63 protein-coding genes (2 of these 63 only partly in view) are annotated in these 57,671 nt (G+C 38.9%); 54 read left to right on the top strand and 9 right to left on the bottom strand.

Features of this window, described 5'->3' with window-relative positions:
* The 18 genes from E4661_RS02575 to E4661_RS02485 all read left to right on the top strand — a co-directional run.
* Positions 1-786, top strand: partial view of a hypothetical protein gene (locus tag E4661_RS02575; RefSeq protein ID WP_136465253.1) — the 3' portion only. Its footprint begins 318 nt before the window's first position; the window shows 786 of its 1,104 coding nt (coding positions 319-1,104); the start codon falls outside the window, past its left edge; it ends in the stop codon at positions 784-786.
* Between the two features lie 331 nt (positions 787-1,117).
* Entirely contained in the window at positions 1,118-1,474 is a 357-nt protein-coding gene (locus E4661_RS02570; RefSeq protein WP_136465252.1) for a hypothetical protein, read from the top strand.
* 404 nt (positions 1,475-1,878) lie between these two features.
* Positions 1,879-4,224, top strand: coding sequence for a TolC family protein (locus tag E4661_RS02560; RefSeq protein WP_168796316.1), 2,346 nt, complete (start codon positions 1,879-1,881; stop codon positions 4,222-4,224).
* 20 nt (positions 4,225-4,244) lie between these two features.
* On the top strand, positions 4,245-5,330 hold the full coding sequence (locus E4661_RS02555; protein ID WP_240751398.1) for an efflux RND transporter periplasmic adaptor subunit: 1,086 nt from the start codon (positions 4,245-4,247) through the stop codon (positions 5,328-5,330).
* Positions 5,331-5,356: 26 nt separating this feature from the next.
* Positions 5,357-8,470, top strand: coding sequence for an efflux RND transporter permease subunit (locus E4661_RS02550; RefSeq protein WP_136465250.1), 3,114 nt, complete (start codon positions 5,357-5,359; stop codon positions 8,468-8,470).
* Between the two features lie 10 nt (positions 8,471-8,480).
* Positions 8,481-9,569: an adenylate/guanylate cyclase domain-containing protein gene (locus E4661_RS02545; protein WP_136465249.1), complete on the top strand. Its 1,089-nt coding sequence runs from the start codon at positions 8,481-8,483 to the stop codon at positions 9,567-9,569.
* The gene (locus tag E4661_RS02540; RefSeq protein WP_136465248.1) at positions 9,562-10,230 is read left to right on the top strand and encodes an ion channel; all 669 of its coding nucleotides are present in this window, start codon (positions 9,562-9,564) and stop codon (positions 10,228-10,230) included. Before E4661_RS02545 ends, E4661_RS02540 begins: the two co-directional genes overlap by 8 nt.
* A 141-nt stretch (positions 10,231-10,371) precedes the next feature.
* Positions 10,372-11,637, top strand: a complete 1,266-nt coding sequence (locus tag E4661_RS02535; RefSeq protein ID WP_168796315.1) for an alginate export family protein — start codon at positions 10,372-10,374, stop codon at positions 11,635-11,637.
* Between the two features lie 2 nt (positions 11,638-11,639).
* Positions 11,640-11,879, top strand: coding sequence for a chaperone NapD (locus tag E4661_RS02530; protein ID WP_136465246.1), 240 nt, complete (start codon positions 11,640-11,642; stop codon positions 11,877-11,879).
* 2 nt (positions 11,880-11,881) lie between these two features.
* Positions 11,882-14,212 carry a molybdopterin-dependent oxidoreductase gene (locus E4661_RS02525; RefSeq protein WP_136465245.1) on the top strand — a complete coding sequence of 777 codons (2,331 nt, stop codon included), beginning with the start codon at positions 11,882-11,884 and terminating at the stop codon, positions 14,210-14,212.
* 1 nt (position 14,213) lies between these two features.
* Entirely contained in the window at positions 14,214-14,909 is a 696-nt protein-coding gene (locus tag E4661_RS02520) for a nitrate reductase cytochrome c-type subunit (protein ID WP_136465244.1), read from the top strand.
* Positions 14,906-15,523: a cytochrome c3 family protein gene (locus tag E4661_RS02515; protein ID WP_136465243.1), complete on the top strand. Its 618-nt coding sequence runs from the start codon at positions 14,906-14,908 to the stop codon at positions 15,521-15,523. The genes E4661_RS02520 and E4661_RS02515 overlap by 4 nt, the downstream gene beginning before the upstream one ends.
* An 18-nt stretch (positions 15,524-15,541) precedes the next feature.
* Positions 15,542-16,696: a 4Fe-4S dicluster domain-containing protein gene (locus E4661_RS02510; protein ID WP_136465242.1), complete on the top strand. Its 1,155-nt coding sequence runs from the start codon at positions 15,542-15,544 to the stop codon at positions 16,694-16,696.
* A 237-nt stretch (positions 16,697-16,933) separates the two neighbouring features.
* Positions 16,934-18,178 (top strand): sulfate reduction electron transfer complex DsrMKJOP subunit DsrP, encoded by a 1,245-nt coding sequence (dsrP, locus tag E4661_RS02505; RefSeq protein ID WP_136465241.1) that lies wholly within the window; start codon positions 16,934-16,936, stop codon positions 18,176-18,178.
* Positions 18,179-18,386: 208 nt separating this feature from the next.
* Entirely contained in the window at positions 18,387-18,752 is a 366-nt protein-coding gene (locus E4661_RS02500) for a DUF7009 family protein (RefSeq protein WP_136465240.1), read from the top strand.
* Between the two features lie 2 nt (positions 18,753-18,754).
* Entirely contained in the window at positions 18,755-19,684 is a 930-nt protein-coding gene (locus E4661_RS02495) for a ketopantoate reductase family protein (RefSeq protein ID WP_136465239.1), read from the top strand.
* A gap of 128 nt (positions 19,685-19,812) precedes the next feature.
* Positions 19,813-20,931, top strand: a complete 1,119-nt coding sequence (locus E4661_RS02490) for an ImmA/IrrE family metallo-endopeptidase (protein WP_240751397.1) — start codon at positions 19,813-19,815, stop codon at positions 20,929-20,931.
* Positions 20,928-21,494 (top strand): DUF4411 family protein, encoded by a 567-nt coding sequence (locus E4661_RS02485; protein ID WP_136465237.1) that lies wholly within the window; start codon positions 20,928-20,930, stop codon positions 21,492-21,494. Before E4661_RS02490 ends, E4661_RS02485 begins: the two co-directional genes overlap by 4 nt.
* A gap of 33 nt (positions 21,495-21,527) precedes the next feature.
* Here the strand turns inward: E4661_RS02485 and E4661_RS02480 are convergent, their stop codons facing one another.
* The gene (locus tag E4661_RS02480; protein WP_136465236.1) at positions 21,528-22,148 is read right to left on the bottom strand and encodes a JAB domain-containing protein; all 621 of its coding nucleotides are present in this window, start codon (positions 22,146-22,148) and stop codon (positions 21,528-21,530) included.
* Positions 22,149-22,311: 163 nt separating this feature from the next.
* Here E4661_RS02480 and E4661_RS02475 point away from each other — a divergent pair, with 163 nt between their 5' ends.
* Positions 22,312-23,439 (top strand): family 10 glycosylhydrolase, encoded by a 1,128-nt coding sequence (locus tag E4661_RS02475; RefSeq protein ID WP_136465235.1) that lies wholly within the window; start codon positions 22,312-22,314, stop codon positions 23,437-23,439.
* Positions 23,440-23,472: 33 nt separating this feature from the next.
* Here E4661_RS02475 and E4661_RS02470 read toward each other — a convergent pair whose 3' ends face one another.
* On the bottom strand, positions 23,473-24,432 hold the full coding sequence (locus tag E4661_RS02470) for a c-type cytochrome (RefSeq protein ID WP_136465234.1): 960 nt from the start codon (positions 24,430-24,432) through the stop codon (positions 23,473-23,475).
* Between the two features lie 286 nt (positions 24,433-24,718).
* On the opposite strand from E4661_RS02470, the gene E4661_RS19365 reads away from it, so the two are divergent.
* The 7 genes from E4661_RS19365 to E4661_RS02440 all read left to right on the top strand — a co-directional run bounded on the left by E4661_RS19365 (position 24,719) and on the right by E4661_RS02440 (position 31,184).
* On the top strand, positions 24,719-24,976 hold the full coding sequence (locus E4661_RS19365; protein WP_240751395.1) for a helix-turn-helix domain-containing protein: 258 nt from the start codon (positions 24,719-24,721) through the stop codon (positions 24,974-24,976).
* A gap of 30 nt (positions 24,977-25,006) precedes the next feature.
* On the top strand, positions 25,007-25,078 hold the full coding sequence (locus E4661_RS19600) for a hypothetical protein (RefSeq protein ID WP_313779109.1): 72 nt from the start codon (positions 25,007-25,009) through the stop codon (positions 25,076-25,078).
* Positions 25,079-25,344: 266 nt separating this feature from the next.
* Entirely contained in the window at positions 25,345-26,421 is a 1,077-nt protein-coding gene (locus E4661_RS02460; RefSeq protein WP_136465233.1) for a DNA/RNA non-specific endonuclease, read from the top strand.
* Positions 26,385-26,666: a hypothetical protein gene (locus E4661_RS02455; RefSeq protein ID WP_136465232.1), complete on the top strand. Its 282-nt coding sequence runs from the start codon at positions 26,385-26,387 to the stop codon at positions 26,664-26,666. The genes E4661_RS02460 and E4661_RS02455 overlap by 37 nt, the downstream gene beginning before the upstream one ends.
* 114 nt (positions 26,667-26,780) lie before the next feature.
* The gene (locus tag E4661_RS02450) at positions 26,781-28,040 is read left to right on the top strand and encodes an MFS transporter (RefSeq protein ID WP_136465231.1); all 1,260 of its coding nucleotides are present in this window, start codon (positions 26,781-26,783) and stop codon (positions 28,038-28,040) included.
* Positions 28,041-28,311: 271 nt separating this feature from the next.
* Positions 28,312-30,492, top strand: coding sequence for a carbohydrate binding family 9 domain-containing protein (locus E4661_RS02445; RefSeq protein WP_240751394.1), 2,181 nt, complete (start codon positions 28,312-28,314; stop codon positions 30,490-30,492).
* 104 nt (positions 30,493-30,596) lie between these two features.
* The gene (locus E4661_RS02440) at positions 30,597-31,184 is read left to right on the top strand and encodes a helix-turn-helix domain-containing protein (RefSeq protein ID WP_136465229.1); all 588 of its coding nucleotides are present in this window, start codon (positions 30,597-30,599) and stop codon (positions 31,182-31,184) included.
* A gap of 53 nt (positions 31,185-31,237) precedes the next feature.
* On the opposite strand, the gene E4661_RS02435 is transcribed toward E4661_RS02440, so the two are convergent.
* From E4661_RS02435 to E4661_RS02415, 6 genes are all read right to left on the bottom strand, one after another.
* The gene (locus tag E4661_RS02435; RefSeq protein ID WP_205728916.1) at positions 31,238-32,578 is read right to left on the bottom strand and encodes a flavin monoamine oxidase family protein; all 1,341 of its coding nucleotides are present in this window, start codon (positions 32,576-32,578) and stop codon (positions 31,238-31,240) included.
* Between the two features lie 56 nt (positions 32,579-32,634).
* Positions 32,635-32,799, bottom strand: a complete 165-nt coding sequence (locus E4661_RS19005) for a hypothetical protein (RefSeq protein ID WP_168796314.1) — start codon at positions 32,797-32,799, stop codon at positions 32,635-32,637.
* A gap of 132 nt (positions 32,800-32,931) precedes the next feature.
* The gene (locus E4661_RS02430) at positions 32,932-34,155 is read right to left on the bottom strand and encodes a helix-turn-helix domain-containing protein (RefSeq protein ID WP_168796313.1); all 1,224 of its coding nucleotides are present in this window, start codon (positions 34,153-34,155) and stop codon (positions 32,932-32,934) included.
* Positions 34,156-34,300: 145 nt separating this feature from the next.
* Positions 34,301-35,707, bottom strand: a complete 1,407-nt coding sequence (locus E4661_RS02425) for an alpha/beta hydrolase family protein (RefSeq protein ID WP_136465226.1) — start codon at positions 35,705-35,707, stop codon at positions 34,301-34,303.
* A 52-nt stretch (positions 35,708-35,759) separates the two neighbouring features.
* The gene (locus E4661_RS02420; RefSeq protein WP_136465225.1) at positions 35,760-36,350 is read right to left on the bottom strand and encodes a hypothetical protein; all 591 of its coding nucleotides are present in this window, start codon (positions 36,348-36,350) and stop codon (positions 35,760-35,762) included.
* Positions 36,347-36,853, bottom strand: coding sequence for an RNA polymerase sigma factor (locus E4661_RS02415; RefSeq protein ID WP_136465224.1), 507 nt, complete (start codon positions 36,851-36,853; stop codon positions 36,347-36,349). The genes E4661_RS02420 and E4661_RS02415 overlap by 4 nt, the downstream gene beginning before the upstream one ends.
* Before the next feature lie 271 nt (positions 36,854-37,124).
* Between E4661_RS02415 and E4661_RS02410 the strand changes: the two genes are divergently transcribed.
* From E4661_RS02410 to E4661_RS02375, 8 genes are all read left to right on the top strand, one after another.
* The gene (locus tag E4661_RS02410) at positions 37,125-37,316 is read left to right on the top strand and encodes a cold-shock protein (protein ID WP_136465223.1); all 192 of its coding nucleotides are present in this window, start codon (positions 37,125-37,127) and stop codon (positions 37,314-37,316) included.
* A gap of 109 nt (positions 37,317-37,425) precedes the next feature.
* Complete coding sequence (locus E4661_RS02405; protein ID WP_136465222.1) at positions 37,426-37,881, top strand: cold-shock protein; 456 nt, start codon at positions 37,426-37,428, stop codon at positions 37,879-37,881.
* A gap of 362 nt (positions 37,882-38,243) precedes the next feature.
* Entirely contained in the window at positions 38,244-39,752 is a 1,509-nt protein-coding gene (locus E4661_RS02400; protein ID WP_136465221.1) for a PQQ-dependent sugar dehydrogenase, read from the top strand.
* A gap of 459 nt (positions 39,753-40,211) precedes the next feature.
* Positions 40,212-40,622: an avidin/streptavidin family protein gene (locus E4661_RS02395; protein WP_136465220.1), complete on the top strand. Its 411-nt coding sequence runs from the start codon at positions 40,212-40,214 to the stop codon at positions 40,620-40,622.
* Between the two features lie 64 nt (positions 40,623-40,686).
* Entirely contained in the window at positions 40,687-41,445 is a 759-nt protein-coding gene (locus E4661_RS02390; protein WP_136465219.1) for a biotin--[acetyl-CoA-carboxylase] ligase, read from the top strand.
* Positions 41,442-42,227: a class I SAM-dependent methyltransferase gene (locus E4661_RS02385; protein WP_136465218.1), complete on the top strand. Its 786-nt coding sequence runs from the start codon at positions 41,442-41,444 to the stop codon at positions 42,225-42,227. Before E4661_RS02390 ends, E4661_RS02385 begins: the two co-directional genes overlap by 4 nt.
* A gap of 179 nt (positions 42,228-42,406) precedes the next feature.
* A complete protein-coding gene (locus E4661_RS02380; protein ID WP_136465217.1) occupies positions 42,407-43,030 on the top strand; it encodes a hypothetical protein in 624 nt (207 codons plus the stop codon).
* A gap of 58 nt (positions 43,031-43,088) precedes the next feature.
* Entirely contained in the window at positions 43,089-43,352 is a 264-nt protein-coding gene (locus E4661_RS02375) for a hypothetical protein (RefSeq protein ID WP_136465216.1), read from the top strand.
* 26 nt (positions 43,353-43,378) lie between these two features.
* Here the strand turns inward: E4661_RS02375 and E4661_RS02370 are convergent, their stop codons facing one another.
* Positions 43,379-43,603, bottom strand: coding sequence for a hypothetical protein (locus E4661_RS02370; RefSeq protein ID WP_136465215.1), 225 nt, complete (start codon positions 43,601-43,603; stop codon positions 43,379-43,381).
* Positions 43,604-43,803: 200 nt separating this feature from the next.
* Here E4661_RS02370 and E4661_RS02365 point away from each other — a divergent pair, with 200 nt between their 5' ends.
* From E4661_RS02365 to E4661_RS02280, 20 genes are all read left to right on the top strand, one after another.
* Positions 43,804-44,010 carry a helix-turn-helix transcriptional regulator gene (locus tag E4661_RS02365; protein WP_136465214.1) on the top strand — a complete coding sequence of 69 codons (207 nt, stop codon included), beginning with the start codon at positions 43,804-43,806 and terminating at the stop codon, positions 44,008-44,010.
* A 21-nt stretch (positions 44,011-44,031) separates the two neighbouring features.
* Positions 44,032-44,586 carry an HNH endonuclease gene (locus tag E4661_RS02360; RefSeq protein WP_136465213.1) on the top strand — a complete coding sequence of 185 codons (555 nt, stop codon included), beginning with the start codon at positions 44,032-44,034 and terminating at the stop codon, positions 44,584-44,586.
* A gap of 945 nt (positions 44,587-45,531) precedes the next feature.
* Positions 45,532-45,837, top strand: coding sequence for a hypothetical protein (locus E4661_RS02355; protein ID WP_136465212.1), 306 nt, complete (start codon positions 45,532-45,534; stop codon positions 45,835-45,837).
* 381 nt (positions 45,838-46,218) lie between these two features.
* Positions 46,219-48,072: a DUF2779 domain-containing protein gene (locus E4661_RS02350; RefSeq protein ID WP_240751393.1), complete on the top strand. Its 1,854-nt coding sequence runs from the start codon at positions 46,219-46,221 to the stop codon at positions 48,070-48,072.
* A 4-nt stretch (positions 48,073-48,076) separates the two neighbouring features.
* Entirely contained in the window at positions 48,077-49,084 is a 1,008-nt protein-coding gene (locus tag E4661_RS02345; protein ID WP_136465211.1) for a helix-turn-helix transcriptional regulator, read from the top strand.
* Between the two features lie 95 nt (positions 49,085-49,179).
* On the top strand, positions 49,180-49,593 hold the full coding sequence (locus tag E4661_RS02340; protein ID WP_136465210.1) for a hypothetical protein: 414 nt from the start codon (positions 49,180-49,182) through the stop codon (positions 49,591-49,593).
* A gap of 1 nt (position 49,594) precedes the next feature.
* Positions 49,595-49,729, top strand: a complete 135-nt coding sequence (locus E4661_RS19550) for a hypothetical protein (RefSeq protein ID WP_262709902.1) — start codon at positions 49,595-49,597, stop codon at positions 49,727-49,729.
* A gap of 17 nt (positions 49,730-49,746) precedes the next feature.
* Positions 49,747-50,421, top strand: coding sequence for a hypothetical protein (locus E4661_RS02335; RefSeq protein WP_136465209.1), 675 nt, complete (start codon positions 49,747-49,749; stop codon positions 50,419-50,421).
* 850 nt (positions 50,422-51,271) lie between these two features.
* Positions 51,272-51,844: a hypothetical protein gene (locus tag E4661_RS02330; protein ID WP_136465208.1), complete on the top strand. Its 573-nt coding sequence runs from the start codon at positions 51,272-51,274 to the stop codon at positions 51,842-51,844.
* Entirely contained in the window at positions 51,804-52,199 is a 396-nt protein-coding gene (locus tag E4661_RS02325) for a hypothetical protein (protein WP_136465207.1), read from the top strand. The genes E4661_RS02330 and E4661_RS02325 overlap by 41 nt, the downstream gene beginning before the upstream one ends.
* Complete coding sequence (locus E4661_RS02320) at positions 52,192-52,407, top strand: hypothetical protein (RefSeq protein WP_136465206.1); 216 nt, start codon at positions 52,192-52,194, stop codon at positions 52,405-52,407. Before E4661_RS02325 ends, E4661_RS02320 begins: the two co-directional genes overlap by 8 nt.
* Positions 52,400-54,436: a phage/plasmid replication domain-containing protein gene (locus E4661_RS02315; RefSeq protein ID WP_136465205.1), complete on the top strand. Its 2,037-nt coding sequence runs from the start codon at positions 52,400-52,402 to the stop codon at positions 54,434-54,436. The genes E4661_RS02320 and E4661_RS02315 overlap by 8 nt, the downstream gene beginning before the upstream one ends.
* A gap of 238 nt (positions 54,437-54,674) precedes the next feature.
* A complete protein-coding gene (locus E4661_RS19000) occupies positions 54,675-54,827 on the top strand; it encodes a hypothetical protein (RefSeq protein WP_168796312.1) in 153 nt (50 codons plus the stop codon).
* Positions 54,828-54,844: 17 nt separating this feature from the next.
* Positions 54,845-55,639 carry a hypothetical protein gene (locus E4661_RS02310; RefSeq protein ID WP_136465204.1) on the top strand — a complete coding sequence of 265 codons (795 nt, stop codon included), beginning with the start codon at positions 54,845-54,847 and terminating at the stop codon, positions 55,637-55,639.
* A gap of 39 nt (positions 55,640-55,678) precedes the next feature.
* Positions 55,679-55,939 (top strand): hypothetical protein, encoded by a 261-nt coding sequence (locus E4661_RS02305; RefSeq protein WP_136465203.1) that lies wholly within the window; start codon positions 55,679-55,681, stop codon positions 55,937-55,939.
* A gap of 16 nt (positions 55,940-55,955) precedes the next feature.
* Entirely contained in the window at positions 55,956-56,663 is a 708-nt protein-coding gene (locus E4661_RS02300) for a hypothetical protein (RefSeq protein WP_136465202.1), read from the top strand.
* A gap of 5 nt (positions 56,664-56,668) precedes the next feature.
* Positions 56,669-56,866, top strand: coding sequence for a hypothetical protein (locus E4661_RS02295; protein ID WP_136465201.1), 198 nt, complete (start codon positions 56,669-56,671; stop codon positions 56,864-56,866).
* Positions 56,867-56,941: 75 nt separating this feature from the next.
* On the top strand, positions 56,942-57,232 hold the full coding sequence (locus E4661_RS02290) for a hypothetical protein (RefSeq protein ID WP_136465200.1): 291 nt from the start codon (positions 56,942-56,944) through the stop codon (positions 57,230-57,232).
* Positions 57,216-57,653, top strand: coding sequence for a hypothetical protein (locus E4661_RS02285; protein ID WP_136465199.1), 438 nt, complete (start codon positions 57,216-57,218; stop codon positions 57,651-57,653). The genes E4661_RS02290 and E4661_RS02285 overlap by 17 nt, the downstream gene beginning before the upstream one ends.
* A 13-nt stretch (positions 57,654-57,666) precedes the next feature.
* Positions 57,667-57,671, top strand: the 5' end (the start) of a protein-coding gene (locus E4661_RS02280) for a hypothetical protein (RefSeq protein ID WP_136465198.1). Its footprint extends 205 nt past the window's final position; 5 of the gene's 210 nt are visible here — the first part of the coding sequence; its start codon is at positions 57,667-57,669; its stop codon lies off the right edge, out of view.

Genomic DNA, 57,671 nt, shown 5'->3' with positions numbered 1-57,671 from the left:
GCCAACCAAGCTACTCCGGTAACCAACGGACTTGCCAATTGGCAGTTTTACTTTGGCCCAAAATATTCTTTTCCCCATGAATATAACTTTGATGCCTGGACCCATGTGAAAATTGTTGTCAATAACCGTCAGGCCCAAGTGTTTTTGGATTATTCGGAAACACCCCATCTTTCTTGGCAATTGTTCCATGAGCCCAAAGCGGGAGGTATTAGTTTTTCAGGTGGATTGGTTCGCGGTTTTCACATTGCCAATATCAAAGTGGACCAACGGACTCCGGTTATCCAAAATTTTGAACCAGGAACAAGGGAATCCATTGAGAACGTCATAGGGGAGTGGACGGTATCCAACAAGTTTGAGGAAAAAGAATTGGAGAATCCTCAAATGATAAGTTCTTTGGTGTCCCGTCTTAAATGGAATAATAAAATCTACGTAGAAGAGGGAGTGGCCGCCAACATTGCAAGAGTAATAAAAATTGATGGTGATGTTCCTGGAAATACGGTTTTTGCAAGGCTGACCATAACTTCGGATAAAGATCAGGTGAAACTTTTCGATTTTGGGTATAGTGATAGAGCGCAGGTCTTTTTAAACAATAAACCTATCTATAAAGGAACCAATCGCTTCCGAAGTAGAGACTATAGATATTTGGGAACCATTGGCCTTTTCGACGCAGTTTACCTCGATTTAAAGAAAGGAAAGAACACCTTGCTTATTGCTGTGTCCGAGGATTTTGGCGGCTGGCTAGTAACCGGAAGGTTTGAAGACAACCAAGGGATTAAAGTAAAATGAACGGCTCATTTTTTAGGCCTTTCAAATAATATCAACACTACACTAATGTATTGATTTTCTAAACCAAAATGGGAATTATCCCATGCGTTTTCGCTTTCTTTTTCAGTTGTGGAGCGGAAATCACGAATAGCTTGAAAATCAAAGAAAAACCTTAATTTTTTTAAGGTTTTTCTGCAATGGGCTATATCGATAATTTTATAATTTTAAGTCACCAGAAGTTCTCTCTGGATTAAACTTCCCCCCTTTTAAACAATCGAAGATAATTATAGGATGTATTTATGCGTCCTGCACTATCTGTTTTTGAAGACTTGAAACATAAAAGTGAATCGATATGAATGTGAAACGGCATATTATTATTGTTATTTTAATCATGCTGTTGTTGATACTGCTGTTCAACTCACGCTATTCCATCAGATTAAGCAGTGCAAAGGGCGATTATTACCCTGTGGCACCGGTTGTTGGCGATGATTATTATAGGGGTATGCAGGTAATCGAACTCGATACCGTTTTAAATATTGGAACTAGAGATAAAGATTATACCTATTTAATAGATGTTTCAAAGAAATGTCCATCTGGAAAGATCCACACCGTGGAATATCGTAATACTTTGGGTGGAATTCTCTTAAGTGCCTTTACTTTTGGTCGAAAACGTATGGTTCGAATAAAGTATGTCTGTATGGATGATTAAAGAGCTAAAATCAACAAGTTTAGTGCTTATCTAAATTATGATTGATTAAGAGGCAAGACTGTAAATAGATCAATCTCCATCGGCTATTAAGCTAAGACTCTACCAAACTTTGTCCAACATAGCGGCTGAAAAGAATTCAACCATTCTCTTTCCATTTCCAGAGGAAGTGTTGCCCAAGAATTCAGGTAAAGAATAAATCGAAAGTTATTAGCTAGGATAAGCAGAGACATTCAGTTTTTTCTTTGTTGGCAACGATATCCATTTGTTTTTTGATACATTTCGGGACAAATAGCTTCGTGTACCATAACATGGAGAGCATTATATTTTTTGTTAAATTTAAAAAGACACAAAAACCTCCCATGAACACTATTAACCGGAATTTCCGTTTCGTAAGTCCTTTTTATATGAAACGAAAACTGTCTTTACTGCTGCTCTTATTTTTTTCACTGACCTTAGTTTCCCAGGCGGATAGAACATATCAAATCGGTATTCTTATAGATAAAATGAATCCAGAGCTGTCGCCCTTACTGGAGAAGTTAAAATCCGAAATTGTGGCAGTAGTAGGAGAGGACGCGGTCATACAATTTCCGGAAGAAAACATTTTGACCAATGACTTCGATCTAACCAAAGCAAAGCAGAACTATGAGCAACTTTTGTCTAACAACACAGATATTATTCTGGCCTTTGGAGTTGTAAACAATCAGGTTATTAGCCTCCTTGAAATCCATAAAAAACCCACCATTCTGTTCGGAGCAGTAAATCGTGACCTCCATGAACTTGATTTGACCAATGCAACTTCAGGAATAGAAAATTTCACCTATTTGGTTGAATCTGAATCCTATGAAGAGGATTTTAAAAAGTTTCATGAACTGACAAACTTCGAAAACTTGGGCATAGCCGTGGATGCACCTTTTCTTGAAATTTTACCCCTCAAGGAAACTTTTGATAGGGAGTTTAAAAATCTTGATGCTCAATACAAGCTGATTTCATTTAACAACATTCAAGATATAATTACAAATTTGGAAGGCATTGATGCCATATATATGGCTGGAGGGTTTTTCTTTAGTAAAGAGGAGAACCAACAACTGGCCGAGGCTTTTATCCAGACAAAGCTTCCTTCCTTTACTGTGAATGGGACTGATGTTGTGGAAGAGGGCATTATGGCAACCTATCAATCAGAAGATAATCTGAATCAATTCTTTAGGCGCATTGCGCTTACCATTGAAGCCTATGTGACAGGTACGCCTCTGTCAGAACTTCCCATTTATATTGATTATACCCCAAGATTGACCATCAATTACAACACCGCGGAAGCTATAGGTGTACCCATTAAATATAGTTTGGTGGGGCAAACCGATTTTGTTGGAGAATTCAAAAACGTTATTTCGGAAAAGGATTATGACCTCCTAACCGCAATCAATGATGCATTGGAGAATAATCTATCTCTCCAATCCAATGAAAAAGATGTGGAATTAGCTCGGCAAGACATAAAGTCAGCTAACAGTAATTACCTCCCAAATTTGACTGCTGCCGGTACTGCTACTTATATTGACCCTGATGCTGCAGAAGTAAGTGCCGGTCAAAATCCGGAATTCTCAACGGGAGGTAATATCACCCTTAGTCAAACTTTGTTTTCTGAAGCGGCCAATGCCAATATTTCCATCCAAAAGAATTTGCAGAAGGCACAAGAAGCCAATTTTAATACCGCAGAACTGGATTTGATCTTTAACGTCTCAAACGCTTATTTCAATGCATTGATATTGAAAGTCAATGCACAGATTCAAAACAGAAATGTTGATTTGACCAAGCGAAATCTAGAAATCGCACAACAAAATTTTGAAGTGGGGCAATCTGGAAAATCCGATATGCTTAGGTTTCGAAGCGAAATGGCACAAAACACCCAATCCATGATCGAAGCGGTCAATCAATTGGAACAAGGTTTTTTGGTACTTAACCAACTGTTGAACAATCCTGCAGGTCTTGAAATAGATGTGGAAGAGGTAGAGCTCAACGAAGGTATTTTTGAACGCTATAATTATGAAGAATTCTTTGAGCTTTTGGACAATCCTACATTAAGAGAACCATTTATCGATTTCTTGATAGCGGAAGCCTATAAAAATGCTCCCGAATTAAAATCGTTGGACTACAATCTTTTGGCAACGGAGCGGAACATAAAACTCAATAGCTATGGTAGACTCTTGCCAACTTTGGCATTGCAAGGTCAATACAGTTCCACATTTAGCAGGTCAGGCGCGGGCAGTACGCCACCCCCAGGTGTTTCGTTGTTGGACAATACCTATAATGCAGGTCTCAACCTGTCCATTCCTATTATAAATCAAAATTTATCCAATATTAACCGCCAAACCGCAATCATTCAAAAAGAACAATTGGAAATCAATAAAACTAATACAGAATTGAGTATTGCGGTAAATATTCGAAATGCGGTATTGAATCTGATCAACCAAGTTTCCAATATCCAACTTTCAAAAATATCCGAAGAAACTGCGGAAGAAGCTTTGGAACTAACCCAAGCCTCTTACTCCAACGGAGCGGTCAACATTGTCCAATTGTTGGATGCACAGAACAATTATTTAAATGCCCAGTTGGCCCGAGCCAATGCCACCTATAATTACTTGATCAACTCGTTGCAGGTAGAGCGGTTTTTGGGTTATTATTTTTTGTTGAACTCTGAGGAAAAAAACAATGAGTTCAGACAACGATTCTTTGAATATTTAGACACTAGAAATTAACTGACAAAAAATACAGACTGATGAAATTAATCTCAAAACTAGGTTTGTTCTGCATAGTAACAGGAATGTTTTTATCCTGTGGCGGGGAACAGAAGAAGGAAGAAAAGTTCTTACGCCCGGTCAAATACCAAGAAGTGGGATTTCTTGGTGGTGAACGGGTGAGGACCTTCAGTGGAACAGCGCGTACGGACAAAATCATCAATTTGAGCTTTAGAAGTTCGGGAATCATCACCCAGTTTGATATGAAATTGGGTCAAAAGGTGAAAAAGGGACAATTGTTGGCCAAACTGGATAATGTGCAATCACGATTAGCTTATGAGCAGTCCATAACCCAACTGAACAGTGCAGCTTCCCAAATGAACACCAGCAAATTGAATTTAAATAGAATTCGTTCTTTGTATGAGAAAGGAAGTACGTCGCTAAGTGATTTTGAAGCCGCAAAAAACTCCTTTAAAAATGCGGAGGAGAGCTATAAATCGGCCAACCGAGGTGTCGAAATTCAACAGGAACAAATAAACTACGGATACATCTATGCTCCAGAAGATGGCATCATAGCTTCGATTTCCGCCGAGATTGATGAAAATACCCAGGCTGGTCAGTCTGTTGCCATTCTAAATTCAGGAACTGATATGGAAATCTCCTTGGGCTTGCCAGAGAGTGTTATCAATGGCGTGCAAGAAGACATGGAGGTCGCTGTAGATTTTTCGGCAATACCCAACGAAACCTTTAAAGCCAAAGTAACCGAAGTAGCTCCGGCCGTAGATGCAAACACGGCCACTTATCCAGTTAGGGTAACGGTTGTAAATCCAAGTGAGGCGATTAAAAGTGGAATGGCCGCCAATGTTGCCTTTGATTTTGGAGATCATGAAATTGATGAAAACCGACTGGTTGTCCCTGCCCATGCCGTGGGTGAAGACAGTAACGGACGGTTTGTGTTTTTGATTGAAGAAGAAGGGGAGACAGCTAAAGTCAAAAAACAACCCATTGCAATCGGTGACCTCGCCTCTGATGGGTTTGAAATAACATCTGGATTGTCCAAAGGGCAAAAAATTGCCACAGCAGGTTTACAGACGCTGTTGGATGGACAAGAGGTAAAACTGCAATAAAAGAGCACTTTCACTAAAACCAACCTATGAATTTAGCTAAGTTTTCCATTGAAAAGAACCGAATAACCTTTATGGTCTTGGCGACCATTATTTTGCTGGGTATCTCGATGTATTTTGGACTTTCAAGGGATAGTATGCCGCCCTATACGGTGCGTGTCGCGACCGTAGTTTCCTCATTTCCTGGTGCTAGTCCAGAACGTGTAGAGCAATTGGTGACGGATAAAATTGAGAAAGTGGCACAAGAACTCCCAGAGCTTGATGAAGTCAATAGTACCTCAAGAACAGGGCTTTCCGTGGTCAGTGTTACACTAAAGGATGAAGTGTCTAAAGAAAAAATGCAATCCGTTTGGGACCGATTGCGACGGAAATTGAATGCCATTCAAGGTCTGCCAAGTGGTGTAAACCCTAATTTAAATGACGATGGTGTAGGGGATGTTTACGGAATAGTAGTAGGCTTGACTTCCGATGGGTATTCCTATGCAGAAATGAAGGAGTATGCCGATGACATCAAAGATGACCTTATCAAATTGCCCGATGCGGCCAAAGTAGAATTGGGAGGCGTGCAAGAAGAACGGGTTTTTGTAGAATTTGATAATACGAGATTAAAGGAATATGGCCTTTCGGCTTCTAAATTACAGCAAAGCATTTCCACCACGAATATCCTCAATTCTGGAGGTCAGGTAAATGTGGGCGATGAACGTATCATTTTGGAACCTACCGGAAACTTTGATTCCGTAGAGGCCATCCGGGATATGTTGATTGCTGTGGGCAATGGCACCCAATTGGTAAAATTGGGAGATATCACCACGGTAACCAAAGGTTATATCGACCCACCAAATCAAATCGTAAGCATCAACGGTAGAGAAGCGATTTCACTCCATGTCAACCTAAAAGAAAACCGAAACATCGTTGCCTTGGGTGAAGCTGTCAACCAAGTTGTAAATCAATGGCAAAAGAAACTTCCTGTAGGATTGGAACTGACCCGGGTTTCTTCCTTGGATACTTATATAGATGTTAAGGTAAGTGACTTCATCAACAACCTCCTGCAATCTATTGGGATTGTTTTATTGGTGATGTTGGTTTTCCTTGGCTTTAGAACGGGATTTGTAATCGCGAGTTTGATCCCCATAGTGACCATTATGACCTTAATGATTATGGGGCTTATCAACGTTGGGCTGAACCAAGTTACCCTAGCTGCTTTGATCATGGCCTTAGGAATGCTGGTGGATAATGCAATTGTAGTCGCAGAGACCATTATGGTAAAGTTGGAACAGGGTGTTGAAAAGAAGCGAGCGGCCGAAGAGGCATTCTCTGAACTATGGATGCCATTGCTCATATCAACCTTGACCACGTCTGCCGCTTTTTTGGCATTTTACCTATCCCCAACCACGATGGGAGACATTGTGGGACCAATTTTTGTGGTAATAACCATTGCATTGACTTCTTCATGGATTATTGCCCTTACCGTAATTACCATGTTCTGTTATATGTTCCTGAAGGTCGCTCCTAAAGGAGAGAAAAAACCGAGTTTGGTTGACAGGATTATCAACACCTGTAAGCGCTATTATAAAAATTTGATTCTGATGGCCTTGGCGAACAAATACAAAGTTATTATAGCCATATTCCTTGCGTTTTTCGTTTCGCTATATGGTTTTACCAAGATTCCGTTCATCTTTTTCCCGGATAGCGATCGGAATATGATTACCATCGATATCAATTTGCCAGAAGGCAATAAGATTGAACGCACCATGGAAGTGGTTCAAAAGATTGAGCGGTTTATGACCGATTCGCTCAAGACGAATACCAATCGAACCTTAGGGATTGTTGATTGGTCATCCTATATCGGTGAGGGGCCAGAATCTTATGATTTGGGATATTCTCCGGATGAGGCCAATTCCAACTACGCCCATATTTTGGTGAATACTTCTTCCTTCAATGAAAACAATGCCATGATTGCCCGATTGGACAGGTTTACTTTTGATAATTTTCCGAATGCTGATATCAAAGTAGGAGCATTGGGAGCTGGAGGTGGAGGCACCCCAATAGAGATTAAGGTATCGGGTAGTGACCCGGATGAACTGTCCAAAATCTCGGAACGAATTAAGTTAGAATTAGCGGGCATCGCTGGAACCAAAAATGTAAAGGACAATTGGGGGCCAAAAAGTAAAAAGTTCTTGATTGAAATAGATCAGAACAGGGCACAAACGGCAGGAGTGACGAGTCAGGATATCGCTACATCGCTTCAGACCGTCTTGGATGGTTTCCAGACCGGGGAATATCGAGAAGACGATAAATCAATCCCCATTGTAATGCGAAGCGATGCCTCCCAACAACAGTCCTTGGCATCTTTGGAAACTCTCAATGTATTTTCACAGAATTCCGGAAAGACGGTGCCTTTATTGCAAGTGGCCTCGATTGTTCCCGCTTGGCAATATTCCAAGATAAAACGTTTAGACTTACGCAGAACCATCAATATCAGTAGTGAATTGCGTGAAGGAGCGAACGCTTCGGCCATCACAGCAGAAATAACGCCATGGTTAGAGCAAGAATCCGTTAATTGGCCTGATAGCTACAGTTATAAATTTGGTGGAGATGCCGAAAGTACAGCAGACAGTATGGGCTCTGTAATCGGGTATTTGCCCATTTCCGGCTTTATCATTGTATTGCTTTTGATCATTCAATTCAATTCGTTTAGAAAAATGACCATGGTAGTACTTACAATTCCGTTGGCCGTTATTGGTGTTGTCATTGGTTTGTTGGTCTTTCAAGAAGCCTTTGGCTTTATGCCATTCTTAGGGGTAATTTCTTTGGCGGGAATCGTCATCAACAATGCCATTGTGCTTATCGACCGCATGGAGATTGAACAACGGGATTTGGGTCGAACCGAACAAGATGCGGTTATTGGGGCCTGTCTGCAACGTTTCAGGCCTATTCTGTTGGCCACTTTTACCACGGTATTGGGTTTGATTCCGCTTTACCTGAGTGGAGGTGAAATGTGGGAAGGTATGGCCGTCAGCATTATGGTCGGGCTGTTGTTCGGAACCATTATTACCCTTTTGTTCATCCCAGCATTGTACAGTGCGCTCTTTAGGGTGAGCTATAAGGGATATGAGTTTAATGAGGCTTTATTGGATGCGTAGTCCATTTACTATGGGACATAACCTAAAACGTTACCTGAATCTACTATGGCAATCCATTGTTTTTTGGAGTGTCGCTTTAGCCTGTTTTGCCATATTTAGATATTTCGGGTTGGAAGAGGAAGATGGAGTTACCGTAATTGATGAAATTGCGGGAACAACGGGTTTTTTAAAACCTTTGGCATCGTTAAGTGCGATGGGAGCGGTGTTAGGAGTGCTTTACGCCACAATAGATTTTTTATTTGACAAGCTGATTTCAAAACGATTGAGTCTGGGTCTTATGTTGACTTTAAAGACTTTTATAGAATTCGTTTTTACCATTGGTGTCTTTAGCCTTACCGCAACGGTAGTTTCAAAGGTGTTTACTTTTGTTGACCTTAAGGTTGAGCCCGGCTGGTGGCTACGGGAAAAAATGGTCTGGGGCATGCTTTTTTACTTACTGATTGCATCTCTTGTTTTTTCCACTTTAAAAATTGCGGTCGAGCGGTTTGGGAGCGGTATTTTTCTAAAAATGTTACGAGGTGTCTATGCCAATCCCAAGGAGGAGGAACGTATTTTTATGTTTCTTGACCTGAAGGATTCCACCACTATAGCCGAACGGTTGGGTCACCATAAGTATAGTCAGTTTATACAAGATTGTTTTTTCGACCTTAATGAGGTAGTATTGAAATATGAAGCTGAGATTTACCAATATGTCGGAGACGAAGCAGTTTTAAGTTGGTCTTACAAAAGAGGGCTGTCCAACAGTAATTGTATAGAGATCTTCTTTGCTTTTGAAGTAAAACGGGCATCAAGAAACGATCATTACTTGGAAAAGTATGGTGTCTTTCCTGAATTTAAGGCTGGAATGCACGGAGGTACCCTAATGGCTGCCGAAGTAGGCTTTATAAAGAAAGAATTGGCGTATCATGGAGACGTTATCAATACATCGGCGCGTATTCAAGCGGAATGTAACAAGCACAACGTAAACTTCTTATTGTCCGAAAAACTATTGAACGATTTAGGAGTAACAGAAACTTTTTCATCTAAGCCCATTGGTGAAGTATTGTTAAAAGGAAAAAAGAAAGAAATTAAGATTTATTCCATTGCGCATTATGATTAAAGAGCTGTACCGTTATCGCTTCGAGATTTTCTTTTTCAGCCAGATTGCCATCTTGTTTGGGTCGCTGATCTTTCCTCCTGTATTTTTCGAAGCCATTTTGGCTCCATTACTCTTTGTGGTAAACCTTATTGCTGGAATTATTCTGATTTCCAAGCGAAAAAAGTTGATGTTGTTTTTCGCGGTTCTTCTCGCGGTCACACTGCTCACCTTTGGATTGACATTGCTCGAAAACCACGAGTCTAGAATCTATGACTATTTACAGATGATCTCCTTTTTCCTGTTCTACATTGTGGTGACCGTAGAGATCATCAATCAGGTATGGTCTATAAAAAAAGTCAATAAAAATGTGATCTTGGGTTTGGTCAGTGGGTATATTTCATTGGGACTTTTGGGGTTCTTTATTTGCCTGAGCATTGAAATGACCTATCCCGAATCGTTCCAAGGACTGTTTTTTACCGAATCGGACCCGGAACAACTTACGCAACGACTCATCTACTATAGTTTTATAACCTTGCTCACTATTGGCTACGGAGATATATTACCGGTCACGGCACTTGCTCAAAAGGCAGCTGTGCTAATTGGATTGATGGGACAGTTTTATTTGGTGATCATAACCGCGGCAGTCGTTGGAAAATACATAAATCAGTTCAAGAAAACATGACGTTTATCATGTTTTAGCTCCCTTTTAAATCGGAAATTTCCAATCGAATTATAAACCCTTAATATTTCGATTTTGATGGAATTTTTCTACAAAAATTTTGTAAATTCAAACAGCTCATCACAACTTTCAACCTCCAGCCAAATGAAACGAACTACTACATGTTTGTTCCTATTGCTATTTACCGTATTGGCAACACATGCGCAGGTCAAGGTTGATGCTGAGCTAAGGCCCCGCTTTGAGTTCAGGCATGGTTTTCAGTCCCTTTTTCCGGATAATGCGGATCCGTCTGCCTTTGTTTCACAACGGACACGATTGAATGCGGGATATAAAAATGAGTATTTAAATTTCTACCTGAGTGTTCAGGATATCAGGGTTTGGGGAGATGTTCCCCAATTGAATCGGGCCGACCGTAACGGCTTTGGGGTGCATCAAGCTTGGGGCGAATTGTTGTTTTCTCCTGAATTTTCTTTGAAACTGGGAAGACAGGTACTCAACTATGATGACCAACGGATTTTTGGTGGTGTGGCATGGGCACAACAGGCACGAAGCCATGATGTAGCTTTATTAAAGTACAGTAAAAATAAATCGAGTTTGCATGTTGGAGTCGCTTTCAATCAAGAAGGGGAAGCCAACTTAAACAATCTGCTAACCACAGCAAATACCTATAAGAGTCTTCAATATGCTTGGTTTCATCAGGATTGGGAAGGGGTATCAGCAAGTGTTCTTTTCTTGAACAATGGATTGCAATTTATTGATGGTTTAAACGCAGATAATAATGAAACAAGGTTTAGTCAAACTATAGGCACACACCTTAAGGGTACCGAAGAAAAGCTGGGATGGTTTGCTAACCTATATTATCAATTTGGAAATGATGTCAACAACAATGATATAAATGCCTATCTGTTGGCTCTCGAAGGAAGCTATAAAATAGAACCCAAGTGGTCTTTGATTCTTGGGGGTGAACTGATAAGCGGTAATGACAATGGAGCACCTTCCAATGGTGAAAACAAGGCATTTACACCATTTTATGGAACCAACCACAAGTTCAACGGCCTAATGGATTACTTTTTTGTGGGTAACCATGCCAATAATGTGGGACTTCTGGATGTATACGTAGGGTCCGCCATCGGATTGGGAGAAAAGACCTCCCTTGGTGGGCGTATCCATAATTTCTCTGCTGCTGCAGATTTAGCGGGAACCAATTCAAAGCAATTGGGCGTGGAAGCGGATTTTGTACTGAACTATAATTTCAAAAAAGATGTCAATATCAAAGCAGGGTATTCCCATTTGTTTGCATCTGAGGGAATGGAATTCCTAAAAAACAATTTTGATGGAAATGCCAATTATTGGGGTTGGGTCATGGTGACCATTAAACCCACATTATTTCAAACAAATCTAGACCAGTAGTCATGCCAATAAAAAGTTATTTGGTACATCCAGCGGAAGGAAAAAAAGAAACATTGACCAATGAACTCTCCAATATGCAACATTGTGAGGTAGTACCCGCGGAAAACGAAGAAGTACTGATTTTGATTACGGAAACAGATTCGAAACAGGAGGAAGAAGAGTTAAAGCAAAACCTAGAAAAAATAAGTGATATAAAGTTGATGGCGCTGGTGTCCGGCTTTAACACTCCAAAAAACTCATAATTATGTATCAATCCGTACACACCAACAGGCGCGAATTTATCAAGAAGATGGCCATGTTGTCGGCTATGACAGCTGCGGCCAGTATGTTCCCGGGAATTGTCTTCGCCGAAGAACAAGAAAGGGGAATCCCAGCTGGCGCCAACCTCGATTGGAAAAAAGCGCCATGCCGCTTCTGTGGTGTAGGTTGTGGAGTGCTCATCGGAACGGAAAACGGAAAGGCCATTGCTGTAAAAGGTGACCCAAAATCACCAGTGAATAAAGGATTATGTTGTGTAAAAGGCTACCATTCCATCATGGCGATGTATGGTCAAGACCGATTGACAAAACCTTTGGTCAAAAAGAATGGAAGGTATGTGGAAACCTCGATGAAAGAAGCTCTGGATTTGGTCGCTTCTAAAATGCAGGAAACCATTAAGGATTATGGCAAAGACGCTGTGTCCATCTATGGATCCGGTCAATGGACCATACCTGACGGCTATGTCGCATCAAAGCTTTTTAAAGGTTGCATTGGTACCAATAATGTAGAGGCCAACGCCCGATTGTGTATGGCGAGCGCCGTGACAGGTTTTTTGACCTCTTTTGGAATCGATGAGCCTATGGGCTGCTATGAGGACATGGATCATGCAGATACCTTTGTGCTATGGGGCAATAATATGGCCGAGATGCACCCAGTCTTGTTCTCCCGATTGCTTGACCAAAGATTAAAAAGAGGAGTAAAAATCATAGATTTTGCCACTCGCACTACCAGAACCAGTATGGCTGCGGACAAATCCATCATCTTTAATCCGCAGACCGATTTGGCCGTTGCGAATGCCATCTGTTACGAGATCATCAACAATGGTTGGATGAACAAGGCCTTTGTTGAAGAGCATTGCAATCTAAGAAAAGGCCTGACCAATATGGGCTATGGTCTGGAAGACAACTATAAGTTCACGGACAAGCCGGAACCCATAACGCTTGAAGATTTCAAGAAGTTTTTAGAAGATTATACCCCTGAAAAAGTTTCCAAACTATCGGGAGTTTCGGTGAAGGACATCAAATATCTCGCCGCACACTTTGGTGACCCCAACAAAAAGGTAATGTCATTTTGGTGTATGGGGATGAACCAGCATTCCAGAGGTACCTGGATTAATAATCTGGTTTATAACATCCATTTGCTCACGGGAAAAATTTCAAGCCCGGGCAACAGTCCTTTCTCTTTAACGGGCCAGCCTAGTGCCTGTGGAACGGTACGGGAAGTGGGTACCTTGACCCACAAACTGCCTCATGGTGTGGTCATGAACAAAGAACATCGGGAGTTTGCGGCAAAAATTTGGGACGTGCCCGCTGAAAATATTGCTCCAAAACCTACCTACCATACCGTAGAAATGTTTAGGGCTTTGGATAGAGGAGATATTCGTTTTATGTGGATTCAGGTCACCAATCCCATGGTCACCATGCCGAAGCTGAAAAGATACCGGGATGGTGCCAAAAAGGAAGGTCGCTTCATTGTGGTTTCGGATATCTATCCAACTCCGACCACTGATATTGCTGATGTAATCTTACCTTCGGCCATGTGGGTGGAACGTGAGGGGATGTATGGCAATTCCGAACGTCGCACCCAATATTTTGAGCAAATGGTGGAGCCGCCCGGAGAGGCCATGAGCGATACCATGCAATTGATCGAGGTGGCAAAACGTATGGGCTTTGAAAAGCAGTTCTATTATAAGAACGAAACCCATATTGAGGAAATCTATAACGAATACCGAAAACATCACGACAACAAAAAACACAATATGGCCCCGCTCGAGGTACTGAAATCACAGCCCGGTGCCATGTGGCCGTATGTGGATGGGAAGGAGACCAAGTGGCGTTTCAATGCCAAGTATGACCCCGCTTGTTCCAATGGAAAGGACTTCCATTTTTATGGAAAGAAAGATGGAAAAGCCATCATCTGGCAACGCCCTTACGAGCCCGCAGCGGAAGAACCGGATGCTGAATTCCCATACTGGCTGGGAACGGGAAGGGTAGTGGAGCATTGGCATACCGGATCCATGACAAGACGTATTCCGGTACTGCATCAAGCCATGCCACACGCCTATGTGGAATTACATCCCGATGATGCCAAGCGCATGCAGATTAGAACTGGGGACAAAGTAAAGCTCACTACGCGAAGGGGTGAAATTACCCTGCCCGCTTCGGTCAACGAAAGGGGAGTACCGGCACCCATGCAGGTCTTCGTGCCCTTTTTTGATGAAAATATGCTCATCAATGACATCACCTTGGATTCATTCTGTCCCATTTCCAAGGAACCGGATTATAAAAAATGTGCCGTAAAAGTTGAAAAAGCCTAAGATGAAAAAAAGAGTCGGAATCTTATTGGTTTTTGCCCTTTTGTTCATCGGGTTTTTGGCAAACTGGACCTATAGCTACTATCAAGGTCTGGAAGAAGCCTATATTCCTATTCACGAGGCAAGTGATATTCCTGTCATTCCTTCCGAAAAAAAGGTTTTTGAACGGTCTGAATATGCTTTGGACTATCTCAACATGCCGGTGGATGAAAACCATCAGCGCACCTTGGATACCTATTATAATAATAGGGCCTATACCGGGGCGCCACCCAGTATTCCCCATCCCGTTAAGGAGAAATTGGGTATGGGAGGGAATGTCTGTTTGCAGTGTCACCAAAATGGAGGCTTTGTGGAAAAGTTCAATGCCTACACACCGGTAACACCACACCCTGAAATGGTCAATTGCAAGCAGTGTCATGTGGAGCAACAAACGAAATCGACCTTTGTCGCTACCAATTTCTATAAGAAACCGGCCCCAGAAGTAGGAGTCAATAATGCTTTGCCGGGCAGTCCTCCCGCCATTCCACATCAATTGCAGATGCGGGAGAACTGCCTTTCATGCCATGCCGGGCCCGCAGCGGTAAAAGAACTCTGGTTCGACCACCCCGAACGGGTCAATTGTAGGCAATGCCATGTGCCCAAAGTACAAGAAGTAAAAAAAGTTGAACTGTTCGTAAGGGCCAATACCAATGTAGAATGAAAAAGCTTGGAATAGTTTGTTGTATCATCATGCTGTGCGGTATGTTTTCATGCAAGCACAAAGAGGGTGAATATCATAGTCTAAAGGAAAAGATAGAGGAAGAGGGCAAACACTACCAAGACCCTGGAATTTCATCCGAAGCCTATATTGGTGACATCAACACCATCGAAATAAGGGAGGGAACGCATACGTTTTTGATTCCCGAGCGTAAGGGGCAGATAAAATCCTATGCCTGTACCGAGTGCCATTCCAAGCCCTTGGCACAAATGCAAAACGAACCTGGTGAGCAAAAAGCGCATTGGGATATCAAAATAAATCATGCCAATGCCAATGCGATGAACTGTGCCACTTGCCACAACGGAAACGACATGGACAATCTGCATAGCTTAACTGGAAATACGATAGACTTTAATCGGAGCTATCAACTGTGTGCGCAGTGCCATAATAACCAGGTTGAAGATTGGAAAGGCGGTGCCCACGGGAAGAATATTGGCGGTTGGGCAAAGCCCAGGGCCGCAATGACTTGTGTAAACTGTCATAACCCGCATGAACCGCAGATTGCCTCCAAATGGCCTGCACGGTTCAATACGGAAAAAGTAAAAGAAAGAAAATAGCCATTCAATACGCATATCATGGGAGATAAAAAGAAATGGTTTCAATTAAATCTAGGCCTCAACAAAAAACAAGCCGCTGGCGGAACATGTGGCTGCGGCAAAACAAGTGGAGGCTGTGGTTCGCACGCAGCGGAACCTCCAAAAGATGACTACACCATTTCTGCGGAGGAATTCGATGCTGCCGTGGAACAAGAACTGATGGAAGAAACCATGGTAGGGCAAACCCGTAAGGATGGTTTTCAACAGGTGTTCGATGTAAAAATGGACCGTAGGACCGCCTTTCGCAAACTCACGGCAAGCCTGTTGGTAGGTGCAGGAGCCGTACATACTTCCTGTAGCGTAACGGCTGGGGAAGAAGCCAAGGAAAAGGCACAGATAGACTGGGAAGAACAGTTTAAGGGCAACTACAAACTAATGACCCAGGAAGAAAAACAGGCCACCGTAGATCGTTTGGTGCGATCTTATCAACTGCGCAAAAAGGAAAACATTAAAATGTCGGCTGCCGATGCGTCAAAAGATGTGCTTTTCGGCTATGCCTTCAATATTTCCAAATGCCAGGGCTATATGGATTGTGTCAGTGCCTGTGTCAAAGAAAACAACCAGGACCGTAATTCGCAGATGCAATATATCCGCATCCACGAGATGAAGGATGGCGAGGGCTTCAAATTCAACGAAGCCGATGACAATTATTACCACGAAGTACCCGCAGAAGGGCATTTTTATATGGGCACGCAGTGTTTCCATTGCGATAATCCCCCTTGTGTGAATGTCTGCCCGGTTCAGGCCACCTGGCGTGAAGAAGATGGTCTCGTAGTGGTCGATTACGATTGGTGCATCGGTTGTCGCTATTGCATGGCGGCCTGTCCGTATGACGGTAGACGCTTTAATTGGAGCAAGCCCGAAATACCGGAAGATGAAATCAATAAAAATCAACATTATCTGGGGAATCGATTGCGCAAAAAAGGGGTAATGGAAAAATGTACCTTCTGTGTGCAGCGCTCTAGGGCTGGAAAGGATCCTGCCTGTGTTGAGGCCTGTCCCACTGGTGCCAGGATCTTTGGCAATTTGTTGGATCCCGATAGTACGATCCGATGGGTATTGGAGAACAAACAGGTATTTCGATTAAAGGAAGACTTGGGAACCGAACCCAAGTTCTGGTATTTTATGGATTAATAATATTGATTAAAGGTAAACATCAAATAATGTGGATTTTAAATCCATATGTTTAAACAAAAGAATGAAGCTTTTTTGACATCGATTTGTCATTCCTGCGAAAGCAGGAATCCATAAGAAATCGTGGATTCCGTATCGAGTACGGAATGACAAACTGTAAAAGTTTATAGAAATAAGGTAACCTTGGTAAAATTTAGGCTGTTTTCGGCCAATTACAAAGGTTTAAAAACAAAATGAATGGAAACATTTAGGGCATTTCGACATATGGTGAAGGACAGTTTGGATTACATCACCCATGGGTCCAAAACCTACCATATTTGGATGATATTTTTAACCGTGATCATGCTCATCGGTATGTATTGCTATTCCATTCAGTTGGATGAAGGCCTGAGCGTAACCGGAATGACCGATCGTGTAAGCTGGGGGCTCTACATCTCCAACTTTACCTTTCTGGTCGGGGTGGCCGCCGCAGCCGTAATGCTGGTGATGCCCACCTATGTCCTAAAGGACATTGACTTTAAACAGGCGGTCTTGATTGGGGAGGGACTCGCCGTAGCCGCCCTTGTCATGTGCCTCGCCTTTGTGGTGGCCGATATGGGAGGCCCTTCCGTATTGTGGCATATGATTCCGGGGATAGGGGTCTTTAATTTTCCGAATTCCATGCTGGCTTGGGACGTTATCGTGCTCAATGGCTACCTCTTTATCAATATTACCATTCCGTTGTACATTCTCTTTCGGCATTATCAGGGCAAAGAGGCGAAGTCCAAAGTATATATTCCCGGTTCCATTTTGTCCGTGCTTTGGGCCGTGGCCATCCACTTGGTAACCGCTTTCCTGTACGAAGGACTTCAGGCACGTCCGTTTTGGAACAATGCCCTTTTGGGCCCTCGGTTTTTGGCATCGGCCTTTGCCGCAGGTCCCGCCCTGATCATTTTGGTGTTGGCCGCTATCCGAAAGTTTTCAGAATTCAAGATAGAGGATAAGACCATCAGCAAAATAGCCATGATCGTCACTGTGGCCGCACAGATCAATCTGATCATGTTGGTTTCCGAACTCTTTAAAGAGTTTTATGCGCCCACGCACCATAGCGAAAGTGCCTATTACCTGTTTTTTGGATTGGAAGGAAAAACCGCATTGCTGCCATGGATATGGACGGCCATCCCGCTGAATATTTTGGCGACCGTTTTATTGACATTCCATAAACTTCGCAATAACTTTAAGGTCTTGTATTTCTGCTGCTTTATTCTGTTTGTGGCCATTTGGATAGAAAAGGGATTCGGCCTGATCGTTCCCGGCTTTATCCCCGGACCCTACGGAAAAATAGCGGAATACACCCCCACCTGGATTGAAATCTGGGTAACTTTGGGTATCTGGGCCATGGGCGCCTTTGTGTTTACCATGTTGGCAAAAACCTCCATCGGTATAGAACTGGGCAAGTTGCGCTACAAAAAAAAGAAAGTACTGGAATCAGAAACAGCTTAATTACTATTGAAATAAGGGTCTATTTGATTTCCAATACATTACAAAACCGTCAGTTCGAGTTTTTTCCAAAGGAAAAAGTATCGAGAACCAGGTTTTTGGTTCTGAAATTCTGATTCTCGATACATCCCGAAGCAAGTTCGGGACACTCGAATTGACGAATTTCGGTTAAAATGATAAAAGGCATTACTAATCACTAAAATTTAAACGTGTGAAAATAAGAATCAAAGGGAATTCCGTCCGATATCGACTTACACGGAGCGAGGTGGAAACTTTTTGCAATACAGGCCATTTTGCCGAAACCACCGAGTTCAACGGCCGAACCTTTACCTATGCCGTCAAGGTATCGGACACCAAAGCTCATATGGATGCCAAATTTGCGGACGACACCATTACTTTGATCGTGCCCGCAGCCACCTGCAAAGGTTGGTACGAGAACGAAGTGGTAGGTTTTGAGCACACCCTGACCTTGAACAATGGCAATGAGCTTTTCTTGTTGATGGAAAAAGATTTTATCTGCATGGACAAGACAACAGAAGATCAATCGGATAATTACCCGAACCCAAGGATGATGTAACCGTGGCAGCTACAAAAATCCTTGTTGCCGGAATAGGAGGGGTGGGAGGCTTCTTTGGAGGCCTGCTCGCCAAACAATTTGAGCACAGCAAAGCTGTGGAGGTCCATTTTTTGGCCCGTGGCGCACATTTGCAGCAAATTCAAAAATCAGGATTACAGGTTATTGAGGGTGACGAGCAGTTTGTGGCCATTCCCAAGTTGGCGACGGACGATGCTGCCCAGATTGGGGCCGTGGACTATCTCATAGTCTGTACCAAAAGTTATGACCTGGAGCAGACCATACGACAACTCAAGCCCTGTATTGGCCCGCAAACGGTGATCTTGCCCCTGCTCAATGGGGTGGACTGTAGGGAACGTATCCAAAAACTGTTGCCCAACAACTTGGTGTGCGATGGTTGTGTGTACATTATTGCCCGATTGTCACGCCCGGGGGTGGTGGAGAACCTGGGCAATATTAAAAAACTGTTTTTTGGTGTGGAAGGCCTTTCCGATGCCCGGTTGGATACGTTGGAAAAGTTGTTCCAAGAGGCTGGGGTAGAAGTGACCTTGACCCCACAGATCAAAAAGGTAATCTGGGAAAAGTTTGTCTTTATCTCGGTAATGGCCACGGCCACCGCCTATTTTGATGAACCCGTAGGCCCCATAGTTGCCGACACCGACAAACGAAACACCGTGATCGCCCTGGTCAACGAAGCGGTCCAAATTGCCAACCAAAAAGGCATTGCTATCTCCAACAATATGGCCAAACTAGAAAGCTTGCCCCATGCAGCAACCTCTTCGCTGCATTCTGACGTTACCGCCAAAAAAGCCAATACCGAAGTACAGGCTTTGGTAGGTTATGTGGTAAGAGTGGCACAACACTTTAGTGTTGGTGCTCCGACCTACCAACGATTGTTTGCAGAGATTCAGGATAGAATTACGGGGACTAAATAATTACGTTATAATTGATATTTGAGATATACTTAGGTTATCAACGTGTCAGAAAAATACTCTTATATTTGAAATGAAATATAAAGGAATAATTGAAGGTTAACCACAACATATTAAGACTAAAACATCTATTGAATTTATATAAATTTTCGTTGGATGATTTTTTGATATTAATAAGTAAGGGATTAAAGAATCAGATAATCCCTGAGGATATTCTTAGAGATGAAATAAAATTGAGTCATTTAAAAAGAATCGACAAGGTATTCAACAAAGGTCTACATTATTATTTAGATCCTAAAGCACCTGAAACTTCTAAAGAGGCTAGTATATTTTTTAGAAAGCAAAATTTCAATTCTGATTTAAATATTGGGGCAAAAAAAATAGTTAATCACTTTGAAGAATTTAAAATTTCATTATCAGCAATTGCAAAATTATCTGATATGGAATATGAACGAGTGTTTCCCATTTTCTCCATAAATGACAATCCGAAAAGTGTTGCTAAAGAAATACGGGAGATTCTTTATCCGGTTTTTACCAATAACCTGAAAGACTTTTTAAAAGCGTTAATTTCAAAGTTTGCCGAACATAATATTTTAGTTTTTGAATTTGTTGAATATTGGAATCAAAAAGAAAAAGCAAATATTGATGGGTTTTTCCTTAATCCAAATGTAATTGTACTAAAGAGACAACAATTATCTTTCCGTAGGGAAATTTTCACATTGATACATGAGTTGGGTCATTTTCTTCTGAATGAAGAAGAAATAGAAAAGTTAGAAATAGAGCATTTAGCAAACCACAATCTTTCATCTATTGAGCGCTGGTGCAACGATTTTTCTTTTTACTTTTTAGCTGGTGATTTTGCCGATACTTTAGAAAAAATACATTCTGTAGGACCTGAAAATGACTACCAATTTGAACTAATTGAGAAAATATCGAAGAAAACACATTTGAGCCAAATAGCACTTTTCACAAGGTTATTGCTTGAGCGCAAAATATCTCCTTCAAATTACAATAACGTGAAAATGGAATTTGAAAAAGCGTTTAAAGAAAGACAGGCAGAACTCCAAAGAATAAAAGAAATAGAAAAGGCTCAAGGAAAAAAACAACGGGGGTCCGCTCCTCAACCAATAAAATCCCCTTTATTGGTATCTACAATTCAAACAGCATTTTATGAAGGTATATTGAATGAATATGAAGTGTGTAAAAGGCTAAATATCAAACCAGATAAATTAGATAGATATATACAGTGATAGTAGCAATCGATACTAGTTCCTTGTTGTCGTTGGTTCGCTATTATTTACCATTCGATACTAATAATGTGCTCTTTAATCTAATTAAATTAAAAATTGAGAACAAAGAAATAATCATACTTGATAAAGTTTTCGATGAATGCTCCTATACAGCAAAAGGAATAGTAATTGATAAACTAGAATACTTAAAACTTAAGAAAAATCAAGTAAACACAACGGACTTATTACCTTCTTCAAAGTTCTTTAGATTAGTTGAGAATAACTTTATAAATGGTTCAGCAAAAAACGTGCTTTCACCTGTAGAATTCGAAAACAGGAAAAACAGTTTCTTAGAGTCAGCGGATGTAAAGTTATTACTATATTCACTGGAAAATCAATCCGATGGCGTAATCATCGTTTCCGAGGAAACTGAAACAAATAATGATAACAAGGCTTTTAAAAAGCTCCCATGGATATGTAAATATTTGAAGTTAGAAATAATTACACTTCCTGAATTATTCGAAAAATATCCAGAGATTTCCTTAGAGTTCAACAACATAAATCTTCAATTGAAATTCGATTGAATAAAAAACATTGGGCGTTCATCAACCAAAACCTTACAACCTCCTCACCGCAGCATCCGTCAACCCCGTAGCCTTCTTAATAATTTCAACATCAATACCTTGAGCTTTTAGCTCTTTAGCAATATCCTTAGCCTTTTGTTTTTCGGCCCTTTTTCGTTCGGTATCGATCTTCCATTGTTCCAGCTCCCTTTTTTCGGGTCCCATGATCTCAAACAGGCCAGAGTTGCGTAGTTTGTCCATAATGCCTGCGTCAGCAAAGCTGGTATAATCGTTTTCGGTAATGATCAGGTGGTCCACCACTTCAATATTGATCAGTTTGCCCACCTTTAGCATACGGTCGGTAAACGCTTGGTCTCCTCTAGAGGCATCCACCGAACCACTGGGGTGGTTGTGTACCAAGATCACCTTTACGGCCAGTTTGTAAATGGCCATCCGAAACACATCGGGCGGGTCGGCATTTACGCGGTTTACCGCACCAAGGCCAATCAACTCTATAAAAAGGATTTTGTTTTTGGTATTGAGCCCCACCACCCAAAAATGTTCTTGGTTGCGGCGGATCTTGTTTTCGCGCAACAATATCTGCTGCATTATATCGTAGACATCAACAGAATTTAAGACCTTAATTTTCTGTTCCTTGGTAAGACGGACGTTCATAGTTCAAATATACAATTTGTGGGGAATGCTGCGGCTTGCATAAAAGTACACAAACCAACCTATACATGCTGTTGGGATCGGTAAAAAGTGCATTCGTATAAAAAGTTGGCGAGCAGAAACCAAAACAGCGTATTTTTCTTATCAATTTTAAACAGATTTCAGAATGAAAATGGCAACACGGTTATTGGGTTTGTTCCTTTTGGTGGGAACTATGGGCATATATGCCCAAAAAGTAGATAATGGTTTTTCCGATCAGGAATTTTATTTTACCGCTTGGGGCGATGTGAATAAAGGAAAGGGAAAGACCAAAGCGAGTGTCGCCGAACAAAAAGCCCGCTTAAAGCGCTTGGCCGATGCCGGAATCACCGACCTGTTGCCCAATGCCAGCACCGAGCGCCTAAAGGAACTGATTCCCTTGGCCAAAGAATACGGCATCAGGGTACATGCCTGGCTCTGGATGATGAACATTGGCGGTCTTGAAGAGGCCCGAAAGCATCCGGAATGGTATTCTGTGAACGCCTTGGGGCAAAGCTGTAACGAATATGACCCTTATGTGAGCTACTATAACTTTTTGAGTCCATTTTCGGAAGGAGCGAGGGAGTTCATCAAAAACCGAGTGAAGGAAAAGGCGGCAATACCCGGGGTGGCCTCCGTACATTTTGATTATATCCGTTTTGTGGATGTGATTTTGGGTGCCGACCTTCAAAAGAAATACAAGCACAATGGAGGGCCTTTGGTGCAGGACCATATTATTGATGAATATGATTTTGGATATCATCCCAACGCCCGTAAACAGTTCAAAGAGATGTTTGGAACCGACCCCATGGATTTGGAAGATAGGGCCGAAAACCCTGCTTGGCAACAATTTCGCATGAATGCCATTACCTCCTTGGTCGATGAGTGTGTGGATATCTGCCATGAGGCGGGAGTTGCCACTTCAGCAGCTGTTTTTCCGTTTCCACAATTGGCCCGTGAATATGTGCGCCAAGATTGGGGACATTGGAAATTGGATACCTTTTTCCCGATGGCCTATAAAAAAGACCATCAAGGCAACGTAAACTGGGTAGGCTTCGCGACCCAAGAGGGCGTTCGTGATATGGACCCCGGTCAAGATCTGATCACCGGAATCCTTACTGGCCACTATGGCAAAAACTATGAAGATTTTGACAAAGCCATTGAACTCGCCCATAAAAATGGCGCAAAGGGAATCTCATTCTTTACCGCCGGTTCCTTGGACGACAAGCACTTGGCCATCATCAAAAAGTACAACAAAAAGTATAATGGGAAGTAGAAAGCCTACCCAACCCTTATTGATAATTCAAAATTACCCAGTTGGCGTTGGCCACAAATTGCTTTTCGTCAGCTGGGTTCTTAAAGATTCTTGGTCAGCTGTAGGTCGAACCGGAATTTCATAGCTCATAAAACCTTCTTTGGTTTCGTGGAAATAACCCAACTGCGTAGTCCCAATTACTGTACCTGTTGGAGAACCTTCGCGAATCTCCATGATACCTTTATAATTGTAGTTGGCAATATAGAAAGCTGAAAAGCTAATGCTTTTTAATCCATTTAGGTTGATGTTATTAAAGCCAATATAGCTGTTGTGCTTGATGGATCCCACAAGTCCAGCACTGCCAGCACTCCAATTTCCAACGTCTTCACTCTTGATATCTGCTTCTTCTGCTTCAATTTTTGAAGCCTTAAAAATCACTTGCGAACTTGTGGCCAAAGCGGAATTGGGAACTTCAGCATTGCCTTGATCTAAATAAGAGGCCATCAATACATATTTTCCACCGCTATCGCCTTTGATGTGTTCTTTGAACCGTACTGTTCCGGAAAGGGGCAGTAATTTTTCCTCCACTTTTTCATCAGGGCTAAGGGATAAGATATAATCCACCATTTTGCCGATTTCCTCTATATCTAATTGTGGGTGTGCGGACATTAAAGGTTCGCCCCATACTCCTGAACCTCCTTTTTTGATTCTGTCTATAAGATAGTTGCGATTTTCTTTGGTGTATTTTTCGGCGATTTCCATATAGCTTGGGCCATTTACTTGCACATCTATAGCATGACAAGCTTTGCAGTCCGTGGCGTCCATGATTGTTTTTCCTTCAGGAACTACATTTTGTTGATGTCCCACGATGGCCTTGATCATATCCTCACCTTCAGGAATATAGCTAAAGGTTACCTTGATCTGGTCTGCTGAAATAGTTCCTTCTTCGGAACTTCCATCTTCAGCATCGTTGACCACAACCTTATAGTTTACCTTTTTGTTATTGAAGTACATGGAATCCTTCGGTTCAATCTGAATTTGGAGCTCCGGAGGGGTATTGCCGGCCGCATCAGGACTGGCGGTGGCCTGATTGGATCACTTTAACATCAAAGGACCTGCTTAAACTGACCACGATATTAAGGCAAAATGAAAAATCAATTTTAAAGACCGATAAAGAAGTTCGTAATTGCTTTATCAGCATAGGCAAAGCCATTGACGCTGACAGATTGGGGAGTAGTGCTTCAAAAATCCGATTGTACATCAATAATTTGCTGATTCTTTTGCTCGATATGACATAATATTGAACGAATCACTTACTGAAAGTTCTAGGAGCGTAAATTTCTTTTTAAAGGAATTGGAAAACAGTCTAGCTGAAAACTGGACCATAGAGTCCATGTCTTTATCCGCTGGAGTAGGATTGACCAGATTTACATATCACTGCAAGCAAATAACCAATTTGACCCCGATGCGCTATTTAATGATGAGGCGCCTTGAATTGTCCAAAAAAATGCTTTTGGAGGATACCGATCTTACCATAACCGAAGTCGCCTATCGATGAGGATTTACCACAAGTCAATACTTTTCATCAGTGTTTAAAAAGTATGAAAAATGTACTCCCAATCAATATAGACATAGGAGTTTGAAATTAACGCTTGCGTAGAATTAGCCGCGTTCTTCTTAGTAGAATGTTTAAAATATTTCACCGATGTTGAATAAATTTATGGAGATTCAATTATCGGACAATCATCTTCAAAAAGCTTCTTTACGATTCCATAACTAAAGGGGCGATAAAATACCGGAAAAACCATAGTTTTTTTAAGGTTTTTGAGCAGCTGCATTTGCAAAATATTATTTAAGTTTAGAATATCCCCCAATTAATTTGTTTTCAATCGATTACACCCATTATGGGTGATTAAAAGGTAAGTCATGAGTTCAAAGATTCAAATTGGATATGACCCAGATTTTATTGGGGATGGTATCCGTGTTCCGCTACCAAAATTTAGCCGAAGTTTGGCACAATCTGTTTTAAGAAAACCTGGCGTGCTCAGGGATGATATTTATTCGGACCATATTCATTATACATTGGTAATGAACAAACACACGAGGCAACTTATTTATTCTGCCTATAATATAGACCAGTCAAAATTTAGGCCCTCCGTCAGTGGGGAAGGTAAAAGAAGTTGGAAAAATGATAAGGACATTGGTCCGAAGAACCAACTTGACAACGATTATTACAAGGATAGAACTGCTCCAAATGGGGAAAAGATTGAAAACCCTTATGATCGCGGACATATGGTAATGCGATTCAACAATATGTGGGGAGACACTGATGACGAATCCAACAAGGCCGGTAGGGCCACTTTCATTTATGGGAACTCTTCGCTACAGCACAAAAACCTTAACAGGGATGAATGGAAGACACTTGAAATGAAAATTGTACGACCATTCTCTTTGGACTCCAACGATAAACTTTGTGTGTTTACGGGCCCAATTTATGGGGACTTGGATAGGCACATTCATCTGTCCCAAACCGACAACGCTCGTGTTCCTTCTGGTTTTTTCAAGGTAATCTGTTATCGCTCAAAGGCACATGAACCAGAAAAACACTTAGGTGTGGCTTCGTTTGCGGTATTTCAGGATGAAGAAGTGATTCGAGATCTGGATGGGGGCTCCGTAATCAAAATCAACCAAAAGTATCAAATGACGATTACCGAATTACAGCAACGTACAGGAATTAACTTTGGTCAAGCCCTTTTTGACCGTAATCCGTTGTTTGCCCTTGATAGACCCCAACGAAACCAAAGTGTAAATGTATCTTTTTTGCCCGAACGCATTCCAATTATAGGCTCTAGTAATATTATTGCCACACATGGTCAGATAAGACTGGGTATTACCCACCTACAAAAGCGAAAGATCATAATCAATTCGGCAATGATCAATCCTGCCGGTGATGAAAATGAAGGAGAATGGATATCACTGACAATCGGGGAGCAGAAGATGTAGAACTCAATGGTTGGAAATTGATGGATGGACAGGGAAGAAGTACTGCCCTAAAAGGAAAAATCAAATCTGGGGATTCCAAAAAAATTGAAGGGACGGTAAAGGGCACCATCAAATTGAGCAATAAAGGAGGGAGCCTAATGCTTTTTGATAAGAGTGAAAACATTGTTGACCACGCAACATGGACCGAATTTCAAATGAAGCATGTTCCGGAAAATGTAGCTTTTCTTTTTGACAACAAGAATTAAAATTCGGTTTGGGATGACAAATCAGGAGAAGGGCCTTCTGTGAGTCATGGTTCTTGTTCAAAATCACTTCAAATTGTTATTTTTAGCAAGTTATCTGTATTCCAACAAAAGTTCATGAGTCAAAAAAAGGCCCCTTGGCACTTCCTATTGGTGCTTATTTTAGCAGGGGAGTCGGTGTTTATTCTTCCTTTTGTGCTTTCACGGGTTTTTAGACCTACGGTATTGGAGGTTTTTCAGCTGGATAATTGGCAAATTGGAGTATGCCAGTCTATTTACGGAATGGTCGCCTTTTTATTCTATCCTTTTGGAGGGCCTTTAGCTGATAGACTTGCGCCAAGAAAATTAATCGCTGTGGCACTATGGATGACAGCTCTTGGTGGACTGGTCTATGCTTCTTTCCCAAGTTTTACAACATTAAAATTCCTCTACGGTTATTGGGGTTTCACAACAATTTTTTTGTTCTGGGCGCCAATGATCAAAGCAACTCGGGTTTGGGGAGGCAGTAATTCCCAAGGGAAAGCGTTTGGGTTTTTGGATGGTGGCCGTGGATTGGTGGGGGCGCTGTTCGGGACCATGGGTGTACTTATCTTTTCTTTATTCATTGTTTCCGAAGTTTCGCAAGCAAGTGTTTCGGAAAGCAGACATGCTTTTAAGTATGTGGTCTTGGTCTCTTCCGCTATTGTTGCTTTTGTGGGTTTATTGGTCTGGTTTTTTATGAAGATTGATGCTCAATTGGAAAAAGATATAGTTTTAGAGAAAATTACGGTGTCACAAATACGGGAAGTATCTCGCCTTCCTTCCGTATGGTTACTGATGATCATTATTCTGTGCGCCTATGTGGGTTATAAAATAACCGATGTGTTTTCATTATATGCCCAAGATGTTATGTTGTATGATCAGGTACAATCGGCCCAAGTTGGGACCTTTCTACTTTTTGTTCGTCCGATTATCGGTGTGTTGATAGGAGTGGTTGCAGATCGTACTCGTGTTACGTTATGGCTAGTGGTTAGTTTTGTGGTTTCCTTTTTTGGCGCAGTACTATTTGCCTCGGGTATAATTTCGGCTTCGGCAACGGCCTTGTTTTTTATCTCGATTTTAATTGTGGCTTCTGGGGTTTACGCGGCACGGTCCCTATATTTTGCTGTGATGAAGGTAGGTCAAATCCCTTTGGTTCTTACGGGAACAGCTGTAGGACTTATTTCACTTGTAGGTTATACGCCTGATATTTTTGCAGGTCCTGCAATGGGTTATCTTCTGGATAATGCTCCAGGAATAGAAGGACATCAACATGTATTTTGGATGTTGGCCATATTTTCTTTCATTGGGGGTATTGCTGCTTGGGGTTACTTTCAACTATATCGGGAGCAAAAATAATCTTGATTACTCATTCAGTTGTTATGTCCATTTCCTTTTGTAAATGAGATTACCTATTCATGAATTTCCGCTTAATTTGGACTGAAATACATTGTGAAATAAATCACATTCTTAAATGAATCTATGGAACTTCCCGTTCTTAATACGTAAAATCATGTCGTTCAGATAAAAAGTAAACCGAGTACAGGTATAAAATCCTATTTTCATTGCTGTTAACTATGGTATTCAACCATAATAATAGTCAGTCATTTTCCAATTCAGATTTTCCATTGTGCCAAAAAAGAGCATTTTAGTTTTTACCATTGTTCTTGGGGTGCTTCATCTACATGCCCAAAAAAAGAACGCAAACTTTAGATATCATATCCGAAAAACGACACATCCAATCACTATTGATGGGGTAGTGGATGAAAAAGCTTGGCAGGAAACGGATGTGGCAGATGATTTTTTCATGGTTTTGCCCATGGACACGGGAAAGGCAAATGAAACTTCGGAGATTCGGATGACCTACGATGATAAAAACATATACTTGGCGGCTATTTTTTTCAATAGTGTTCCCGACAAGTATTATGTGGAATCGTTGAGGAGGGACTTTTCTTTCGGAAAGAATGATAACTTTCTATTGTTCATTGACCCATTCAACAATCAGACCACGGGCTTTTCTTTTGGTTCCAATGCCGCTGGAGCACAATGGGACGGTACTATGTTTGGAGGAGGCAGTGTGGATTTGAATTGGGATACGAAATGGGTTTCTAAGGTCAAACAAGATCCAAACAAATGGGTAGTTGAAATGGCCATCCCCTTTAAATCGATTCGATATGAGGACGGTGTCACCGAATGGGGCATTAATTTTAGTCGATTAGATTTAAAGTCCAGTGAAAAGTCAAGCTGGACGCCCATTCCCAGACAATTTCCCACCGCTTCCTTGGCCTATACAGGTTTTTTGGTTTGGGATACACCTCCGCCCGCACCCAGAACCAATTTCTCCATAATTCCATATGTTTTGGGTGGCCTCTCGCAAGATTTTGATGAAGAAAACGATGTTCAAAAAAGAGTTGGAGGAGATGTTAAGATTAGTATTAGTTCTTCCCTAAATCTAGATTTGACCATTAATCCCGATTTTTCTCAAGTAGAAGTGGATCGCCAAGTAACCAATTTGGATAGGTTCGAGTTGTTTTTTCCTGAGAGAAGACAATTTTTTCTGGAAAATGGAGATCTCTTTGCAAATTTTGGATATCCAACTATTCGTCCTTTCTTTTCGAGGCGGATAGGCCTAGGTGTTCCCATACGCGCGGGAGCGAGGCTAAGTGGTAATTTAAATGAAAAATGGCGTTTAGGGATAATGGACATGCAAACGGCTACTATTGACGATATTGGGCGACCTAATCAAAATTTTGCTGTGTTTTCACTGCAACGTAAGGTATTCAGTCGGTCAAGTATTGGGTTCATGTTTGTAAATAAGGAATCCCTTCGTTATCCTCAAGAGGCAGATTCTTTACGCACCCAATTCCCTAAATTCAATCGCAATTTGGGAGTAGAGTACAATTTGGCCTCTTCCAATAATTTATGGACAGGTAAAGCTTTCGCTCTCAAATCTTTTGCGCCCGGCCGAATCAATGGCAACGATCTTACGCAAGCAGCACATTTGGAGTATAAAAGTCGAAAATGGAATTGGAGAGTACAGGAACAATATGTAGGAGAAGATTATACTGCCGAAGTAGGTTTTGTACCTCGAAAGGATTTTGTCAATGTAAATGCTTTTTTGGGCCATACCTTTTTTCCGAAAACTGAGGAAAGTAAAGTGTTAAGCCATGGTCCAAAATGGAACAGCAATTATTTTTTAAATAGAGATTTACAGCGAACAGATAACATGAGCGAATTAGAATATTTGCTCAGTTTCCGCAATCGAAGCAGTTTTGAGGTAGGACTGATCAATGAGTATGTTGAGCTGTTGGCCCCATTTGACCCAACACAATCTGGAAAGGACTCTCTTGATGTTGGAACCAAACACCGATGGAATGCCGCACGCTTTGACTATAGTTCCAAACCTCAAAGTATGTTCACATATACCGTGGGTGGCTATTTTGGGGGCTATTACTTGGATGGAAACCGCATAAATCTAAACGGGGAACTCGGATATCGGTTTCAGCCCCATGTGAGTTTAAATGCAAACCTAAGTTATAACCATATTAGCCTACCTGCTCCGTGGAACGATACTGAATTTTGGCTTATAGGTTCTGAGGTAGATGTGACCTTTACAAACAAGTTGTTTTTTGCCACATTGTTCCAATACAATGAACAGTCAAGAAACTTTAATCTTAACTCCCGCTTTCAATGGCGATACAAACCGGCATCCGACTTATTTTTGGTGTATACGAATACGCAATTGTTAGATCCAAATATTGGAAAAAGTTGGTCATTGACCCTGAAATTTACGCATTGGTTTAATTGGTGAGCAACATATGTCTAGATACGAATGACGTAAGAATGACATAATACAGGCACTATCAACACAGCAAAGACCAGATACTTTTGCCCTAGAATCATGATTATGTTAAAATGAAGAATTTGGATTTGGCACAGAGAGTAAAAGATTTAAGAAGACGAAAGGGCGTATCGCAAGAAGTATTGGCCGAAGAATCCGGTTTAAGCCTCAGAACCATTCAACGAATTGAGAACAACGAAACCGTACCTAGGGGAGATACTTTAAAAAGGTTGGCAATAGCTTTAAATACAACTCCTGATAAAGTTATTGATTGGCAGGTTCAAGAAGATAAAGGATACCTAACTTTAATGAACTTTTCTGCGCTTGGGTTCTTATTTTTCCCCTTACTGGGTATTATCCTCCCGTTAATCTTTTGGCTGCTAAAAAAAGATAAACTGAAAAATGTGAACGATGTTGGGAAGTCAATTTTAAATTTTGAAATAACATGGTCTATTTTATTTTATCTATATATTGTTTTTTGGTTTTCAGGACTAGTTGGTAGAATAATGAAAAATGTGGAACCACAAGGAATTTTTCTAAAATTCTTGGTTCCCATTATGATACTTTACCTTTATAATATCGTAATGATTCTTTTCAATACAATTAGGGTTTATAGGAATGAAAAAACCAAATACGTTCTGTCACTTAGGTTATTCAAATAAGTAAAATCTAATAGTGTACTCGTATTATGTTTAAAGCTTTATAGAGGGAAATATTATTTTAATAGCTTGATTATATTTTTTGCTTCCCTGACACCACTTAAATAAGCTCCGTGAACAGTTCCTCTGTAATCGACAATAGTGTGTTCTCCAGCAAAGAATATTTTATCGTTTATAGGTTCCTCAAATACCTCAAAGCTTTCACCAGTTGTTCCATTTGTTGCGAATGAATAGGAACCGAAGGTGTATTCATTTGTATTCCATTTGGTCCTTAGCATATTGGTAGGGTTTGGAATGTCATTACCATAAATTGCCTTTAAATGCACCATTACTTCCTCTGTAATTTGGGCATCAGACATTTGTTCTGTCTCTTTGGAATAATCACCGAATGCAAAGGTTATTAAGGCATTCGCAGAGGTAAATTTGCCAACGTTCATGAATAAGTTGAACTTCCCCCTTTGTTCTGGAGTGTAACCTATGTACTGTAGGTCATTGTCCCAAAATGGAGCATCCCATGTAAAAAGAAATTTATTTACAGATCCCATATCCAAATTATCAATGGTATTTTGGGTTTCCTCTGGTAATGAGGGAATAAATGTTATGATGTTTTTCTTTAATACCCCTAACGGAACAGTAACCAATACATAGTCAGCCTCATACTCACCTTTGTTGGTGGTTATTATGGTTTTTTCGTTGGAATAATCAATGCTATGAACCTTATTGTTTAATCTGATATCAATATCTTGGGCCAAGTAGTTGGTAATTTTATCAAAACCATTGGTGATAATAACATCATCACCATCAAACTCCTCATCATCATAAAAGTATGTGGATGATAGTTTAAAAAGGTCTCCACCCGTGTCAAATTCCAAATAGGCCGAAAGCATATAGGTCCATAATCTATCATTTTGGTATTGGGGGTACTTGCTATAAAAAGCATTACCAAAGCTTTGGTCTTCAGCCCCGTTTATCCTAAATATCTTCCTATTGTATTGGTTTTCAGCTGTTGAAAGTATTTTGCTTGAATATTCGGAACCATTTTGGTCATACACCTTAACATTGAAGTCATCTGTCAAAAAAGTCTCAGCTCCAGCTGATGATGCTAAGGATGTAATCGGGTTTCCTTCTGGGCCATGAATCCAACTTGCACCTTCGTCAAAGGCAACACCCAAGCTTCTGTCCGTTTTTAATCGACCTCCTGTTTTATCCTGCGCCTCTAAGACCAATACATCGATGCCTTTCTTCTTAAGATGTTTTGCAGCCGCCAAGCCCGAGACCCCAGCACCAATGATCACTACTTTTTTTTCCTGTGTTTTTGAATTAATCCCGACATTTTGATCTTTATCACATGAAGAGTAGGTTGTCAATAAAAGAAGTATGGCTATCAATGAATTCATTTTCTTATTTTTAGCATTCATATTAGTTTCTGCCTTTTTGAAAAAGGATGGTACTTTCAAAAATCAATTTGATTCCCACCAGGTTGGATTTTCAACCAAAAAGTGTTTTTGTGCCTCTGCAACTTTTTTAAAAACCTATCTTGGTGTCCTTTTTCGGGATTTTTAAAATCCCATCCTCCTAGAGGTTTTTCAAACAATTCTTCAAATTTTAATCTGTTCATCGTTAATTACTTTGAGAACAAAATAAGTCTGTTCGAATCATTTTTTTGTAGCGCCTTTTAAATCAGGACAAGAAAAATACTGGGGAGTTGCTTTGATTTATAAATCAGGACAATTGTAAAAGGAAGCGAAGCCTATAATCTTGAAGGTGTTGTATTGTTTATCTTTTTAAATGCATTATAAAATGCCGACCTCGAGTTGAAACCTACTTCAAAAGCTATGGATTCGTAGGTGTAATCTTGATATTTTGGGTTTTTCAATAATCTCATGGCTTCTTTAATGCGATACTCATTAATAAATTCATAGAAATTCTTATCGAAAGATTGATTAAGAACCTGGGATATGTGATGCACGGGTATTTCTGTTAATGCGGATAAGTCTTTTATTCGAAGTTGTGGCTCTAGGTATGGTTTTCTCTCCTCCATGAACTGAAGCAGACTTACTTCAATTTTTTTGGAAGATTCTTCATTCAATCCTGAACTCGCATATTTAATCTCTCTTTTCCCAAGTTCATTTTTTGTTATCACTGGTAGTTTTATTTGGGAGAGTTGGTTTTGAAAAATCTGCCGATGAGACTTAATCGCGTCAATATTCACCAGTAATAACACAATCCCCGTCAATAGATTTAACGATAAATATATCTGATTATAATGAGGAAATCCATAATAGGTAAGATAAACAAAAACTAGTTCCACAATATAAAAACCAAGGCATACCTTGATTAACAGTTGCGTAAAATATAGACTTGAATCTTTAATATTGGAATGTTGCGCTTTCAATTTGAAATCGTAGACTCTTAACTCTTTCATTGCCCTGACAAGGAAGAAAATGTTTACCACCAGATAAAAATTCCATTCCCATATATACTGTACAATATCAAACCCCGTATCTCCTTCGTTGCTCAGCAAAGCAAGTTTTTCTGTTGAGGTTTCTAAAAAATCGGGCAGATAGGTTATGAACGCTAGAACAAAAGGGACGAAAAACAAAAGATCGTTCTTTCTAAAGAAGAATTGTTGGTACACCTGACTTCTGGCATATAGAAACAGTAAAAGTCCAAAGAGCATAAAAAAGGGCTCATTGATATAAATCAAATGCGGAAAGTACTCAATTGCCCCAAAATGTATTAATGCCAAAATGGTGAATTCCGCAAACGAAAGAAACGTGAAAACCAAAAGTGGGAGGTATACTTTAGTTTTGATTGACAGCTTAATCAAAAAAACAAACAATACGAAAGCAAAAACTGCTTCCAGAGCAAGGATAGTGTTCCAAAAATTTAAGCTTGCCAACATATCAGTTTCAGGGTTGTTGAATATAGGCTGAGTTAATGTATATACATATATAGCTAAATTCTTTAACATGAAAGCCATTTATGAAATGGCATCCCATATAACAGCAAAACTATTTAAAACTTTATATACCTATATCCAAGTTATAATCAAACACCTGAATTAAATTCAACGATATTTTAAAAAGTACAATATTACCTCAAAAACAGTGTGGCAATTATCGTATTTGTTTCAATATCCAACTGGAAATCTCTTCCAAAGCGATTGGTGAAAACGTTTGTTCTATGACTCCATATTCTGTTGGAGCTCCTGTTTCACATTTCTGGAACAAGTGATTTAGATTAGGAAACTCTATTAGAGTAATTTTCTCATTCCCATGTTTTCTGAGTGCAGCTTCAATTGCCGATAAGTTCTCCTTGGGTGGTACTTGTAAATCTTTTCCCCCATTTACCGCCAATACTGCACAGTCTACTTTTTCCAATATAGTGGCTGGGTCATGCCTTAAAAAATAGACCATCCAAGGAGTAGCCATAAAATCTACCTGTAACGAAATGAACCGTTCCTTGGTCATTCCTTGAGGTATCAAAGATTTGGACAACTCATTTTGAAGTTCCTTGTCCAAATATGTTCTTAATTCATCTTTCAACATTTCCAGATTATCTGATGCCATTGTCATAACAATCATTTTATCCCGGATTTCACCAGATATTTTTATTTTTTCCTCAGATACCCCTGACGCTTTTTCAATTAATTTTCCTTGTAAGGACAACAATTCATTTCCGGCAATTCCTGTCCCCGCCAATAAAACAATAAAATCTACATCCTTAGATTCAGCAGCCACCATTGGAGCTATCAACCCTCCCTCGCTATGGCCAATCAGGCCAATTTTGGTTTCATTAATTTCCTTTCTTGTTTTTAAATAAGTTACTGCGCTACTGACATCTGTAGCGAAATCGGCAGAAGTAGCCTTAGAAAAATCACCGGTAGATTTTCCGAAACCTCTATCATCAAACCTCAAAACGGCCAATCCCCTTCTAGTCAAGTAATCGGAAATTATCAGGAAAGGTTTATGTCCCACGATTTCTTCATTTCTATCTTGTGGGCCGCTTCCGGTAATTAAAACTACTGCTGGAAATTTACCTTCTTTACTGGGCATGCTCAAAGTGCCTGCCAGGGTGATATTTGCCCTTGTATTTTTGAAAGTTACATCCTCAGTATGATAGGGATATGGCTTTTTAGGTTCTTGTGGTCTATTTACAGAAGATTTTTCCAACTTATCCCTGGACAATTCCAAAGGCAAAGTCATTGGCCCTTGCATAAAATTGCCCTTAAATGACCCGTCTGAAAACTCCCCATTGTATTCAATTCCAAGTTTGACCACCACTAATTTTAAGATGTTATTTTTAAATAAGGTAGTATCTACGGGAATACCAAAAGCACCTTGGTCAGGACTATCCAAGGTAGAACTATGCCCATTTGGTGTTTCTTTTACATTTATGGATAATCTCAAGGGTGAACCTGGAATATTTAGAAGTCCGTTCCATTGGCCGTTTATATCTTGTCCAAATGCTGTTGTGGTAATTGACAAAATTAAAATGGCTGTAAGTATTTTATTTGTTTTCATTTATAGGTGATTTTCATTTTAGATAAAAGCACGGATTCCCTTTTAAGCAACACTATTCTTCCATAACGGCAATAAGCTCATCAATTTTTTTCAACCTAGGCTCAAACTCTTTCCGAACCCTTCTTTTGTTTATATAATAGGTGATAACTCCAATACAAATAGCAAGTACCGCTGTTAATATAATCACATTGTGGGTTTCCGGCTTCTCCCAAGCACCTACAAGGAACAAAAAAATGAAAAAAATGCCCGGTAGGATATACCAATAAAGAGACGATTTCAAAAGATACATTTGGACTTTGAGATACTTCCTGGTTTTGTGCAAATAATCTAAGTAACTTTCCGTGAAGGCACTAGGTTTATACTTCTTTATCCTTACAATCCTCACAATTACATAAATCAGCCATATCACTGTTAATGCTGAAGCAATTTTCGACAGGATAAATGGAACAAAGTAAACGTAAAATGCAAACACCGGAATACATATCAATATCGATACTCCTTCAACCAGTTCTAGATATTTCCACCATTTATGCAAACGGGTTAAACTGGATTCCAACTCAATCATCAACCTTGATTTTTCAAACTTTATACGCTCTTGATCGCTAGAGGATTGCCAAATCTGAATTAGTTCATCTTCCATCATAACTTCGCATTTAAACAATTCAACAACTTCTTTTTAATTCTCTTTATCTTAACTGCAACCGTGTTTTCTGTTATACCGGTTATATTTGATATCTCCTTGTATGGTAGTTCTTCTAGATAAAGAGCGATTACCGCTTTATCAGAATCATTCAGTTGCTTTATACAATGCCTAAGATTGATTAGTTGTTCATTTTGTTCATCTCTTTTGGGCTCCTCGTTCATTTGGGAAATAGTGACACTGTCCAAGTTTATGAAGCGATCAATTCTTTTGGTGTGCTTGGATCGAAAACGGAGACAGACATTTATAGTTACCCTGAACATCCAAGTTCCAATAGAAGATTTTGATTCGAAAGTGGGAATTGCTTTCCAAATATGTACCAAAACCTCTTGGAAAAGGTCTTTGGCATCCTCAGAAGTGCTTGAATAAACCGTACATATTCGGAAAAGCTTCTGCTGATTTTGTTCCAAGGCTGCTAGAAAGGTATCTTCTAATTGTTTGGTCATTCTTAAGTCTTGTATCTATTATTTTAGTTACAAGAGTTTTAAAAATATGACATCCTATCCGATTTTTTTATTGGGGCTTAAGACGTGAAGGATATTTTACATAATGGGGAATTATTGTTATTGAACGCCAACTACTAAAAGTAGAACATTATAACGTCCCGCATTATGTTTCTTTGTTGACATTCAATAAAATAATTAAATTAATCTGAAACAAATAACAGAATACTGGATAATTTGATGCACCTTTGCATTTTAATTTTAAATAATAGTAATGAGTAAAGGAACAGTAAAGTTCTTCAACGACACCAAAGGTTTTGGTTTCATCAACGAAGAAGGTGCAGATAAAGAGCACTTTGTACATGTTTCTGGATTAATCGACGAAATTCGCGAAGGTGACCAAGTTGAATTTGATTTAGAGCAAGGAAAAAAAGGATTGAATGCAGTAAACGTAAGGGTCATCTAAATTCATAAAGTCTAGTTTTTTTAGGCCCATCTATAAAAGATGGGCTTTTTTATTTCAAAGAATACTCAGTTGCAAATAAATCTATTACCTTAATGGCATAAACCCGTACATGGCAAAATCACAGCAAACTTTTAGTAAACGAGAGAAAGAAAAGAAAAGGCAAAAGAAACGCGAAGAAAAGCAAAAGAAAAAAGAAGCTCGAAGGGCTGAAGCCAAAGAAAGCGAAGGAGGCATTCCTTTTGCCTATGTTGATCAATATGGTAATCTTACCGATACTCCTTCATTGCCCTCAGAAAAGGAAGAAATCGATGCTTCTGAGATAGTGTTGGGCATTCCCCAAAAAGAAGAAATTGAAGAAGAATTTGACCCTGTTCGTAAGGGTAAAGTCGCCTTTTTTGATCATTCTAAAGGTTTCGGATTTATAATGGACACAGAAACCCAAGAAAAACACTTCGTGCATGTTTCTGGTCTAATTGATGAAATCAATGAAAATGACAAGGTTACTTTTGAACTCGAAAAAGGCCAAAAGGGAATGAATGCGGTTCGAGTGAGTCTGGAACAATAGTTTTTTTAGTAAGGTCATTTCATCTAAAAACTTTTTTAAAAGATAATGGAATACTGTTTTGCCGAACCGTAAACGAATCCTTCGGAGCTGGAAAGCGAAGTAGGAGAGTGGGGGAGGTAAAAGTGCATGAAATGGTGGACTAATAGTTCCTTTCACCGTTTAAGTAAATCTCTATACAACCGCGTCTTAGGGTTCCATAACTTGATAGTAATCTACTGATAATGAGCCCCCTTTCGAAACCCTGACGCTATACTTTATTTCAATATGTAACGTTAATTTGCTAATTACTAGGGCACTATAAATTAGTTCGTCTTTGGTAATTCAAGCTATAGATTTTCACCACCCATCTAATACAGATAATTATGGACCTAATCACCTCAAATCGGTTTTCTGAGATAACGTTCAAATTAAAGTACGCTTGCCAATGGTTGAACACAACGAAATATGTGTTGCTGTCTTTTATGTTCATCTTGTTAGGCTGTAACAGCTCGACGGATCCCGAGTCGCCCGAAGAAGAAATTGATCCGGACAATGAAATTGTTGACCCAGAAAATGTGGCCCTCACGTATAGAAATCAATGCGGAGGCTGCCATGGACAAGACCTAGCCTCGTTTGTTGAACGCGATTGGACTTATGGCAATTCCGTTGAAAATGTAATAGAGTCTATAACTGATGGGTATTCTGGCAATGGCATGCCAGCTTATAATTCTACATTAAGTGCACAAGAAATCGAGGATTTGACCAACTATATTCTTACCGAGATCGATGGAAAAACCAAAGCGATGTTAGAGGAGGACAACCCCGATTTGTCTGGTTTGATCTTATCGGATGACCTCAGCTTTCGGTTGGAAACCATTACAGATGAGATTCCCGGCATTCCATGGGGGTTAGAACAATTGCCCAATGGTGAAATTTTGGTGACCGAGCGTGGGGGAGGGTTATTTTTGGTAGGTAATGATAAGCAATTGACAGAAATTGTAGGCGTTCCAGATGTTGTTTCGCAGGGGCAGGGCGGATTGTTGGATGTGCTTATACATCCAGATTTTGAAAACAATTCATTGGTTTATCTATCCTATTCGCGTGCCAACCCCAATGATTCATCCGAGCGATCCACCGCAGTGGCAAGAGCTAGGCTAGAGGGAAACAACTTGGTTGATGTAGAGAATATATTTACGGCCCTTCCGTATCTCAATAGTTCTCGCCATTATGGCTCAAGATTGGTATTTGATAACAATGGCTATTTATATGTTTCTGTAGGTGATCGCGGATATAGGGATGTTTACCCTCAGGAATTGGACAATGCTATTGGAAAAATACACCGTATACATGACGACGGTCAAATTCCTGACGACAACCCTTTTTATAATACATCGGGAGCGGTCAATTCAATTTTCACCTATGGTACACGCAATCCTCAAGGGATGAGCCTCCATCCAGAAACTGGAGCGCTTTGGGAAGGCGAGCATGGCCCTCGGGGAGGTGATGAAATCAATATTTTGGAAGCAGGGAACAACAACGGTTGGCCCGTGATTTCATACGGCATCAATTATGATGGAACCACATTTACAGACCTCACAGCATTGGATGGCATGGAACAACCCGTATATTATTGGACTCCTTCCATTGCTCCCTGTGGAATGACATTTGTGTCCAGTGATTTTTATGGGAATTGGAAAAATGACCTGTTCGTTAGCTCGCTCAAATTCGAATACCTCCATCGTTTAAAGATGAATGGCGACGAGGTTGTTGGCCATGAAACGCTATTGGATGGTATAGGTAGGGTACGTGATGCACAAATGGGTACAGACGGTTATCTCTACATTGTGGTTGAGGGACCCGGTAGACTTATACGCCTTGTGCCTGAACAATAGTATCCGACTTTATTCAAGCGTAAGAGGCAAATTAAAAGTACTGTAAGGTTATTTAACTCAAAAACGACTTCCAAAGCAATTTTACATAATGGCTTATTATGGAAATGAAACAATCTGTTCCATAATGTTCTTGCGTTATGTAACTTGAGCTTTGGTAAAAGCGAAAGTTGGTACCGCACTTCCTGAAAAATTATTCTAAAAACTTCTTTTGAAAAGGTAATGGAATGCTTTTTTGCCCAAAACCAGTAGGGAAGAAGGCAAAAGTGCATGTAATGGACAAAAACCCCAGAATTTTTAAGGTTTTTGTATAATGAATTTTGTTTCTAAATCACTAATTTTCTCCCTGACTACTTTTAAGTCTCCCCCCAACATTTAAGAAACATAGTTCTCATCTATTCATGTTTGAAAACTAAAAAATGCATGCAAACTAATAGTATTAAATTATAATTATTAAGTAAAATGAGTATAGAAAAGTACATTAACGAAGGTTATAAAAACAAAAAATCTGCTAATTCTAATATAAGCGTTGATTTTGATGGGGTTTGGAAAAATGGGCTGAATTCAGAAATGGATTTAAGTGTAAATTCCAAAGGGGAAGTTAAAGGGATTTACAAGACTGGTGTTGGCAGTCCTGGACCAGAAGAAGAATTTGATTTGACAGGGTTCGTCTCGGGCGACATAATTGGTTATACTGTGAATTTTGGTAAATATGGCTCAATAACTTCTTGGGTTGGGCAGCATACTATAGATAAAGAGGGTAATGGGAAGATTTATACCCTTTGGCATTTAACTAAGAATATTAAAGACGAAGATGAACCAGATGACTTATGGGGTAGCATTTTGGCTGGTGCAAACACGTATTTCAGATAACGAAGCTTAGAATTCTTTTTAGCAACTAATGCCTTAAGTTTCTTTCAATTTTTTCCATTTTACAATGAATAGAGAATCTCTATCACTAGGATTGCGTACAAAGAAGTTTGGGCGTAACATCATATATTTTGACGTCATTGGATCCACAAATGAAGAAGCCAAAAAAGCTATTCAGAAAGAAGTTTTGCCAGAGGGAACAGTCTACATCTCGGCGAGGCAAACTGCAGGTAAGGGAACTAACAATAACACATGGATATCAAATAATATAGAGGGGCTTCTTTTTTCATTGGTCATTGACTTTGATGAAAAAATTGATCAATTCATAATGTTCTTACCTGCAATAAGTTTAGTCAATGTGCTAAAACGAGAATATGATATAAAAGCGCATGTAAAATGGCCAAATGATGTGCTTATTGGGAATAAGAAAGTTTGCGGAATACTTTGTGAAGGTATAGCACAAAAACAACTTATAATCGGTGTTGGAGTTAATGTAAACCACAATTCTTTCCCCGATGCGATAAAGAGCAAAGCTATTTCAATATTTCAAGCTACAGGTAAAAGACAAAGAATTGAGAATCTTTTCCAATCTCTCATGTATGAAATGGAAAGCATTTTTTATGAAAAAAAGGATCTGAGAAGTGAATGGCTGAAAAAGACGAAAATGATTGGCAAAAAAATCACTGCGAAAAAAAGAGGAATAGAAATCAGCGTTGAAGTGGTAGGCATCTCTAAAGAGGGGTATTTGATTGTTCAAAATTCAGATGGAGAAAAGGAGGAGTGGAGAAGTAGTACTCATCTTGATATTTATTCTAGTTACGCATGACTAAAATCAAAGATACTGGTGCAGTAACTTCTCTTGTTCGTTCATTAGAACAAAAGCACAATACACCCTTATTTAAAGATAGTTTTGCAGAGTTATTTGTTGATAAAGGTGCAGAAAATATGTTTAAAGAAAAAATGGATTTATATCCACACTTTCAACAGTTAATAGCAGTAAGACACAAAATTATTAGAGATGAAATAAATTTTTTTATTAAGAGTGATTCATCTTTCTCCCAATTACTTTCTATAGGTTCGGGGTACTGTACAATTGTAAATGAAATTCAAAAAAAACATAAAAATTTAAAAGGGTATGAAATTGACATGCCAGCTGTTCTTAAAAAGAAAATCAGCAAAATAAAAGTCGAATATTTACCCAAATTGATTTATTGCGATGTTGTTGAAAAAAAGGATCAATTAGTTCCCAAATTGTTGAGCAATGGATTTAATATAGAAAAGCGTTCGCTAATATTTCTGGAAGGACTGCTCTATTACATGCCTAATGGTAATTTTATTAATCTCTTTATTAAAACAATTTCCGAGATAATGTCTTCTGACAGCATTTTGATTTTTGATATGCAGGTTGGTAAAGACAGTTACTCAAATAAGGAAACGGATTTTCTAAATTATTTTGAGGATTTATCTGCTTGGTCGTCTATGATAGAGGATTTGAACTTATCTATATTGAAATATGGCAATATAGCTTTTCTTGACCAATGGAATAGATTGAATGCATTTAGGGGAGAAATTAAATCAAGCCTCTTTGTTATTACTAAACATACTTAGTTTTAGATTACTAGATATTTTAATTTATATTTTATTGGAATGCAGAAAACCTATTAATCTAAACGAAAATTTGAATATTTAAAGATTGCCATTACCGCCTCTTTAAGTTCCATCAAAACGTGAGAGGCATTCTGCCTTTCCAATTCTGAGAAAGTGTCTGCGGGCAAATAAAAGATAAAATGAATAAAATTATTAGAACGATTATATCTGTTGTTGGCAGGAAATTTGTCGACATTATGGCCCTTGTTGTTGCATTTATTGCGGTCTTAATCTCAATCAACCAAAGTAAAACTCAAAAAGAAATAGAACGAATAAATAAACAACCGCTACTACAAATTACCTTTATTAAGGTAGATTCTGAAACCAAAAAAGGGTTTAAACTTACTAATTTGGGATTTGGTCCAGCAATAATTAAATCATACAGATATTATCTCAATATGGAAGATTATAAAAACGGAACCAATGAAAAAAGTAAATGGATACCAGCGCTAGAGAGTAAATTGGAATTTATTTTTGAAGACATTAATAATCTAAATGAAAATTACGTGGTAGGAGAAAAAGACTCAGATAAAGACGTATTTCTTTTAGGTACAACGGCAAAATACACAACATCCGAGAGTATAAAACCGATGATGTTCTTCAATTCAAATACTTCTAAAGTAATGGATAACATAGTAATTGAAATTGAATATACAAGTATGAACCCTCTTGATGAATATTATTATTACCTAAGGTACTCTGAGAACCAATTTCCCAATAACTACAGAAAAACCTCAAAGATTTCTAATAAAAATACTCTCTGACGGATAATATTCATAATGATTTATAGCAACAAATACTTTACAATAAACAACTTATAACATGAAAATTATTCTGACAGCTACGAGGGCAAATGAAGAACCCCATAGACTAAAGAGGCTTGAAAAAGTCGTTGAAATTTATAATCTAAGTGAATACTTTGGTGGAAATGATGACGTGGTTTCTTTGCATGACCATAAGGGATTACTAACTGTTGGATGGAGTAGAAACCCTTCCGAGGGAGATAAACAAATGATATCTGCAATTTGGGCGTTAATGAATGAACTTGAAGAATCAGTAGAGCATGTTGTTGAAAAATCCGAATAGTTAATTACATTTTCTTGCGGAATGAGTCATAGGTCATTTTTATTTAGGTAAACTTCCATAACCGCTTCCTTGAGTTCCATGAGAACATGACAGCAATTTTGTCTTTCCAAATCTGAAAAGGTGTCCATGGGAATGAAGTGGAACATAAAAATGGTTTTGTCCAAATTTTGGGTAAGGGAAAGAAGGTCACCCTCGTGGCATTCTTGGATATAGGAGAGTAGGGGACGTAGGTCGGTTACTTTTAAGCTCATTTCAAGACAATTTTATTTGTTTTTCCCATACTAATACTGTTAAAAACTATATAAATATAGGTATTTATTGTAAAAATGAAAATTAAATTTATGCTTTTAAATTATATTAATATTGTTTTAAACAATGTTTTTACCGTTTTTAACTATATCAATAAAAACACCTTATTGCTCAAAGTTTTGATTATACCTAGCTTTAGGCTATGCCTGAGCGAATAAATAGAATAAAAGAAGTACTTGTTATAAAAGGGATAAGCCAAAAAGAATTGGCAGTTAAAATGGACCGAAACCCAAATACGATTACTTCAATCTGTAATAACAAATCCCAGCCACATTTAAAGGACCTCAAACGAATTGCCCAAATTCTGGATGTGGATATTCGGGAGCTTTTAGTCTCAACTAAAATTTAATTGGAACATTATTGGTAGAAAATGGCAGTTTACAATACGTCTTCAGATTCTGCAAATACAGCAATTCGAGCTTTTCTAACCAAAGTGGGAGAATATTATTGGGGAAAAAGCTTTAATACAGGGTCAGGAAATTCCAAAAAAATATTTGAACAAATTAAAAATCAGGTTTTTGAAGGTAAATGTGCGTACTGTGGTGTTCAGGCTAACAAATTACAGATTGAACATTTAATCATGTTTAACAGGACTCAATATGGGTTGCATCATCCAGGAAATGTTGTTCCAGCGTGTCAATCATGCAATAAACGACGTAGAGATGATTCAAGCAACTATCTAAATTGGGAAGATCACCTAGAGCAGATTTGTCGTGAAAATGATGATTTAAACTCATTTTTTGAAAGAAAGAAAAGAATCCAAACTCATATGCAAAAAGGGGAGTTTCGGTATCCAGAATTGAATGAGGCAGAGCAACATGCAATCAGAGTTATTGCCAACTCTCTATATGAGAATATAAAGACGGAGAATGACAAAGCCCTTAAAATGTACCAGGAACTGGACAGTACGTTTGTAAAAAGGTGATATAATATTGATCCTTCCTCTTGTAAAATATTGGTTTCGTAATGTTCGGATGTAAAGCCAGAAGAAAATGCGGGCCGGTAGAGGAGTGAATTTGTGGGTAACACAAAGAGCCATTGCCCTGGGCTTTGTGTAGGGCGCATGGCGCCCAAATAGCGAAGCTATTAAGACACAAAGAGAGCGTGGAAGCATATTTTCTTCTTGATTTTTGTTTCTTTTTTATCAAGAAAAAAGAAAGGGGACACCACTTTCAATAGGATTTCTATTTTACATAATATTTTAAGTGCCAAGGAAAAATAGTTGAATCAGAGGAGGATGTTAGCAAGTGCTTAGAAATTTATGCTCCGCGAATTGCGTATAAAAATAAATGCAAGGGCATTTACTTTTTATGAAAGCAATGTGCTGTTGGCCGAGCGGCTATTTTACATAGCGACTGATTATAGATACAGATGCATTGATGCGGCGTAGCCGACCGCTTAAGGAAAAGTTTCATGACCCCGTTGAGAATTCGCTACAGGACACAGACACGAGGGATATTTTACATAATGGGGAATTATAGCTATCGAATGCCAACCGCTAAAAACAATACAAAGGCATTTGTACTATAATGTACCGCGTTATGTAACTTGAGCTTTGGTAAAAGCGAAAGTTATTACCCAACTCGCTGAAAAATTTCTTCTAAAATCTTCTTTAAAAAGACAATGGAATACTGTTTTGCCGAACCCGCGGAGTGGGGGAGGTGAAAGTGTATGGAATGGAAAAGAAGTACCTCTGTTTATGATAAACATTTGTATATTTATTGCGTCTACACAGTTTTAGGAAAATTCTAAAACAATTATTTATCGATAAGGAGTCGCTTACAAGTCCAGCGGCCGCGAAAGTACCGCTTCCAGTCCTAGACTGTGTAGACAGGGCTGACGGGGTGGCTCCGCTTTTAAAATTTTCTTTATGTCTACAAGAAAAAGTGAAATCCATGAAGAATGGTATCAACAATTACAGAAGGAACTCGCCCTGGCAGATTCAAAACCAAAGAAGGCAATCCTTGAGATTATTGCCATTATTGATGACTATTTCGATGTAAATTCTCTGGAGGGTCATATTGATGGTTTACATTGTATGTTGTCCGGCAGTATCGAAAACAAAGTATTGGGCTTATCCAAAAAGAACATCTTTGACTGTGTATCTCAAACAGGAGTTCATGTCAATTTTTTATTGAAATTGTCCTCTAGACTTTCTGTGCTCAAAGCCCAATAAATAAACTGTTTGAATTATTAAAAGTCCTTCTGACTTATGTTGGAAGGATTTCTTTGTGATGTAAATAAATATTTCTTGCTATTTGAAATTGCGGAAAAATCCCAGAATTTCTAAGGTTTTTTTGCAATCAGTTTCAAAATTCAATATCTATATTTAGAAGATAAGATTTTCGTCTTATCGAATCCCCCATCTACTGAAATCTATTTCTGTTCAATTGAATAAGGTGGTTATTCCAATTGGCACCAAATTTATTGTTGATAATCAAATGAGGGTTCTTACTAAATCAAGGTTTAAGCTAGGTCTTGAGTGTTCCAATAAATTGTACTATACGGGCAAAAAAAATATGCAAATTTAAAAAATGAAAACCCATTTTTAGAGGCATTGGCCAAAGGTGGTTTTCAAGTAGAAGAACTTGCACGATTATATTATCCTAATGGGCATCTACTGGAGGGAGAAGATTGGGATTATGAAAAGCATTGGAATCATACTCAGGAACTATTAAAAAATGAGAACGTAACAATTTATGAAGCTGCTTTTCTTATTGATGGCCTTTTTATAAGAACTGATATTCTAATTAAGAAAGGGGAGAATATTGAATTAATTGAGGTAAAATCAAAAGCGTTTGATCCTGACGATGAATACAATTTTATTGGAAAAAAGGGTGGATTAGTAAGTGAATGGAAGCCCTACTTGTTTGATATTGCATTTCAAAAGTATGTCATTCAGTTGTGCTACCCCGATTTTAGAATTAAATCATCTATTATGATGGCCGATAAAACCAAAAAAGCTTCAATTGACGGTTTAAATCAATTTTTCAGAGTTTCAAAATTGGCAAATAGCAGAACTGGTGTAAAGGTGTTGGCAAAGTCAAAAGATGAATTGGGAAACCCAATACTTGGTAAGAAAGATATTACGGAAATCATTACTGGTATTGAAAATGGGAAATATGATTACGGAAATGGATTAAGTTTTATTGAGGCTATACAAGAATATGGGGACATATATAAAAATGATACATATAGTAATTGGCCCACATCGTATATGAATTGTAACAAGTGTGAGTTTAAAACCTCGGCTGAAGACAAAAAGAATGGGTTAATTTCTGGCTTCGAAGAATGTTTTAAAATACAACATAGTTGGAAAGATGAGGATTTTAAAAAACCTAACTTATTTGACATTAGAGGAATTCATTGGACAAAGTCAAAAAAACTGTTTGATAAAGAGCAGATTTTCGTTACAAACCTTAGTAAAGATGATATTGGATTTAAGTCAAGTGTTGGAAAGCTATCTGATGGTGAAAGAGCATGGGTTCAAATTGAAAAAGCACTGAAAAATGATAAAACCATTTATGTAGAGAGGCTTAGGCTGAAAGAAGAGATGGAAAATTGGGAATATCCACTGCATTTTATTGATTTTGAAACATGCACCGCAGCTTTACCATTTTCAAAAGGACGAAAACCATATGAACAAATTGCTTTTCAATTTTCTCATCATTCCTATGAAAGGAATGGTAATATTCTCCATTGTTCAGAGTATATAAGCAATAAAGCAGCATACTTCCCAAATTTTGATTTTATACGTGAATTAAAAAAATCACTTGAAAATGATAATGGAACTATTTTTAGATTTCATAATCATGAAAACACCATTTTAAATGCAATTCACTCTCAACTAATAGAGTCGAGTGAAGATGATAAAGATACCTTGATTGAATTTATTGAAAGTATTTCACATTCAACGAGTAAAAACTTTAATATATGGAAAGGCGAAAGGGATATGGTTGATCTCTGGGCTGTAGCAAAGAACTTTTATTTTAATCCAACAACAAATGGTTCGAATTCTTTAAAAGACTTATTGCCGGCAGCCCTTAACAGTAGTGATTTCTTGAAAAAAAAATATTCAAAATCAATCGGTGACATCTCTTTGACATCAACAAACTTTTCAAATGATTTTGTCTGGTTAAGACGCGGAGAAGAAGGAGAGCTAATAAATCCATACAATTCTCTTCCACCTGTCTTTGATAATTGGACTGAAGAAAAAATTGAGCAATCAATTTCTGAAATTGAAAACATTAACGATGGAGGTGCAGCTTTAACCGCCTACGGCAAACTCCAATATACCGATATGACTAAGGCAGAAATTGAGGAGATTACCTCTGCCTTATTGAAATATTGCGAATTAGACACATTAGCAATGGTAATGCTTTATGAACATTTTAAAGAATTAGTTGTTTGATATTATGCCAAAAAACAAAGAGGCTCTAAAGAGGTATAGAATAATTCACAATGTACTTAGAAGGGGAGGTAAGCATAAATCAACTCGAATCGTAGAAATTTGCAATGATGCTGGAATTCCGGTAAGACTAAGAACTATTCAGAAGGACTTGGAAGATTTGGCCGAAGACACCGAACTTGGCTTTTTTCTTCCAATACATAAGGATACTGCTACGAAAACATATTATTATGAAGAAATCCCAAAGCATATATTTCCTTCATTAGAATTAGAACCAGATGAAATAAGTGCTCTGCTTTTTTACGCCAAAACAATAAGTCAATATAAAGAATACCCTCTCTTTAGTGAAATTACCAAAGCTGTAAAAAAGGTAATAGAAAATTCAAATATCTCGCCAAATGTTAAAGAATTATTTGAGAAGGAAACTATTTTAGAAACCGAGAAACACCCATTAATTGGTGGAACTGAACTTATTGCTGATATTTTAGATTCTATTGCTAAGAAAAAAGTATTAGAAATAGACTATCAAAAGTTCGATGATGAGATTAAAAGACATAGGGTAAAGCCAATTTTACTTAAAGAGGATAAAAAATTATGGTATGTAATTAGTGTTAATTACAAAAATGAAAGTCTAATTACTTTAGCACTTGATAGAATTGTAGATGTTTCCATTTTAGATGAAGAGTTCCAACCAATTGAGTTTGATAGTGTAGAATACTTTAAATATTCCTTCGGTATAACTGTATCTCACAAACCTCCTATTGAAGTTGTTATTTCCTTTAACCCTGATCAAGGTAACTATCTAAAAGCCCTTCCCATACACAACACACAAGAAATTTTAGAAGATGATGACACGAAGTTCATTATAAAGGTTTCTGTAAAACCTTCATACGAGTTTTATTCAAAAATATTAAGTTATGGAAAAACAGCTGAAATAATCTCACCAGCCTTTCTAAGGGCTGAATTCATAGATATTTTTAAGGGAGCATTAAGTAACTATACCCAAAAAAAATAAACTCTTTTTTAATTTTTTTTCTTGGCGAACATAGGTTGCGCCATGCGGTTATTTATTTGTAACGTGATGTTGTATTAAAACAATAAATTCAAGTTATGGCGACAAATAATGAAAAACTATTAGGTGTAATTCTAGGTGCAGGTATTGGTGGATATATTGCCAATAACAAGCATATAGAAGACAATAACAATGGTGCTAATTATGATATATGGCATGTAATCAAGGGTGTTTTTTGGGGAGGGCTAAGTGGCTATGGTCTGGCAACATTTTTTGGCAGCCCAAATGATACTGTAAATTATACGCACTACTACAAAGGTAAGCGTGTATATGAAGGAATAACTTATGCAGATAGGTTTAAGAAAAGAATGGCTGAACACAGAAGATCTGGCAAGTTGTTTACTAGAGTTGTAAAAGATAAGCCTAAACCACGAATAGAGGCGCTAAAGCTAGAAAAAGAAAATATAATTAGATATAAACCGAGTAATAATATTCAATTAAATAGAAAATAAAATGGCAAGACAAAGTAAAAGAGGTAGAGATGCAAGAAATGGTCAATTTATTACAATTAAAGAGGCTAAAAGAAGACCTAGCACGACAGTTGTTGAGACTATTAAGGTCGGCCCTACCAAAAGAAGAAAAAAGTAGAATCAATTGAAAAAAATATGGCAATTGAAAAAGTCCCCGTAAAAAAACTCGTCGAGTTTAGAAGATTATCTACCCCTCGAAAAACCACGTTGATCAATAAACTTAAAGTTGGAAAAAGACCAACTTCTGGAGATGGAGGAAATTATTGGGTTAGAAGTGTTAGTGCCATAAGTCAAGCTTTTAAAGAAAATGATAGTTCGGCAATTGTAGATAAGATAGATGAAGTATCAAAACTCCATAGTATAAATCAACTATCTCGAACAAAGACCATGTACAAAAGAAATATTGATATACTAAGGAAGTATGTCAATTTCGATTTCACAAAATGGATGCCCTCAACTAATCTAAATTTTGTGCGTAAACCGCCATCAATACTTGAAATGAATGGCCTGCCTATTCAAATTTTGCCTCAACACATATTCTCTTTTGGTGCAAAAGGCAATCAAAGTGTTGGAGCAATTTGGTTTGTTGTCTGGCAGGATGGATTTAAACCAAGTGATTTGGGGATTTATGCTGAAACATTGTTTAAATACTTGTCGTCCTATTATTCCAAAAATTATATCATTAATCCTGCCGCTTGCATAGTCGTTGACATTATGAGTATGAAATCAATTAGCTATAAGGATATATTAGATGGTGATATTCCGTCTATTCTGGTTGATACCATGAAATCATTAAAAAAACTTCTATGATAGAAACTAGGTCTGTAGAAGAGTGAGGGCAGAAGAAAATGCGAGCCGGAAGGGGCGTGAATTTGTGGCTTGGCACAAAGAGCCATTGCTCTGGGCTTTGTGTTAGGGCGTGAAACGCCCAAATAGCGAAGCTATTAAGACACAAAGGGAGCGTTGAAGCATATTTTCTTCTTGATTTTTTGTTTCTTTTTTATCAAGAAAAAAGAAAAGAGACAACACACCAAACATCATTTCTATTTTACATAATATTATAAGCACTCACAAAAATTGCTGATTCCGAAGAGGGATGTTAGCAAGTGCTTAGAAATTTGCTCGCAGAGAAATTTTAAGCTTTTGCGGCAAGCTGACGAACAGTTTCTGAAATTTTTCTTTTCCAAATTCTCAATTAAACCAAAGGTTTCAATAAAGACGAAAAGCTGAGCTTTTAATGGCGCTGGCCAAGTGGCTGAGAATTGCGTATAAAAATAAATGCTTGGGCATTTACTTTTTATGAAAGCAATGTGCTGTTGACCGAGCGGCTATTTTACATAGCGACTGATTATAGATACAAATGAAAACAAACTGTGCGTAGCACACCGATGAAAATAAGTTTCATGACCCTGTTGAGAATTCGCTACAGGACGCAAACACGAGGGATATTTTACATAATGAGGAATTATAGCTATCGAATGCCAACCGCTAAAAACAATACAAAGGCATTTGTACTATAATCCATATTATAGCAAATTCTATACACAAGACATACAGTAACTTAACGATATTTTGTATTCATTTACCTAAATAATCTTTTTGTATATATCATATACATATATTTTGCTTTAATTGTCTTATTTACCTAAAAAACCGACCGATGGACAAATTAAAGTTTGATATTACCTTTAACCGTAATAGGTATTCCGTATTCATAGATTGGGGTGTATCCCATAAGTTCAGGAACAAGAATCAAGCAAAGGCATTTATAAAGAAATTTCGGGATGTCATACACGATAATGTGCTAATTCTTGGGGCTATACAGTCCCAATTGGTTGCCATTAGAAACCTTTATTACCCGTTCTTTAATCTTATGACCAAGCGTGATTTGAAGATATGCATAGAGGACTTTGAACAGTCCTATTATTTCATATATGGTAATCTGGCAGGCGATAACCATGTCCAGTTCAACCAGATACGCGTTTCCTTCAATTGTGTTCAATCTTTGTTGGACTGTTTGAAGAAGGATGCCCAAGTTAACAAAAGAAAGGTAATGTTGGCTCAGTTGTACCCTTTACAGAAAATGTATGATTTGGTTTTGTCCAGTTATGCAAACGATATAAGGGGACTTACTGACGGGGTTTCGTACAGGACGGAATTAAAGACTATTAATCCGTTAGACGAAACAAAAAATGAACCCAAACATAGTATACGCAGACAAACAGCATCATAATTATTTAAGGGCTTTTATATTGATAAAGCCATCCAAACCTTTTTATGAAGAAGGTCAAGACTACCAGATAAGACAACCATTTACGGAAGAAGTCCTTTCAAATGCCAGATTGGTGTGGAAAAGGACTTTTGAACTTCACAAGATACCTGAAATCTATGCTTATCTGTGCATGGATTTGAATTTACAGACCCTTACGGGCGTTTTAAGTAACCAATCTACAGAAAGGGAGTGGGACGTTCTCCTTTTTTCTGGGAATTCGTATTATGGTGATTTCTATAGGGATAAAAAAGTTGAATCAAAAAAACTTAGAAAGAAACAGGCCGAACAACTTGAAATACCTTGTGAAAATGTTTGAATTGGTCAAAGAAAGTGCTTGGCTGCAAATGCACAATTTAATACACGGATATTGCAGCATCGATAAAACAATTGATGACACCAAAAGAATTGTGAAGGATGCCTGGAAAAGGTTCCACAACGGGAGTTTTGACCCGTTGAACTCAACAAAGGGGCTTTGCGATTGCATTGAGTTTTACAATAGGTACAAAACGTTGCTGGATGATTGACACCGTTCAATTGAGATTGTACGGTATCAACGACCCAAAAAAAGGCACCTTGAATGAAATAGCTGTTACCAATGGCCATTTCACAAGATATGCCGTACCTGAGCATAACGACCTTTATAAGAAGATGTTGAACTATAAGGGTAAGTACATGACCCGTCAAATGGTGGTTTCCCGTGAGACGCACGAAATAGGGGGGAGGGACGACGACGATTTTTTGACTGATGAAAATTCTTCCGTTGTCCATTACCACCACCAGACAAGGAACGTTATGCGTTTTACCGACGAAAGGAAAGTGAAGGAAGTCAATATGTCAATAAATGGTACGTATAGGGTTCCCAGTTCCTATAATGGGATTACCTATAGGATTAACGAAAGTGCTGGCTATATAGACTTTCAGATGTCAGTACCAAAATATCTTTATGGGCATTCATTGGCTGAATTCGTTCCGCAGATAAATTCTAACCTATATGACGGCAATTTCTTGAAGGCGCATTCATGGGGCTTTCAGCAGAAATACATACATGAACGTCTTGATAGTTTTATAGACACTTTTATAAATGATGTGTGCAATCATTTCCAGTTGGAGGCATTGCTCAACAAACGTTACATAGAGGTTAGACGGGTCGATTTGTGCTTCAACCAATATTTTGGCTCGAAAGAGGATGCATTGCGGTACTTGAAGCACTTGAAGGCAATCAATCATAACAGGTACAAGAGCAACCAAAAGGCACCTAGGGACTATAACACGTCTTTGGAATATTATTCCAGTACCGGTGCTTATTTTAAGATTTACCATAAGGGTACGGAATATTCAATTTCAAAAGATGGGGATTTAAAGAAGCATTTGGAGGTCAACCGCAAATGGATGGACAAGATTTTGAAAAGGTATCTTTCCAAAGAATCCAAGAAAAGAAGTCAGTTGTTGGATGAATATTTGGACTCTCAGAGATTTGAGGGATTGAAAAAGACCGATGTTGTAAAATCTATCAGGTCTGAAATGTTGGAGATTTTGAAAGAGATGGCCGATGGGAAGTTTTCACGCGAAAACTATGACGGAAAAACACTTCGTTTTGCCTCTAGACTGTACAGGGCAATGCCTTACAAGGTCGATTTTTTCAAAAAGAAGATGGATTTGGTTCTTCGTTATGAGCTTTCCCTGAAAAATCAATGGTTTTCCTACTATTATAAACATAAGGTATTTAGAAAGGATTGCGATATACACAACGCTTCTTATCTGGCTTTTAAAAGAACCAAGTCGGACAAGGATTCAAGGAACAAGGGGAACGAGCCTACTTATAAAGAGCATAAAAACCATAAGATGATGAACGCCTATCTAAATAGGAAGGTTCATTTGTTTTTGGAAACGTCCCCTATATTGAAAAGGTTTGAAAAGAAAGGGAACGTTGATTACAACGCAGCAAAGGATTTTTATAGGATATCCTCTTTCGGTCTGAAAAATACGTTGCTGCACGATAAGGATATTGGTACTTTTTCCAATGATATATTAAAATGGGCTGTCGTCCATTTTAAGAACATCTGTGAGCATTATCAGGTGCATTCAATCAATCCTGATGACGATTTGGAAAATCGGATAAACAATTACAATGCTGAAGCTGAAAGAAGGATAAATGAGTATGACGAAAAGTACCACTACTTGATTTATACTTCCAATGGAAAGCAAAGGATAAAAGGCAATGTCCTAATTACCAAGGCAAGCCAGTTATTAGGTCAGAAACAAAAGGTTGAAATGGGAATGAAAAAGATTAGGCCTATGGTGATGATTGCGATAAATGAGCAGATGAAAAGGGGTAAATCATTGAGGATGATTAGAAAGGGCTTAAAGGTTTCAGATTCGCAATGGTCACGATATATGAAGGATTTGAAGAAGTTCGGTATTTCCGAACAGGCTAGGATTGAACCAGTCCCTATACAGACATGTACGGATTGGGGTAAGATGTATGCAAACCTACAGGATGTGGGTTATTACCAAAAGTTTTACGTAAGTAAGAACCATTCCTATTATGGCTAGACAAAGAAGGATTAGGCTTGATTCAAAGGTTCATTCCAATGAATTGGACAACATCAAGAAAATGGAAAGTATAGACACCGATACAAAGGCCTTAAAGTTTCTCATTTCGATGTATGCAGAATACAGGAGATTGAAATTCTCCTCAAGGGTCGTTCCTAAATAGTTGGTACCAAAATCACCTTTTTCTTTTTTCTGGTATAAGTTGTTGTCAAACGATTTAAAAAAAAATAAGGTCGATATGGCTACACGCAAAAAAAGAAGTTATCTGGGTTGGCTCGCACTTGCAGCCGTTACTCTTGTAGCTGCTGTATTTCACGAAAAAATATTGGGCTTTGCAAAGAAAACGGCGGGTTTGAAACAAGTTGTTGACACTTTGGAAAAAGCTAAGTAATCTAAAACTGGTAAGTAATGCAAAAGAACATTCCTTTTAACCAGTTGGATAGACTGGTAGTACAAAACGAAAGGGTAAGCGGTATAAGTTTGACCGTTACAGCCCTTCAATCAGATGGTTCCACAAAGGCGGTGATTGCCGACCTACAGAAAATAGGGATTGATATAACCCTTGAGCGTTCTGGTGCCAAACCTGAGATTATCCATAATGGCTATTTAGCGGATTATCTATTAGCTCTTTATGCCCAGACACCATCTTATGAGCAATGGCTCAAGGATTATGGTTCTACAAACAAGTTTAAGATTGATTTTGATGGTGTCCTAGAGTTGAGGGGGGCCGATAAATTGACAGTTGAGATTAGAGCGCAAAATACCTCTTACACCTCTTTGAGTGTGAGTCATAGCTCAATTTCTGTCGAGTCCATCCCCGCAGCGGGCTATCAGACTCCTATCTGTATTGTGGATAGTATCGGTATTCCTTCGGGTCAGACCAATATCACGGAGTCGTTGAAGGATAACATAATCAAGATTGTTGCCGTAACGGATAGGTCTGCCAACTACTTTGACTCAACAAAGGCAAAATTTGATGGTATAGAGTTGACTGGTGAGGGTGATTATATCAAAAATGTTTCAAAAGAACTTTTGGAATTGGAGAACATTGATTACTTCAACAACAATCCGGAAAGTGACATTGAGGACATGGTGCTATATGCGGGGGATATGCCTATACATGGTGTCACGCTTCGAGGTAAGCTAACCAAAGCTGCTGAGGACGATGCAAAAATTATGATAGTTAGAAAGGTCTCGATTTAGAGGCCTTTCCAACTGTTTTTCTTAATAAAAATCAATTTTATGACTGTTTTACAATTGCTCCTTAAGGTTGCATCGCACTTCAATCTGTCAAGTACTGAGGAACGTCAAACAATGTTGGTCGATATAAAGGCTTGGGAAGCAGAGGCTACACCTACGAGCGATAACAAGATAAAGGCCATGTACGGTAAATTGCACCAAGGTGTTTTTATGCGCATGGCGTGCATGTTCGGCTTCTTTTTCCTTGTTCGTTGGTTCAAGGATATGATTAGCGATAATGACGACCCTTTTGAGGATGATTAAAAAAAAATAATTGACAATGTACGCACCTCCAAGAAGAAATATGGGAATCATGCCCACGGGTGGCGGTATCAAACCAAAGCCAACGGGTGTTCTGGGAAAGCTCAGTCCTACCGTTAGTGTTATTTCCACTGTCTTGCCCATGTTCCAAAAGCTTGTTTCTGGACAAGTGTTCTCGAAGACCATTGGTCAGTTAAAGGATGGTTTTGATTGTTGGAACTCCACTTGGACACCTTCAAGAGCGAAGAACGAGCTGCCACAATGGATGGAAAACATGGCAATGTCGGTTGCTGCCGTTTTCAATGGAAAGGATGAAGGTCTTGAAAAGCGTATAAATGATGCCTTCGCACATGACATGTGGCAAGTATCGGTAACGGGTGTTCCCCTCTATGGGTGGATAGGTTGGCGGTATGATACGGCTAAAGACTGTACTTTGAGGGGGTTGAAAAAACTGGAAGAAGGTACGGATGCTTACATACCTGAAATACAGGCTACGGCAAAGGCTTCTTTGAGTGAAATGGGCTATGACGTGACAACGTATTCTAAAACAGTTACTTTTTCAAGATACCCCAATGGAAGGGGTAAAAAGTACAACAAGACCGTTCCGCAGTTCAGGCTGTCCAAAAGGTCTGTTCTCTCCGATTTTACGGGTGGTTCCTCTGGTGGTGGTTCAATGTTGGCCTTGGGTCTTGGTGCTTTCATGCTTGTTAGAAAATTCATTAAATAATCATTATGGTTGATGTAAAAAATATTGGTTTGAGTGTTGCCAACATATTTGGATTGGGAAAATCCAGTAACGGTAGGCGCAAGAGAAGACCTAGATACGGTATTTATGCCAATGGTAGGCGTATCGGAAGTTCATTCACCAAGGCTTCCGCAAAAAAACGGGTACGCGGAAAGCGTGGTGTGTCTTTCCGTAAGTTAAGATAAACTGTTTGGTTGGTTTTTATTTAAGTTTCCCCTCTGAGCTAAAAAGTGAGGAGGGGTTTTTAAAATCTGTTTTGTATGTCTCATTCTCGTAACAAAAATAAGATGATGGCCGTTTTGGGTCTATTGGCTGCCCTGCTGCTTTTCTCGTTCAAAAAGAAACCAGTTGGCGACGTAGAAATCGGCAAGGGCGATTTTGGCAAGTTCGGGACTGATGGTGATTTGGATGCAATAGCCTCCAAAGTTTCCCCGATAAAGAGTGGTTTGGTAAAGTCTATGGGTTCTGTTGTTCCCAAGAGTTCAAAGAGTCCTGTTAAAACGTACAATCTGAAACCCGTTATATCTACTGAAAATGGTTGCTGCTTCTAGGTTGTTTTCAAAATATTGGATATGGGTGATTGTCGCTATTGCAATTTCTTGGGGTTCCATTATGCTCTTTTTTACTGGAAAGAGCAAAGAGGCAAGGATTTTTGATGATATAGACGAGGCTGATAGTGAGTTGACCGATTTGGAGGCTAATTCTATAGCCCAAGGTTTGATGAAAGAGTTCGGCGGTCTTGGTGGCTCAAGTGGCAATGAGGTGATTAGGCTGCTCGGTACTGTTTCCTTGTCTGGTTTCAAGAAGATTTATAAACACTTCGGAAAGGTCAGAAGGGATGATATCCTTGGTGGTGAGGGAGGTTGGCTCTTTGGCAATCCCGAACGTGATTTGATTTACTGGCTCAGGGCTGAGCTTTCGGCCAGGGAACAATCAGAATTGAGGCGTGCCAATCCAATTCTGCCAATTTGATAAAAACAAAAAAATGAA

It is taken from the genome of Flagellimonas onchidii (genome assembly GCF_004804315.1).
Classification (GTDB): Bacteria; Bacteroidota; Bacteroidia; order Flavobacteriales; family Flavobacteriaceae; genus Flagellimonas; species Flagellimonas onchidii.
Note: the sequence above shows the minus strand (reverse complement) of the source record. Positions and strands in the feature narration are given on the sequence as shown.

Bases quoted from the DNA above. Each gene is read 5' to 3' on its own strand.
- E4661_RS02570 (WP_136465252.1), top strand. From the start codon at position 1,118: ATGAATGTGAAACGGCATATTATTATTGTTATTTTAATCATGCTGTTG.
- E4661_RS02560 (WP_168796316.1), top strand. From the start codon at position 1,879: ATGAAACGAAAACTGTCTTTACTGCTGCTCTTATTTTTTTCACTGACC.
- E4661_RS02555 (WP_240751398.1), top strand. From the start codon at position 4,245: ATGAAATTAATCTCAAAACTAGGTTTGTTCTGCATAGTAACAGGAATG.
- E4661_RS02550 (WP_136465250.1), top strand. From the start codon at position 5,357: ATGAATTTAGCTAAGTTTTCCATTGAAAAGAACCGAATAACCTTTATG.
- E4661_RS02545 (WP_136465249.1), top strand. From the start codon at position 8,481: ATGGGACATAACCTAAAACGTTACCTGAATCTACTATGGCAATCCATT.
- E4661_RS02540 (WP_136465248.1), top strand. From the start codon at position 9,562: ATGATTAAAGAGCTGTACCGTTATCGCTTCGAGATTTTCTTTTTCAGC.
- E4661_RS02535 (WP_168796315.1), top strand. From the start codon at position 10,372: ATGAAACGAACTACTACATGTTTGTTCCTATTGCTATTTACCGTATTG.
- E4661_RS02530 (WP_136465246.1), top strand. From the start codon at position 11,640: ATGCCAATAAAAAGTTATTTGGTACATCCAGCGGAAGGAAAAAAAGAA.
- E4661_RS02525 (WP_136465245.1), top strand. From the start codon at position 11,882: ATGTATCAATCCGTACACACCAACAGGCGCGAATTTATCAAGAAGATG.
- E4661_RS02520 (WP_136465244.1), top strand. From the start codon at position 14,214: ATGAAAAAAAGAGTCGGAATCTTATTGGTTTTTGCCCTTTTGTTCATC.
- E4661_RS02515 (WP_136465243.1), top strand. From the start codon at position 14,906: ATGAAAAAGCTTGGAATAGTTTGTTGTATCATCATGCTGTGCGGTATG.
- E4661_RS02510 (WP_136465242.1), top strand. From the start codon at position 15,542: ATGGGAGATAAAAAGAAATGGTTTCAATTAAATCTAGGCCTCAACAAA.
- dsrP (WP_136465241.1), top strand. From the start codon at position 16,934: ATGGAAACATTTAGGGCATTTCGACATATGGTGAAGGACAGTTTGGAT.
- E4661_RS02480 (WP_136465236.1), bottom strand. From the start codon at position 22,148: ATGAACGTCCGTCTTACCAAGGAACAGAAAATTAAGGTCTTAAATTCT.
- E4661_RS02475 (WP_136465235.1), top strand. From the start codon at position 22,312: ATGAAAATGGCAACACGGTTATTGGGTTTGTTCCTTTTGGTGGGAACT.
- E4661_RS02470 (WP_136465234.1), bottom strand. From the start codon at position 24,432: ATGTACTTCAATAACAAAAAGGTAAACTATAAGGTTGTGGTCAACGAT.
- E4661_RS02460 (WP_136465233.1), top strand. From the start codon at position 25,345: ATGAGTTCAAAGATTCAAATTGGATATGACCCAGATTTTATTGGGGAT.
- E4661_RS02455 (WP_136465232.1), top strand. From the start codon at position 26,385: ATGGATATCACTGACAATCGGGGAGCAGAAGATGTAGAACTCAATGGT.
- E4661_RS02450 (WP_136465231.1), top strand. From the start codon at position 26,781: ATGAGTCAAAAAAAGGCCCCTTGGCACTTCCTATTGGTGCTTATTTTA.
- E4661_RS02440 (WP_136465229.1), top strand. From the start codon at position 30,597: ATGAAGAATTTGGATTTGGCACAGAGAGTAAAAGATTTAAGAAGACGA.
- E4661_RS02435 (WP_205728916.1), bottom strand. From the start codon at position 32,578: ATGAATTCATTGATAGCCATACTTCTTTTATTGACAACCTACTCTTCA.
- E4661_RS19005 (WP_168796314.1), bottom strand. From the start codon at position 32,799: ATGAACAGATTAAAATTTGAAGAATTGTTTGAAAAACCTCTAGGAGGA.
- E4661_RS02430 (WP_168796313.1), bottom strand. From the start codon at position 34,155: ATGTTAAAGAATTTAGCTATATATGTATATACATTAACTCAGCCTATA.
- E4661_RS02425 (WP_136465226.1), bottom strand. From the start codon at position 35,707: ATGAAAACAAATAAAATACTTACAGCCATTTTAATTTTGTCAATTACC.
- E4661_RS02420 (WP_136465225.1), bottom strand. From the start codon at position 36,350: ATGATGGAAGATGAACTAATTCAGATTTGGCAATCCTCTAGCGATCAA.
- E4661_RS02415 (WP_136465224.1), bottom strand. From the start codon at position 36,853: ATGACCAAACAATTAGAAGATACCTTTCTAGCAGCCTTGGAACAAAAT.
- E4661_RS02410 (WP_136465223.1), top strand. From the start codon at position 37,125: ATGAGTAAAGGAACAGTAAAGTTCTTCAACGACACCAAAGGTTTTGGT.
- E4661_RS02405 (WP_136465222.1), top strand. From the start codon at position 37,426: ATGGCAAAATCACAGCAAACTTTTAGTAAACGAGAGAAAGAAAAGAAA.
- E4661_RS02400 (WP_136465221.1), top strand. From the start codon at position 38,244: ATGGACCTAATCACCTCAAATCGGTTTTCTGAGATAACGTTCAAATTA.
- E4661_RS02395 (WP_136465220.1), top strand. From the start codon at position 40,212: ATGAGTATAGAAAAGTACATTAACGAAGGTTATAAAAACAAAAAATCT.
- E4661_RS02390 (WP_136465219.1), top strand. From the start codon at position 40,687: ATGAATAGAGAATCTCTATCACTAGGATTGCGTACAAAGAAGTTTGGG.
- E4661_RS02385 (WP_136465218.1), top strand. From the start codon at position 41,442: ATGACTAAAATCAAAGATACTGGTGCAGTAACTTCTCTTGTTCGTTCA.
- E4661_RS02380 (WP_136465217.1), top strand. From the start codon at position 42,407: ATGAATAAAATTATTAGAACGATTATATCTGTTGTTGGCAGGAAATTT.
- E4661_RS02375 (WP_136465216.1), top strand. From the start codon at position 43,089: ATGAAAATTATTCTGACAGCTACGAGGGCAAATGAAGAACCCCATAGA.
- E4661_RS02370 (WP_136465215.1), bottom strand. From the start codon at position 43,603: ATGAGCTTAAAAGTAACCGACCTACGTCCCCTACTCTCCTATATCCAA.
- E4661_RS02365 (WP_136465214.1), top strand. From the start codon at position 43,804: ATGCCTGAGCGAATAAATAGAATAAAAGAAGTACTTGTTATAAAAGGG.
- E4661_RS02360 (WP_136465213.1), top strand. From the start codon at position 44,032: ATGGCAGTTTACAATACGTCTTCAGATTCTGCAAATACAGCAATTCGA.
- E4661_RS02355 (WP_136465212.1), top strand. From the start codon at position 45,532: ATGTCTACAAGAAAAAGTGAAATCCATGAAGAATGGTATCAACAATTA.
- E4661_RS02345 (WP_136465211.1), top strand. From the start codon at position 48,077: ATGCCAAAAAACAAAGAGGCTCTAAAGAGGTATAGAATAATTCACAAT.
- E4661_RS02340 (WP_136465210.1), top strand. From the start codon at position 49,180: ATGGCGACAAATAATGAAAAACTATTAGGTGTAATTCTAGGTGCAGGT.
- E4661_RS19550 (WP_262709902.1), top strand. From the start codon at position 49,595: ATGGCAAGACAAAGTAAAAGAGGTAGAGATGCAAGAAATGGTCAATTT.
- E4661_RS02335 (WP_136465209.1), top strand. From the start codon at position 49,747: ATGGCAATTGAAAAAGTCCCCGTAAAAAAACTCGTCGAGTTTAGAAGA.
- E4661_RS02330 (WP_136465208.1), top strand. From the start codon at position 51,272: ATGGACAAATTAAAGTTTGATATTACCTTTAACCGTAATAGGTATTCC.
- E4661_RS02325 (WP_136465207.1), top strand. From the start codon at position 51,804: ATGAACCCAAACATAGTATACGCAGACAAACAGCATCATAATTATTTA.
- E4661_RS02320 (WP_136465206.1), top strand. From the start codon at position 52,192: ATGTTTGAATTGGTCAAAGAAAGTGCTTGGCTGCAAATGCACAATTTA.
- E4661_RS02315 (WP_136465205.1), top strand. From the start codon at position 52,400: ATGATTGACACCGTTCAATTGAGATTGTACGGTATCAACGACCCAAAA.
- E4661_RS19000 (WP_168796312.1), top strand. From the start codon at position 54,675: ATGGCTACACGCAAAAAAAGAAGTTATCTGGGTTGGCTCGCACTTGCA.
- E4661_RS02310 (WP_136465204.1), top strand. From the start codon at position 54,845: ATGCAAAAGAACATTCCTTTTAACCAGTTGGATAGACTGGTAGTACAA.
- E4661_RS02305 (WP_136465203.1), top strand. From the start codon at position 55,679: ATGACTGTTTTACAATTGCTCCTTAAGGTTGCATCGCACTTCAATCTG.
- E4661_RS02300 (WP_136465202.1), top strand. From the start codon at position 55,956: ATGTACGCACCTCCAAGAAGAAATATGGGAATCATGCCCACGGGTGGC.
- E4661_RS02295 (WP_136465201.1), top strand. From the start codon at position 56,669: ATGGTTGATGTAAAAAATATTGGTTTGAGTGTTGCCAACATATTTGGA.
- E4661_RS02290 (WP_136465200.1), top strand. From the start codon at position 56,942: ATGTCTCATTCTCGTAACAAAAATAAGATGATGGCCGTTTTGGGTCTA.
- E4661_RS02285 (WP_136465199.1), top strand. From the start codon at position 57,216: ATGGTTGCTGCTTCTAGGTTGTTTTCAAAATATTGGATATGGGTGATT.